Source organism: Streptomyces sp. NPDC051740, assembly GCF_044453165.1.
Taxonomy (GTDB): Bacteria; Actinomycetota; Actinomycetes; order Streptomycetales; family Streptomycetaceae; genus Streptomyces; species Streptomyces atrovirens.
Window position 1 is genome coordinate 110,906 of the sequence record NZ_JBITCL010000013.1, and the last position, 57,671, is coordinate 168,576.

General features: G+C 72.5%; 49 protein-coding genes and 1 riboswitch (1 of these 50 cut by a window edge). Of the genes, 39 read left to right on the forward strand and 10 right to left on the reverse strand.

All coding sequences use genetic code 11. From position 1 onward, the window contains the following. Positions 1 to 147: 147 nt before the first annotated feature. On the reverse strand, positions 148 to 651 hold the full coding sequence (gene bldD, locus ACIA6T_RS22390; RefSeq protein ID WP_018570201.1) for a transcriptional regulator BldD: 504 nt from the start codon (positions 649 to 651) through the stop codon (positions 148 to 150). Between the two features lie 264 nt (positions 652 to 915). Between bldD and pyrR the strand changes: the two genes are divergently transcribed. The 14 genes from pyrR to ACIA6T_RS22460 all read left to right on the forward strand — a co-directional run bounded on the left by pyrR (position 916) and on the right by ACIA6T_RS22460 (position 17,640). Further along, positions 916 to 1,491: a bifunctional pyr operon transcriptional regulator/uracil phosphoribosyltransferase PyrR gene (gene pyrR / locus ACIA6T_RS22395; protein ID WP_399448217.1), complete on the forward strand. Its 576-nt coding sequence runs from the start codon at positions 916 to 918 to the stop codon at positions 1,489 to 1,491. Between the two features lie 103 nt (positions 1,492 to 1,594). Beyond that, complete coding sequence (locus ACIA6T_RS22400; protein ID WP_399448218.1) at positions 1,595 to 2,575, forward strand: aspartate carbamoyltransferase catalytic subunit; 981 nt, start codon at positions 1,595 to 1,597, stop codon at positions 2,573 to 2,575. 5 nt (positions 2,576 to 2,580) lie between these two features. Then, positions 2,581 to 3,867, forward strand: coding sequence for a dihydroorotase (locus tag ACIA6T_RS22405; RefSeq protein WP_399448219.1), 1,287 nt, complete (start codon positions 2,581 to 2,583; stop codon positions 3,865 to 3,867). Beyond that, on the forward strand, positions 3,864 to 4,424 hold the full coding sequence (locus tag ACIA6T_RS22410; protein ID WP_399448220.1) for a hypothetical protein: 561 nt from the start codon (positions 3,864 to 3,866) through the stop codon (positions 4,422 to 4,424). Before ACIA6T_RS22405 ends, ACIA6T_RS22410 begins: the two co-directional genes overlap by 4 nt. Further along, positions 4,421 to 5,563: a glutamine-hydrolyzing carbamoyl-phosphate synthase small subunit gene (carA, locus tag ACIA6T_RS22415; RefSeq protein WP_399448221.1), complete on the forward strand. Its 1,143-nt coding sequence runs from the start codon at positions 4,421 to 4,423 to the stop codon at positions 5,561 to 5,563. The genes ACIA6T_RS22410 and carA overlap by 4 nt, the downstream gene beginning before the upstream one ends. Beyond that, positions 5,556 to 8,864 carry a carbamoyl-phosphate synthase large subunit gene (gene carB, locus ACIA6T_RS22420; RefSeq protein WP_399448222.1) on the forward strand — a complete coding sequence of 1,103 codons (3,309 nt, stop codon included), beginning with the start codon at positions 5,556 to 5,558 and terminating at the stop codon, positions 8,862 to 8,864. The genes carA and carB overlap by 8 nt, the downstream gene beginning before the upstream one ends. Positions 8,865 to 8,915: 51 nt before the next feature. Next, positions 8,916 to 10,022, forward strand: a complete 1,107-nt coding sequence (locus ACIA6T_RS22425) for a quinone-dependent dihydroorotate dehydrogenase (RefSeq protein WP_399448223.1) — start codon at positions 8,916 to 8,918, stop codon at positions 10,020 to 10,022. Further along, positions 10,019 to 10,864, forward strand: a complete 846-nt coding sequence (pyrF, locus tag ACIA6T_RS22430) for an orotidine-5'-phosphate decarboxylase (RefSeq protein WP_399448225.1) — start codon at positions 10,019 to 10,021, stop codon at positions 10,862 to 10,864. The genes ACIA6T_RS22425 and pyrF overlap by 4 nt, the downstream gene beginning before the upstream one ends. Before the next feature lie 256 nt (positions 10,865 to 11,120). Beyond that, positions 11,121 to 11,444 carry an integration host factor gene (locus ACIA6T_RS22435; RefSeq protein ID WP_003977346.1) on the forward strand — a complete coding sequence of 108 codons (324 nt, stop codon included), beginning with the start codon at positions 11,121 to 11,123 and terminating at the stop codon, positions 11,442 to 11,444. Between the two features lie 60 nt (positions 11,445 to 11,504). Then, entirely contained in the window at positions 11,505 to 12,062 is a 558-nt protein-coding gene (gene gmk / locus ACIA6T_RS22440; protein ID WP_399448226.1) for a guanylate kinase, read from the forward strand. Between the two features lie 62 nt (positions 12,063 to 12,124). Next, positions 12,125 to 12,397, forward strand: a complete 273-nt coding sequence (gene rpoZ / locus ACIA6T_RS22445; protein WP_004933985.1) for a DNA-directed RNA polymerase subunit omega — start codon at positions 12,125 to 12,127, stop codon at positions 12,395 to 12,397. Positions 12,398 to 12,517: 120 nt separating this feature from the next. After that, positions 12,518 to 13,720, forward strand: a complete 1,203-nt coding sequence (coaBC, locus tag ACIA6T_RS22450) for a bifunctional phosphopantothenoylcysteine decarboxylase/phosphopantothenate--cysteine ligase CoaBC (protein WP_399448227.1) — start codon at positions 12,518 to 12,520, stop codon at positions 13,718 to 13,720. Between the two features lie 238 nt (positions 13,721 to 13,958). Further along, positions 13,959 to 15,167, forward strand: coding sequence for a methionine adenosyltransferase (metK, locus tag ACIA6T_RS22455; RefSeq protein ID WP_385051708.1), 1,209 nt, complete (start codon positions 13,959 to 13,961; stop codon positions 15,165 to 15,167). Positions 15,168 to 15,492: 325 nt separating this feature from the next. Then, on the forward strand, positions 15,493 to 17,640 hold the full coding sequence (locus ACIA6T_RS22460; RefSeq protein WP_399448228.1) for a primosomal protein N': 2,148 nt from the start codon (positions 15,493 to 15,495) through the stop codon (positions 17,638 to 17,640). A gap of 87 nt (positions 17,641 to 17,727) precedes the next feature. On the opposite strand, the gene ACIA6T_RS22465 is transcribed toward ACIA6T_RS22460, so the two are convergent. After that, positions 17,728 to 18,270, reverse strand: coding sequence for a hypothetical protein (locus ACIA6T_RS22465; RefSeq protein ID WP_399448229.1), 543 nt, complete (start codon positions 18,268 to 18,270; stop codon positions 17,728 to 17,730). A gap of 331 nt (positions 18,271 to 18,601) precedes the next feature. Here ACIA6T_RS22465 and fmt point away from each other — a divergent pair, with 331 nt between their 5' ends. Both fmt and ACIA6T_RS22475 read left to right on the forward strand, forming a co-directional pair. Beyond that, complete coding sequence (fmt, locus tag ACIA6T_RS22470) at positions 18,602 to 19,534, forward strand: methionyl-tRNA formyltransferase (RefSeq protein ID WP_399448230.1); 933 nt, start codon at positions 18,602 to 18,604, stop codon at positions 19,532 to 19,534. Positions 19,535 to 19,601: 67 nt separating this feature from the next. Continuing rightward, positions 19,602 to 21,020: an RsmB/NOP family class I SAM-dependent RNA methyltransferase gene (locus ACIA6T_RS22475; protein ID WP_399448231.1), complete on the forward strand. Its 1,419-nt coding sequence runs from the start codon at positions 19,602 to 19,604 to the stop codon at positions 21,018 to 21,020. Here the strand turns inward: ACIA6T_RS22475 and ACIA6T_RS22480 are convergent. Continuing rightward, positions 21,001 to 23,142 carry an MMPL family transporter gene (locus ACIA6T_RS22480; protein ID WP_399448232.1) on the reverse strand — a complete coding sequence of 714 codons (2,142 nt, stop codon included), beginning with the start codon at positions 23,140 to 23,142 and terminating at the stop codon, positions 21,001 to 21,003. The genes ACIA6T_RS22475 and ACIA6T_RS22480 overlap by 20 nt on opposite strands. A gap of 158 nt (positions 23,143 to 23,300) precedes the next feature. On the opposite strand from ACIA6T_RS22480, the gene rpe reads away from it, so the two are divergent. The 11 genes from rpe to ACIA6T_RS22535 all read left to right on the forward strand — a co-directional run bounded on the left by rpe (position 23,301) and on the right by ACIA6T_RS22535 (position 36,711). Beyond that, the gene (gene rpe, locus ACIA6T_RS22485) at positions 23,301 to 23,987 is read left to right on the forward strand and encodes a ribulose-phosphate 3-epimerase (RefSeq protein WP_399448233.1); all 687 of its coding nucleotides are present in this window, start codon (positions 23,301 to 23,303) and stop codon (positions 23,985 to 23,987) included. A 78-nt stretch (positions 23,988 to 24,065) separates the two neighbouring features. Then, positions 24,066 to 25,109, forward strand: coding sequence for a sugar-binding transcriptional regulator (locus tag ACIA6T_RS22490; RefSeq protein WP_399448234.1), 1,044 nt, complete (start codon positions 24,066 to 24,068; stop codon positions 25,107 to 25,109). A 92-nt stretch (positions 25,110 to 25,201) separates the two neighbouring features. Further along, positions 25,202 to 25,450: a hypothetical protein gene (locus ACIA6T_RS22495; RefSeq protein ID WP_399448235.1), complete on the forward strand. Its 249-nt coding sequence runs from the start codon at positions 25,202 to 25,204 to the stop codon at positions 25,448 to 25,450. 157 nt (positions 25,451 to 25,607) lie between these two features. Then, the gene (locus ACIA6T_RS22500; RefSeq protein WP_399448296.1) at positions 25,608 to 27,050 is read left to right on the forward strand and encodes a GuaB1 family IMP dehydrogenase-related protein; all 1,443 of its coding nucleotides are present in this window, start codon (positions 25,608 to 25,610) and stop codon (positions 27,048 to 27,050) included. Between the two features lie 285 nt (positions 27,051 to 27,335). Then, entirely contained in the window at positions 27,336 to 28,814 is a 1,479-nt protein-coding gene (locus tag ACIA6T_RS22505; RefSeq protein ID WP_399448236.1) for an amino acid permease, read from the forward strand. Positions 28,815 to 28,824: 10 nt separating this feature from the next. Then, positions 28,825 to 29,277: an Lrp/AsnC family transcriptional regulator gene (locus ACIA6T_RS22510; protein WP_103545112.1), complete on the forward strand. Its 453-nt coding sequence runs from the start codon at positions 28,825 to 28,827 to the stop codon at positions 29,275 to 29,277. Between the two features lie 29 nt (positions 29,278 to 29,306). Continuing rightward, entirely contained in the window at positions 29,307 to 30,023 is a 717-nt protein-coding gene (locus ACIA6T_RS22515) for a hypothetical protein (protein ID WP_399448237.1), read from the forward strand. Continuing rightward, positions 30,023 to 32,194 carry a bifunctional polysaccharide deacetylase/glycosyltransferase family 2 protein gene (locus tag ACIA6T_RS22520; protein ID WP_399448238.1) on the forward strand — a complete coding sequence of 724 codons (2,172 nt, stop codon included), beginning with the start codon at positions 30,023 to 30,025 and terminating at the stop codon, positions 32,192 to 32,194. The genes ACIA6T_RS22515 and ACIA6T_RS22520 overlap by 1 nt, the downstream gene beginning before the upstream one ends. 161 nt (positions 32,195 to 32,355) lie before the next feature. Further along, positions 32,356 to 33,549, forward strand: a complete 1,194-nt coding sequence (locus ACIA6T_RS22525; RefSeq protein WP_399448239.1) for an MFS transporter — start codon at positions 32,356 to 32,358, stop codon at positions 33,547 to 33,549. A gap of 626 nt (positions 33,550 to 34,175) precedes the next feature. Continuing rightward, entirely contained in the window at positions 34,176 to 34,964 is a 789-nt protein-coding gene (locus ACIA6T_RS22530; RefSeq protein WP_399448240.1) for a carbon-nitrogen hydrolase family protein, read from the forward strand. Positions 34,965 to 35,013: 49 nt separating this feature from the next. Continuing rightward, positions 35,014 to 36,711: a flavin monoamine oxidase family protein gene (locus ACIA6T_RS22535; RefSeq protein ID WP_399448241.1), complete on the forward strand. Its 1,698-nt coding sequence runs from the start codon at positions 35,014 to 35,016 to the stop codon at positions 36,709 to 36,711. On the opposite strand, the gene ACIA6T_RS22540 is transcribed toward ACIA6T_RS22535, so the two are convergent. Next, positions 36,672 to 37,418, reverse strand: a complete 747-nt coding sequence (locus ACIA6T_RS22540) for a DUF5995 family protein (RefSeq protein ID WP_399448242.1) — start codon at positions 37,416 to 37,418, stop codon at positions 36,672 to 36,674. The genes ACIA6T_RS22535 and ACIA6T_RS22540 overlap by 40 nt on opposite strands. Positions 37,419 to 37,591: 173 nt before the next feature. Here ACIA6T_RS22540 and ACIA6T_RS22545 point away from each other — a divergent pair, with 173 nt between their 5' ends. Then, complete coding sequence (locus tag ACIA6T_RS22545; RefSeq protein WP_399448297.1) at positions 37,592 to 38,734, forward strand: glycoside hydrolase family 6 protein; 1,143 nt, start codon at positions 37,592 to 37,594, stop codon at positions 38,732 to 38,734. Here the strand turns inward: ACIA6T_RS22545 and ACIA6T_RS22550 are convergent. After that, on the reverse strand, positions 38,716 to 40,119 hold the full coding sequence (locus ACIA6T_RS22550) for a uracil-xanthine permease family protein (protein WP_399448243.1): 1,404 nt from the start codon (positions 40,117 to 40,119) through the stop codon (positions 38,716 to 38,718). The two genes, ACIA6T_RS22545 and ACIA6T_RS22550, sit on opposite strands and share 19 nt — an antisense overlap. Positions 40,120 to 40,294: 175 nt before the next feature. Between ACIA6T_RS22550 and ACIA6T_RS22555 the strand changes: the two genes are divergently transcribed. Further along, complete coding sequence (locus ACIA6T_RS22555) at positions 40,295 to 40,753, forward strand: acyl-CoA thioesterase (RefSeq protein ID WP_399448244.1); 459 nt, start codon at positions 40,295 to 40,297, stop codon at positions 40,751 to 40,753. Here the strand turns inward: ACIA6T_RS22555 and ACIA6T_RS22560 are convergent. Next, positions 40,713 to 41,918: an MFS transporter gene (locus ACIA6T_RS22560; RefSeq protein WP_399448245.1), complete on the reverse strand. Its 1,206-nt coding sequence runs from the start codon at positions 41,916 to 41,918 to the stop codon at positions 40,713 to 40,715. The genes ACIA6T_RS22555 and ACIA6T_RS22560 overlap by 41 nt on opposite strands. Before the next feature lie 132 nt (positions 41,919 to 42,050). On the opposite strand from ACIA6T_RS22560, the gene ACIA6T_RS22565 reads away from it, so the two are divergent. After that, a complete protein-coding gene (locus ACIA6T_RS22565; protein WP_399448246.1) occupies positions 42,051 to 43,241 on the forward strand; it encodes an ROK family transcriptional regulator in 1,191 nt (396 codons plus the stop codon). 384 nt (positions 43,242 to 43,625) lie between these two features. Here ACIA6T_RS22565 and ACIA6T_RS22570 read toward each other — a convergent pair whose 3' ends face one another. Together ACIA6T_RS22570 and ACIA6T_RS22575 are read right to left on the reverse strand one after the other, a co-directional pair. Further along, a complete protein-coding gene (locus ACIA6T_RS22570; protein ID WP_399448247.1) occupies positions 43,626 to 44,384 on the reverse strand; it encodes an SDR family oxidoreductase in 759 nt (252 codons plus the stop codon). Positions 44,385 to 44,598: 214 nt separating this feature from the next. Continuing rightward, entirely contained in the window at positions 44,599 to 46,920 is a 2,322-nt protein-coding gene (locus ACIA6T_RS22575) for a chitinase C-terminal domain-containing protein (protein WP_399448248.1), read from the reverse strand. A 223-nt stretch (positions 46,921 to 47,143) separates the two neighbouring features. Next, positions 47,144 to 47,274, forward strand: a riboswitch (FMN riboswitch). A gap of 145 nt (positions 47,275 to 47,419) precedes the next feature. Between ACIA6T_RS22575 and ACIA6T_RS22580 the strand changes: the two genes are divergently transcribed. From ACIA6T_RS22580 to ACIA6T_RS22620, 9 genes are all read left to right on the forward strand, one after another. Next, complete coding sequence (locus ACIA6T_RS22580) at positions 47,420 to 48,034, forward strand: riboflavin synthase (protein WP_399448249.1); 615 nt, start codon at positions 47,420 to 47,422, stop codon at positions 48,032 to 48,034. Beyond that, a complete protein-coding gene (locus ACIA6T_RS22585) occupies positions 48,031 to 48,672 on the forward strand; it encodes a nicotinamide riboside transporter PnuC (protein ID WP_399448250.1) in 642 nt (213 codons plus the stop codon). Before ACIA6T_RS22580 ends, ACIA6T_RS22585 begins: the two co-directional genes overlap by 4 nt. Next, positions 48,669 to 49,958, forward strand: coding sequence for a bifunctional 3,4-dihydroxy-2-butanone-4-phosphate synthase/GTP cyclohydrolase II (locus ACIA6T_RS22590; protein WP_399448251.1), 1,290 nt, complete (start codon positions 48,669 to 48,671; stop codon positions 49,956 to 49,958). Before ACIA6T_RS22585 ends, ACIA6T_RS22590 begins: the two co-directional genes overlap by 4 nt. 21 nt (positions 49,959 to 49,979) lie before the next feature. After that, positions 49,980 to 50,465 carry a 6,7-dimethyl-8-ribityllumazine synthase gene (gene ribH / locus ACIA6T_RS22595; protein ID WP_385051661.1) on the forward strand — a complete coding sequence of 162 codons (486 nt, stop codon included), beginning with the start codon at positions 49,980 to 49,982 and terminating at the stop codon, positions 50,463 to 50,465. Positions 50,466 to 50,499: 34 nt separating this feature from the next. Beyond that, on the forward strand, positions 50,500 to 50,772 hold the full coding sequence (locus ACIA6T_RS22600; protein WP_029383007.1) for a phosphoribosyl-ATP diphosphatase: 273 nt from the start codon (positions 50,500 to 50,502) through the stop codon (positions 50,770 to 50,772). A gap of 47 nt (positions 50,773 to 50,819) precedes the next feature. Continuing rightward, on the forward strand, positions 50,820 to 51,704 hold the full coding sequence (gene hisG, locus ACIA6T_RS22605; protein ID WP_399448252.1) for an ATP phosphoribosyltransferase: 885 nt from the start codon (positions 50,820 to 50,822) through the stop codon (positions 51,702 to 51,704). Positions 51,705 to 51,723: 19 nt separating this feature from the next. Then, entirely contained in the window at positions 51,724 to 52,194 is a 471-nt protein-coding gene (locus ACIA6T_RS22610) for a PH domain-containing protein (protein ID WP_399448253.1), read from the forward strand. Positions 52,195 to 52,475: 281 nt separating this feature from the next. After that, a complete protein-coding gene (locus ACIA6T_RS22615) occupies positions 52,476 to 53,807 on the forward strand; it encodes a hemolysin family protein (protein ID WP_399448254.1) in 1,332 nt (443 codons plus the stop codon). Then, positions 53,804 to 54,880: a hemolysin family protein gene (locus ACIA6T_RS22620; RefSeq protein ID WP_399448255.1), complete on the forward strand. Its 1,077-nt coding sequence runs from the start codon at positions 53,804 to 53,806 to the stop codon at positions 54,878 to 54,880. The genes ACIA6T_RS22615 and ACIA6T_RS22620 overlap by 4 nt, the downstream gene beginning before the upstream one ends. Positions 54,881 to 55,090: 210 nt before the next feature. Here the strand turns inward: ACIA6T_RS22620 and ACIA6T_RS22625 are convergent, their stop codons facing one another. Beyond that, positions 55,091 to 56,953, reverse strand: coding sequence for an AAA family ATPase (locus ACIA6T_RS22625; RefSeq protein WP_399448256.1), 1,863 nt, complete (start codon positions 56,951 to 56,953; stop codon positions 55,091 to 55,093). 429 nt (positions 56,954 to 57,382) lie between these two features. Further along, positions 57,383 to 57,671 carry the end of a hypothetical protein gene (locus ACIA6T_RS22630; protein WP_399448298.1) on the reverse strand. It continues 332 nt past the right edge of the window, so only the last 289 of its 621 coding nucleotides appear in the window; its start codon lies beyond the right edge, outside the window; the stop codon is at positions 57,383 to 57,385.

Genomic DNA, 57,671 nt, shown 5'->3' on the forward strand with positions numbered 1-57,671 from the left:
GGGGCCCCCCCTAACAACCCCCCCCCCCCCCCCCCCCCCCCCCCCCCCCCCCCCCCACCCCCCCCCCCCCCCCCCGCCGGGGGGCGCCCCCCCCCCCCCCCCCCCCCCCCCCCCCCGGCGGCACGTTTCTGCGTCCCCGCGGAGCGGTTACGCCTCCTCGTGGGAGGCCACCGCGCGGCGCGCGTCCGCGTCCAGGACGCCCCAGCTGATCAGCTGCTCGGTGAGGACCGAGGGCGACTGGTCGTAGATGACGGCGAGGGTGCGCAGGTCGTCCTGGCGGATCGAGAGCACCTTGCCGTTGTAGTCACCGCGCTGCGACTGGATCGTCGCCGCGTAGCGCTGCAGCGGGCCCGCCTTCTCGGCCGGCACCGTGGCCAGCCGCTCCAGGTCCAGGACCAGCTTCGGCGGCGGCTCGGCGGCGCCGCCCGGGGTCGTACCCGGCAGCAGCTCCTGCACCGGGACGCCGTAGAAGTCCGCCAGCTCCGCGAGGCGCTGCACGGTCACGGCGCGGTCGCCGCGCTCGTACGAACCGACCACGACCGCCTTCCAGCGGCCCTGGGACTTCTCCTCGACACCGTGGAGGGATAGGCCCTGCTGGGTGCGGATCGCCCGGAGCTTGGCCCCGAGCTGTTTGGCGTATTCGCTGGACATATAGCTCCCCGGCACTGTGTCGACGCGACTCTGGCTGGTTTCCATGCCGCGCGGCTGGTAACTCACTGTGAGGTTACGCAGCGTTACTCTCGTGCGTCAAGCCGAATGGTCCACACCGACTCTTCCGTGGTAGCGAAGATCGGCTACGCCATTGGAGTGATCGGGGGTGTCGCTCCGCGCGGATCCCGACCTGATAACCTGAGCGACGCAATCCGACGTCCTTTAAGGTCCGTCCCGTGAGGCGGAGAAGGAGGTCCGTTTCACATGGACAAGCAGAACACGCAGGACACCCGGTCCGATGCGCGGCCCGTTCTCGAAGGCCCCGACATCGCGCGGGTACTGACCCGCATCGCCCACGAGATCGTCGAACGCGCCAAGGGCGCCGACGACGTGGTGCTCCTCGGCATCCCGACCAGAGGCGTCTTCCTCGCCCAGCGGCTCGCCGCCAAGCTCGAGCAGATCACCGAGCGCAAGGTCCCGGTCGGCTCGCTGGACATCACCATGTACCGCGACGACCTGCGCATGCACCCGCCGCGTGCGCTGGCCCGCACCGAGATCCCCGGTGACGGCATCGACGGCCGGCTGGTCGTCCTCGTCGACGACGTGCTCTTCTCCGGCCGCACCATCCGCGCCGCCCTCGACGCGCTGAACGACATCGGGCGCCCCCGCGCGGTACAGCTCGCCGTCCTCGTCGACCGCGGCCACCGCGAACTGCCCATCCGCGCCGACTACGTCGGCAAGAACCTCCCCACGTCGCTGCGGGAGACGGTCAAGGTCCTGCTCGCCGAGGAGGACGGTCGCGACACCGTGCTGCTCGGCGCCAAGCAGACCGCCCAGTAGCACCGCGGAGCGCACGCCGACCGCGTGCGCCGGTCCGGCACGCCCACGCGCGTACCCGTCTGCCCGATTTCGCCTCATTGAACTGCCTTACGGAGCCTGACAGATGCAGCGTCATCTCATCTCGGCCGCCGACCTCACCCGCGACGACGCCGTCCTGATCCTCGACACCGCCGAGGAGATGGCCCGGGTCGCCGACCGGCCGATCAAGAAACTCCCGACCCTGCGCGGCCGGACCGTGGTCAACCTCTTCTTCGAGGACTCCACGCGCACCCGCATCTCCTTCGAGGCCGCGGAGAAGCGCCTGTCCGCGGACGTCATCAACTTCACCGCCAAGGGCTCCAGCGTCTCCAAGGGCGAGTCCCTGAAGGACACCGCCCAGACCCTGGAGGCCATGGGCGTCGACGCGGTCGTCATCCGGCACAGCGCCTCGGGCGCCCCGTACCGCCTGGCCACCTCCGGCTGGATCGACGCGGTCGTGGTCAACGCCGGGGACGGCACCCACCAGCACCCCACCCAGGCGCTGCTGGATGCCTTCACCATGCGCCGCCGCCTGGTCGGCCGCGACGCCGGCCTCGGCAAGGATCTGAACGGACGCCGGATCACGCTCGTCGGCGACATCCTGCACAGCAGGGTCGCCCGCTCCAACGTCGACCTGCTGCACACCCTCGGCGCCGAGGTCACCCTCGTCGCCCCGCCCACCCTCCTGCCGGTCGGTGCCGAGACCTGGCCCTGCGAGATCTCCTACGACCTCGACTCCGCGCTCCCCAAGTCCGACGCGGTGATGCTCCTGCGCGTGCAGCGCGAGCGGATGAACGCCGCGTTCTTCCCGACCGAGCGCGAGTACTCCCGCCGCTACGGCCTCGACGGCGACCGCATGGCGCGGATGCCCGAGCACGCCATCGTGATGCACCCCGGCCCGATGGTCCGCGGCATGGAGATCACCGCCGACGTCGCCGACTCCGACCGCTGCACCGTGATCGAACAGGTCACCAACGGCGTCTCCATCCGGATGGCCGTCCTGTACCTGCTGCTGGGCGGCAACGAACCCGCCCTCACCCACGCCCGTACCACCGAGGAGAAGTGAGAACCATGAGCAAGACCCTGATCCGTGGTGCGAAGGTGCTCGGCGGCGAGCAGCAGGACGTCCTGATCGACGGCGAAACGATCACTCAGGTCGGCACCGGCCTGCCCGCCGAGGGCGCCGAGGTCGTCGAGGCCACCGGCAAGATCCTCCTGCCCGGCCTGGTCGACCTGCACACCCACCTCCGCGAGCCCGGCCGCGAGGACTCCGAGACCGTCCTGACCGGCACCCGCGCGGCGGCGAGCGGTGGCTACACCAGCGTCTTCGCCATGGCCAACACCTTCCCGGTCGCCGACACCGCCGGCGTCGTCGAGCAGGTCTGGCGGCTCGGCCAGGAGTCCGGCTACTGCGACGTGCAGCCCGTCGGCGCCGTCACCGTCGGCCTGGAGGGGCAGAAGCTCGCCGAGCTGGGCGCCATGCACGAGTCCGCGGCCGGCGTCACCGTCTTCTCCGACGACGGCAAGTGCGTCCACGACGCCGTGATCATGCGCCGCGCCCTGGAGTACGTGAAGGCCTTCGGCGGCGTCGTCGCCCAGCACGCGCAGGAGCCCCGCCTCACCGAGGGCGCCGAGATGAACGAGGGCGTCGTCTCCGCCGAACTCGGCCTCGGGGGCTGGCCGGCCGTCGCCGAGGAGTCGATCATCGCGCGGGACGTGCTGCTCGCCGAGCACGTCGGCTCCCGCGTCCACATCTGCCACCTGTCGACCGCCGGATCCGTCGAGATCGTCCGCTGGGCCAAGTCCCGCGGCATCCGCGTCACCGCGGAGGTCACCCCGCACCACCTCCTCCTCACCGACGAGCTGGTCCGGTCGTACAACCCGGTCTACAAGGTGAACCCGCCGCTGCGCACCGAGCGCGACGTCATGGCCCTGCGCGAGGCGCTCGCCGACGGCACGATCGACATCGTCGCCACCGACCACGCCCCGCACCCGCACGAGGACAAGGACTGCGAGTGGGCCGCCGCCGCCATGGGCATGGTCGGCCTGGAGACCGCGTTGTCAGTGGTGCAGGAGACCATGGTCGACACGGGTCTGCTGGACTGGGCCGGCGTCGCCGACCGCATGTCCTTCACGCCCGCGCGCATCGGACAGGCCGAGGGCCACGGTCGTCCCGTCTCGGCAGGTGAGCCCGCCAACCTCACCCTCGTCGACTCGGCATACCGTGGCCCTGTGGACCCCGCGGGCTTCGCCTCGCGCAGCCGCAACACCCCGTACGAGGGCCGCGAGCTGCCGGGCCGTGTCACGCACACCTGGCTCCGGGGCAAGGCCACGCTCGTCGACGGGAAGCTCACGTGACACCTGTACTCCTGCTGGCCGCCGAGAAGGAATCGGCGGAAGTGACCGACTGGGCCGCCCGGATCGGCTGGGTCGTCGGACTCGCCCTCTTCGTGGCGCTCGTCTACTGGCTGATGCGCGAGGGCTGGAAGTGGCGGGGCACGCTCCAGGGCGACCTGCCCGAGCTGCCCACCGTGCCGGACGACCCCGGTCCGGCGAGACTGACGATGAGCGGCCGCTACCACGGCTCCACCACCGCCGGTCAGTGGCTCGACCGCATCGTGGCGCACGGCCTGGGCACCCGCAGCCGGGCCGAGCTCACGCTGACGGACGCCGGACTGGACGTCGTACGCCCCGGGGCGAACGACTTCTTCGTCCCGGCGGACGCGCTGCGCGGGGCCCGGCTCGACAAGGGCATCGCCGGCAAGGTCCTCACCGAGGGCGGCCTGCTGGTCGTCACCTGGGCGCACGGCGAGCGGCAGATCGACTCCGGTTTCCGCTCCGACCACGCGGCCGAGCACAACGAATGGGCCGAGGCCCTGAACCAGATGATCAACAAGACGGAAGGCGCACGATGACAACCTCCACCAGGGGAACCACCAAGGTTCCCGCCGTACTCCTCCTGGAGGACGGCCGGATCTTCCGCGGCCGTGCCTACGGGGCGGTGGGGGAGACCTTCGGCGAAGCGGTGTTCTCCACCGGCATGACCGGCTACCAGGAGACCCTCACCGACCCGTCGTACCACCGCCAGGTCGTGGTGATGACCGCCCCGCACGTCGGCAACACCGGTGTCAACGACGAGGACGCCGAGTCGAAGCGGATCTGGGTCTCCGGCTACGTCGTACGCGACCCCGCGCGCACGCCCTCCAACTGGCGCTCCCGGCGCTCGCTGGACGAGGAGCTCGCCGCGCAGGGCGTCGTCGGCATCAGCGGCATCGACACCCGCGCGCTCACCCGGCACCTGCGCGAGCGCGGCGCCATGCGCGTCGGCATCTTCAGCGGTGACGCCGTGCGCGACGACGCGGCGCTGCTGGCCCGCGTCCAGGAGGCGCCCCAGATGAAGGGCGCCGACCTGTCCGCCGAGGTCGCCACCACCGAGCCGTACGTCGTCCCCGCGATCGGCGACAAGAAGTTCACGGTCGCCGCCGTCGACCTCGGCATCAAGGGCATGACCCCGCAGCGCATGGCCGAGCGCGGCATCGAGGTGCACGTCCTGCCGGCCACCGCGACCGTGGACGACGTCTACGCGGTGAACCCGGACGGCGTGTTCTTCTCCAACGGCCCCGGCGACCCCGCCACCGCCGACCATCCCGTCTCCGTGATGCGGGGCGTCCTGGAGCGCGGCACCCCGCTCTTCGGCATCTGCTTCGGCAACCAGATCCTGGGCCGCGCGCTCGGCTTCGGCACCTTCAAGCTGAAGTACGGCCACCGCGGCATCAACCAGCCGGTGCAGGACCGTACGACCGGCAAGGTCGAGGTCACCGCGCACAACCACGGCTTCGCCGTCGACGCCCCGCTGGACAAGGTCTCCGAGACCCCGTTCGGCCGCGCCGAGGTGTCCCACGTCTGCCTGAACGACAACGTGGTGGAGGGCCTCCAGCTGCTCGACCGCCCGGCCTTCAGCGTCCAGTACCACCCCGAAGCGGCAGCGGGCCCGCACGACGCCGCCTACCTGTTCGACCGCTTCGTTTCCCTGATGGAGGGCCAGCGTGCCTAAGCGCACCGATATCCAGTCCGTCCTGGTCATCGGCTCCGGCCCGATCGTCATCGGCCAGGCCGCCGAGTTCGACTACTCCGGCACCCAGGCGTGCCGCGTCCTCAAGGCCGAGGGCCTGCGGGTCGTCCTCGTCAACTCCAACCCGGCGACGATCATGACCGACCCGGAGATCGCCGACGCCACCTACGTCGAGCCGATCACCCCCGAGTTCGTCGAGAAGATCATCGCCAAGGAGCAGCCCGACGCGCTGCTGCCCACCCTGGGCGGCCAGACGGCCCTCAACACCGCCATCTCGCTGCACGACAACGGCGTCCTGGAGAAGTACGGCGTCGAGCTGATCGGCGCCAATGTCGAGGCCATCAACAAGGGCGAGGACCGCGACCTGTTCAAGGAGGTCGTCGAGGAGGTCCGCAAGAAGATCGGGCACGGCGAGTCCGCCCGCTCGGTCATCTGCCACTCCATGGACGACGTCCTCGCCGGGGTCGACACGCTCGGCGGCTACCCCGTCGTCGTCCGCCCCTCCTTCACCATGGGCGGCGCCGGCTCCGGCTTCGCCCACGACGAGGAGGAGCTGCGCCGCATCGCCGGCCAGGGCCTCACCCTCTCGCCGACCACCGAGGTGCTCCTGGAGGAGTCCATCCTCGGCTGGAAGGAGTACGAGCTGGAGCTGATGCGCGACAAGAACGACAACGTCGTGGTCGTCTGCTCCATCGAGAACTTCGACCCCATGGGCGTGCACACCGGCGACTCGATCACCGTCGCGCCCGCGATGACGCTGACCGACCGCGAGTACCAGGTGCTGCGCGACGTCGGCATCGCGATCATCCGCGAGGTCGGCGTCGACACCGGCGGCTGCAACATCCAGTTCGCGGTCGACCCCGAGGACGGCCGGGTCATCGTCATCGAGATGAACCCGCGCGTGTCGCGTTCGTCCGCGCTGGCCTCCAAGGCGACCGGTTTCCCGATCGCCAAGATCGCCGCCAAGCTCGCCGTCGGCTACACCCTCGACGAGATCCCGAACGACATCACCCAGGAGACCCCGGCCTCCTTCGAGCCCACGCTCGACTACGTGGTCGTGAAGGCCCCCCGGTTCGCCTTCGAGAAGTTCCCGAGCGCCGACTCCACCCTCACCACCACCATGAAGTCGGTCGGCGAGGCCATGGCCATCGGCCGCAACTTCACCGAGGCCTTCCAGAAGGCGCTGCGCTCGCTGGAGAAGAAGGGCAGCCAGTTCACCTTCGTCGGCGAGCCCGGTGACAAGGCCGAGCTGCTGCGCGAGGCGGTCCGCCCGACCGACGGCCGGATCAACGCCGTCATGCAGGCCGTCCGCGCGGGCGCCACGCCCGAGGAGGTCTTCGAGTACACGAAGATCGACCCCTGGTTCGTCGACCAGCTCTTCCTCATCAAGGAGATCGCCGACGAGCTGGCCGCCGCCCCCGAGCTGACGAGTGGGCTGCTCGCGGAGGCCAAGCGGCACGGCTTCTCCGACCAGCAGATCGCCGAGATCCGGGGCCTGCGCGAGGACGTCGTCCGCGAGGTGCGGCACGCGCTCGGCGTCCGCCCGGTCTACAAGACGGTCGACACCTGCGCCGCCGAGTTCGCCGCGAAGACGCCGTACTTCTACTCCTCCTACGACGAGGAGACCGAGGTCGCGCCCCGCGAGAAGCCCGCGGTGATCATCCTGGGCTCCGGCCCGAACCGCATCGGCCAGGGCATCGAGTTCGACTACTCCTGCGTCCACGCCTCCTTCGCGCTGGGCGACGCCGGGTACGAGACCGTGATGGTCAACTGCAACCCGGAGACCGTCTCCACCGACTACGACACCTCCGACCGGCTCTACTTCGAGCCGCTCACCCTGGAGGACGTCCTGGAGATCGTCCACGCCGAGCAGCAGGCCGGACCGGTCGCGGGCGTGATCGTCCAGCTCGGCGGTCAGACCCCGCTCGGCCTGTCGCAGGCGTTGAAGGACAACGGCGTGCCGATCGTCGGCACCTCCCCGGAGGCCATCCACGCCGCCGAGGACCGCGGCGCCTTCGGCCGGGTCCTCAAGGAGGCCGGACTGCCGGCCCCCAAGCACGGCACCGCCACCACCTTCGCCGAGGCCAAGGCCATCGCCGACGAGATCGGCTACCCGGTCCTCGTCCGCCCGTCCTACGTGCTCGGCGGACGCGGCATGGAGATCGTCTACGACGAGACCCGCCTGGAGTCCTACATCGCCGAGTCGACCGAGATCAGCCCCTCCCGGCCGGTGCTCGTCGACCGCTTCCTCGACGACGCCATAGAGATCGACGTGGACGCCCTGTACGACGGCGAGGAGCTCTACCTCGGCGGCGTCATGGAGCACATCGAGGAGGCCGGCATCCACTCCGGCGACTCGGCGTGCGCCCTGCCCCCGATCACGCTCGGCGGCTTCGACATCAAGCGGCTGCGGGCCTCCACGGAGGCCATCGCGCGAGGCGTCGGCGTACGCGGTCTGATCAACATCCAGTTCGCGCTGGCCGGGGACATCCTGTACGTCCTGGAGGCCAACCCGCGCGCGTCGCGCACCGTCCCCTTCACCTCGAAGGCGACCGCGGTGCCGCTGGCGAAGGCCGCCGCGCGGATCTCACTGGGCGCGACCGTCGCCGAGCTGCGCGCCGAGGGCCTGCTCCCGGCGAACGGCGACGGCGGCGAACTGCCGCTGGACGCGCCGATCTCCGTCAAGGAGGCCGTGATGCCGTGGTCCCGCTTCCGGGACATCCACGGCCGCGGCGTCGACACCGTGCTCGGCCCGGAGATGCGCTCCACCGGCGAGGTCATGGGCATCGACTCCGTCTTCGGCACGGCGTACGCCAAGTCGCAGGCGGGCGCGTACGGCCCGCTGCCGACCAAGGGACGCGCGTTCATCTCGGTCGCCAACCGCGACAAGCGCTCGATGATCTTCCCGGCCCGCGAGCTGGTCGCCCACGGCTTCGAGCTGATGGCCACCTCCGGCACCGCCGAGGTCCTCAGGCGCAACGGCATCAACGCCACGGTCGTGCGCAAGCAGTCCGAGGGCACCGGCCCGAACGGCGAGAAGACCATCGTCCAGCTCATCCACGACGGCGAGGTCGACCTCATCGTCAACACCCCGTACGGCACCGGCGGTCGCCTCGACGGCTACGACATCCGTACGGCGGCGGTGGCCCGGTCCGTGCCGTGCCTGACGACGGTCCAGGCGCTCGCCGCCGCCGTCCAGGGCATCGACGCGCTCAACCGCGGCGACGTGGGCGTCCGCTCACTGCAGGAACACGCGGAACATCTGACCGCGGCCCGCGACTAGCAGCCCCCAGGGGGACACCGGAAACGGTGTCCCCCTCTTCATGAGGACACCATGTACAAGATTCTCTTCGCTCTGCTCTTCCAGCGGATGGACCCGGAGCAGGCCCACCACCTGGCCTTCCGCTGGATCCGTCTCGTCGCGCGCGTCCCCGGCCTGCGCACCTTCGTCGCCGCCGTGCTCGCCCCCCGCCACAAGGAGCTGCGCACCGAGGCCCTCGGGCTGCGCCTGCACAGCCCCTTCGGTCTCGCCGCCGGCTTCGACAAGAACGCCGTCGGGATCGACGGCATGGCGATGCTCGGCTTCGACCACGTCGAGATCGGCACGGTGACCGGGGAGCCGCAGCCCGGCAACCCCAGGAAGCGGCTGTTCCGCCTGGTCGCCGACCGGGCCCTGATCAACCGCATGGGCTTCAACAACGAGGGCTCGCTCGCCGTCGCCGCGCGCCTGGCCTCCCGTACGCCCGTCTTCAGGACGGTCGTCGGCGTCAACATCGGCAAGACCAAGGTCGTACCGGAGGACGAGGCCGTCGCCGACTACGTGAAGTCCGCCGAGCGGCTCGCGCCGTACGCCGACTACCTGGTCGTCAACGTCTCCTCCCCGAACACGCCCGGACTGCGCGACCTGCAGGCCGTGGACCACCTGCGTCCGCTGCTCGCCGCCGTCCGCGAGGCCGCCGACCGCACGGTGCCCGCCCGCCGGGTGCCGCTGCTGGTGAAGATCGCCCCCGACCTCGCCGACGAGGACGTCGACGCGGTCGCCGACCTCGCCGTGGAACTCGGCCTGGACGGCATCATCGCCACCAACACCACCATCGTCCGCGAGGGCCTCGGCCTGACGTCCTCGCCCGCCCTCGTCCAGGAGACCGGCGGCCTCTCCGGCGCCCCCCTCAAGGCACGCTCCCTGGAGGTGCTGCGCCGCCTCTACGCGCGCGTGGGCGACCGGATCACCCTGGTCGGCGTCGGCGGCATCGAGAACGCCGAGGACGCCTGGCAGCGCATCCTGGCCGGTGCCACGCTGGTCCAGGGGTACAGCGCGTTCATCTACGAGGGCCCCTTCTGGGGCCGCGCCATGCACAAGGGGCTCGCCGCGCGGCTGCGCACCAGCCCGTACGCCACGCTCGCCGACGCGGTGGGCGCCGACGTGAGGACGACGGTATGACCGGCCCGGAACCCTTCGGCGCGCGGCTGCGCCGCGCGATGGACGAGCGCGGCCCGCTGTGCGTGGGCATCGACCCGCACGCCTCCCTGCTCGCCGAGTGGGGTCTGAACGACGATGTGACGGGCCTGGAGCGGTTCAGCCGCACGGTGGTCGAGGCGGTCGCCGACCGCGTCGCCGTGCTCAAGCCGCAGAGCGCCTTCTTCGAGCGCTTCGGCTCGCGCGGTGTCGCCGTCCTGGAGCGGACGGTGCGGGAGGCGCGGGCGGCCGGCGCGCTGGTCGTCATGGACGCCAAGCGCGGCGACATCGGCTCCACCATGGCCGCCTACGCCGAGTCCTTCCTGCACAAGGACGCGCCCCTGTTCTCCGACGCGCTCACGGTCTCGCCGTACCTCGGCTACGGCTCACTGAGCCCGGCCGTCGCGCTGGCCCGGGAGACCGGCACCGGGCTGTTCGTGCTGGCGCTGACGTCCAACCCGGAGGGCGGCGAGGTCCAGCACGCGGTCCGTGCCGACGGGCGCACCGTCGGGGCGACCGTGCTCGGGCACCTGGCCGTCGAGAACGCCGGCGAGGAGCCGCTCGGGTCCTTCGGCGCGGTGGTCGGCGCGACGCTCGGCGACCTCTCCGCGTACGACCTGGACATGGGCGGGCCGATCCTCGCGCCCGGTATCGGCGCGCAGGGGGCCACGGCGGCCGATCTCCCGGCGGTCTTCGGCGGCGCGGTGCGCAACGTGGTGCCGAACGTCAGCCGGGGAGTGTTGCGCCACGGTCCCGACGCGGTCGCTCTGCGTGACGCCGCGGAGCGGTTCGCGGAGGAGATCAGGGCCGCCGTGACGCCGGTCTGAACCGGCCGACGAGGGAATCCGTGGTCGTCGGACTCTGGATACATCCTCAAATCCAGGGGATTATGTCTTAAATGTCCGGCCTGACGGAGGCTGACCAGGACTTTTCCGCAGTTCTCGCTGACTCCGGCGGAGTTGGCCGCTAGTCTCCGACGGAGAGTGAACGGGCGACGGTGTCGCTCGTGACTCCTCAGGTGTGGGGCGACTAGGTTCCTCACCGGTCCGTATCCGACAGTTCGACATCCGAGGTGACGTAGGCGTGGCTCTTCCGCCCCTTACCCCTGAACAGCGCGCAGCCGCGCTCGAAAAGGCCGCCGCGGCTCGCCGGGAGCGGGCCGAGGTCAAGAATCGACTCAAGCACTCCGGCGCCTCCCTTCACGAGGTCATCAAGCAGGGCCAGGAGAACGACGTCATCGGCAAGATGAAGGTCTCCGCCCTGCTGGAGTCCCTGCCGGGCGTGGGCAAGGTCCGCGCCAAGCAGATCATGGAGCGACTGGGCATCTCCGAGAGCCGCCGCGTGCGTGGTCTCGGGTCCAACCAGATCGCCTCCCTGGAGCGCGAGTTCGGCAGCACCGGTTCCTGAGCGCGGGGCGGTCCGGGACCGACGTCCCGGGCATCCCGTGATTGCTGGAATAATCGCTGCATGACTGAACGTCCGCGGCTGACCGTGCTCTCCGGCCCCTCCGGGGTCGGCAAGAGCACGGTCGTCGCCCATATGCGCAAGGAACACCCCGAGGTCTGGCTCTCGGTGTCGGCGACGACCCGCAAGCCGCGCCCCGGGGAGCAGCACGGGGTCCACTACTTCTTCGTCACCGACGAGGAGATGGACAAGCTGATCGCCAACGGCGAGCTGCTGGAGTGGGCCGAGTTCGCCGGCAACCGCTACGGCACCCCCCGCGCGGCGGTGCTGGAGCACCTGGAGGCAGGTGTGCCCGTGCTGCTGGAGATCGACCTCCAGGGCGCGCGGCAGGTCCGCGAGTCCATGGCCGAGGCCCAGTCGGTGTTCCTGGCTCCTCCCTCCTGGGAGGAGCTCGTGCGCAGGCTCACGGGCCGGGGCACCGAGTCGCCCGAGGTCATCGAGCGCCGGCTGGAGGCCGCGAAGACCGAACTGGCCGCCGAGCCGGAGTTCGACACCACCCTGGTCAACACCTCCGTCGAGGACGTGGCCCGCGAGCTGCTAGCCTTGATGAACGTCGTGTGATCGTGAGCAATCGTTCACCGGTCGCGCCGACTGAATCTTTCCCATCCATCGGAAGGTAGAGCGTGTCCTCTTCCATCTCCGCGCCCGAGGGCATCATCAACCCGCCGATCGACGAGCTCCTCGAGGCCACGGACTCGAAGTACAGCCTCGTGATCTACGCGGCCAAGCGGGCCCGCCAGATCAACGCGTACTACTCGCAGCTCGGCGAGGGCCTGCTCGAGTACGTCGGTCCCCTTGTCGACACCCACGTCCACGAGAAGCCGCTCTCGATCGCCCTGCGCGAGATCAACGCGGGACTGCTGACCTCCGAGGCCGTCGAAGGCCCCGGTCAGTAATCGATCGGTAAGTCGTATCAGCTGATTGCAGCTGACTTTTCCACAGGCCCGGCAGCACGTTGCCGGGCCTGTGGTGTCTCATGGGGGTGATCGCACATTTCCGAGGTCCGGGGAGAGACGGTGGACAAGCCGAAGGTCGTTCTGGGGGTCAGCGGCGGCATCGCCGCGTACAAGGCCTGTGAGCTGCTCAGGCGGCTGACGGAGTCGGGACACGACGTCCGGGTCGTCCCCACCGCCTCCGCACTGCACTTCGTCGGCGCCGCCACATGGTCCGCGCTCTCCGGCAACCCGGTCTCCACCGAGGTCTGGGACGACGTCCACGAGGTGCCCCACGTCCGCATCGGGCAGCACGCCGACCTGGTGGTCGTCGCCCCCGCCACCGCGGACACGCTGGCCAGGGCGGCCCACGGCCTGGCCGACGACCTCCTCACCAACACCCTGCTCACCGCCCGCTGCCCGGTGGTCTTCGCCCCCGCCATGCACACCGAGATGTGGGAGCACCCGGCCACCCAGGAGAACGTGGCCACGCTGCGCCGCCGCGGCGCCGTCGTCGTGGAACCGGCCGTCGGCCGTCTCACCGGCGCCGACACCGGCAAGGGCCGGCTGCCCGACCCGGGCGAGATCTTCGAGGTCTGCCGCCGGGTGCTGGCCCGCGGCGTCACCGAGCCCGACCTCAAGGGCCGGCACGTCGTCGTCAGCGCCGGAGGCACCCGCGAGCCCCTCGACCCCGTCCGCTTCCTCGGCAACCGTTCCTCCGGCAAGCAGGGCTACGCCCTCGCCCGCACCGCCGCCGCCCGCGGTGCCCGCGTCACACTGATCGCGGCCAACACCGCCCTGCCCGACCCGGCGGGCGTGGACCTCGTCCGGGTCGGGACCGCCGTGGAGCTGCGCGAGGCCGTCCTCGGCGCCGCCGCCGACGCGGACGCCGTGGTCATGGCCGCGGCCGTCGCCGACTTCCGGCCGGCCGCCTACGCCACCGGCAAGATCAAGAAGAAGGACGACCGGGAGCCCGAGCCCATCACCCTGGTACGGAATCCGGACATCCTCGCCGAGCTCTCCGGCGACCGGGTGCGCGCCGGGCAGGTGATCGTCGGCTTCGCCGCCGAGACCGACGACGTGCTCGCCAACGGCCGCGCCAAGCTGAAGCGCAAGGGCTGCGATCTGCTGGTGGTGAACGAGGTGGGGGAGCGCAAGACCTTCGGCTCCGAGGAGAACGAGGCCGTGGTGCTGGGCACCGACGGCAGCGAGACCCCCGTCGCGCACGGCCCGAAGGAAGCCCTGGCCGAAACCGTGTGGGACCTGGTGGCCGAACGCCTCGGATGAGTGATTCATTTCGTCGTCCGGTTCCCGAAACCTCGTCCTTCGGGGCGTGGCGCCTCTGGCCAACCTCGCTCGGCATGGGCAGAATGCCCGTGCCGCAGGTCACAGCGCTCTCGCGAGACGAGACGGGGGGACCCGTGGCGAAGCGCGACCGATAAACTGTTCCACGGACGGCGTACGGGTGCAGCCCCCGCCGTCCGCCAATGATCAGCCAGCAGCCGCTGCAACCCCAGGGAGCGTTGTGTCCCGTCGTCTGTTCACCTCGGAGTCCGTGACCGAGGGTCACCCCGACAAGATCGCTGACCAGATCAGCGACACCATTCTCGACGCGCTCCTCCGCGAGGACCCGACCTCCCGGGTCGCCGTCGAGACCCTGATCACCACCGGCCTGGTGCACGTGGCCGGCGAGGTCACCACCAAGACGTACGCGGACATCGCGACGCTGGTGCGCAACAAGATCCTGGAGATCGGCTACGACTCCTCGAAGAAGGGCTTCGACGGCGCCTCCTGCGGCGTCTCGGTGTCCATCGGCGCACAGTCCCCGGACATCGCGCAGGGCGTCGACGCCGCCTACGAGGCCCGCGTCGAGGGTGACGAGGACGAGCTGGACCGGCAGGGCGCCGGCGACCAGGGCCTGATGTTCGGCTACGCGACGGACGAGACGCCGACGCTGATGCCGCTGCCGGTCTTCCTCGCGCACCGCCTGTCCAAGCGCCTCTCCGACGTGCGCAAGAACGGGACCATCCCCTACCTGCGCCCGGACGGCAAGACCCAGGTCACCATCGAGTACGACGGCGACAAGGCGGTCCGTCTGGACACCGTGGTCGTCTCCTCGCAGCACGCCTCCGACATCGACCTGGAGTCGCTGCTCGCCCCCGACATCCGCGAGTTCGTCGTGGAGCCGGAGCTGAAGGCGCTCCTGGACGAGGGCATCAAGCTCGACACCGAGAAGTACCGGCTGCTGGTGAACCCGACCGGCCGCTTCGAGATCGGCGGCCCGATGGGCGACGCCGGCCTCACCGGCCGCAAGATCATCATCGACACCTACGGCGGCATGGCCCGCCACGGCGGCGGCGCCTTCTCCGGCAAGGACCCCTCCAAGGTGGACCGCTCGGCCGCGTACGCGATGCGCTGGGTCGCCAAGAACGTGGTGGCGGCCGGCCTGGCCGCCCGCTGCGAGGTCCAGGTGGCGTACGCCATCGGCAAGGCGGAGCCGGTCGGCCTGTTCGTCGAGACCTTCGGCACCGCCACGATCGACACCGAGAAGATCGAGAAGGCCATCGACGAGGTCTTCGACCTCCGCCCGGCCGCGATCATCCGCGACCTCGACCTGCTGCGCCCGATCTACGCCCAGACCGCCGCCTACGGCCACTTCGGCCGTGAGCTGCCCGACTTCACCTGGGAGCGCACCGACCGCGTGGACGCCCTGCGCAAGGCGGCGGGGCTGTAGACCCGGCCACCCCGCGTCCGACCGAGGCCCGGCGCCCCTTTCGAGGGGCGGCCGGGCCTCGGCGCGTACGGAGCCGCTCCGCCGTGCATGCCCGCGCACGCCGCGGGAGCGGGCCCTGCGCTGTGAGCGCGGCGACGTCACGGCCCGGTGCGAAGGGCACGGATACTTCCGGGCGACGGCCCTCGCAGGTTCGAATCATGCCGCCGGTCCCGGACCGGTAGGTCCGGGCGGACCGGGGCAGAAGCGCCCTCGGGCGTGCGTGATCCGTACCCGCCTCGGCCTCGGGCCGGCGTCGCTGTCAGTGGCGTTTGGTAAGAATGCAGGCGTGAGCAGCGAGAACGGACAGCCGGACGGCGGCGCGGAGGGCGCGCCGCCCGAGCAGCTCGCGCTCATCCGGGAGAGCGTGCGCAAGGCCAGGACGCCCCGGGCCAAACCGCGCACCTGGCGCGGCGCCGCGCTCGCCGGGGAACTGCCGGTCGCCCGGGTCCTCGTCGACAAGGGTGTGCTCCACCTCGACCGCTACTTCGACTACGCCGTGCCCGCGGAGCTGGACGCCGACGCGCAGCCGGGGGTGCGGGTGCGGGTGCGGTTCGGGGCCGGACGGCACCGGGTGCGGGAGGGGCGGCGCGAGGGCGGCGGACTGATCGACGGGTTCCTCGTCGAGCGGCTCGCCGAGTCCGACTACTCGGGGCCCCTGGCGGCGCTGGCGCAGGTCGTCTCGCCCGAACCGGTGCTGGACGAGGAGTTGCTGGGCCTCGCCCGCGCGGTCGCCGACCGGTACGCGGGCAGCCTCGCCGACGTCCTCCAGCTCGCCGTGCCGCCGCGCAACGCCCGCGCCGAGCAGCGGCCCTCGCCCGACCCGCTGCCGCCGCCCCCGGCGCCCGTACCCGGCCCCTGGGAGCGGTACGAACAGGGGCCCGCCTTCCTGGAGGCACTGGCCTCGGGAGGCGCCCCACGGGCCGTGTGGAACGCGCTGCCGGGGCCGCGGTGGAGCGAGGAGCTGGCCAGGGCCGTCGCCGCCGCCCTGGCCTCCGGCCGCGGCGCTCTGGTCGTCCTGCCGGACGGAAGGGCCGTGGCCCGCGCCGACGCGGCGCTCACCGAACTGCTGGGGGAGGGACGGCACGCGGTCCTCACCGCCGACGCCGGGCCGGAGAAGCGGTACGCGCGGTGGCTCGCCGTACGGCGGGGCTCCGTACGGGCCGTCATCGGGACGCGGGCGGCGATGTTCGCGCCGGTACGGGACCTCGGACTGGTCGCCGTCTGGGACGACGGCGACGACAGCCACAGCGAACCGCACGCCCCGCAGCCGCATGCCCGTGAGGTGCTGCTGCTGCGGGCGGCGCAGGACAGGTGCGGCTTCCTGCTGGGCAGCCGGCACTGCACCGTGGAGGCCGCCCAGCTGGTGGAGACCGGCTGGGCCCGGCCGCTGGTCGCCGGGAGGGAGCGGGTGCGGGCCACCGCGCCGCTGGTACGGACCGTGGGGGACGGGGACCTCGCGCGTGACGAGGCCGCCCGCGCGGCGCGGCTGCCGAGCCTCGCCTGGCAGGCCGCCAGGGAGGGGCTGCGGCACGGGCCGGTGCTCGTGCAGGTGCCCCGCCGTGGATATGTGCCGCGGATGGCGTGCGCCGGCTGCCGGGCACCCGCGCGGTGCCGGCACTGCTCCGGGCCGCTGCAGGCACAGGGGGCCGACGATCTGCGGTGCGAGTGGTGCGGGCGCGAGGAGAGCGGCTGGCACTGCCCCGAGTGCGGCGGGTTCCGGCTGCGGGCCCAGGTGGTCGGGGCCCGGCGGACCGCCGAGGAGCTGGGCCGCGCCTTCCCCGCGGTCCCGGTGCGCACCTCCGGGCGCGAGCACGTGCTGGACACGGTGCCGGGGACACCCGCGCTGGTGGTGAGCACCCCCGGTGCGGAGCCGGTGGCCGAGGGCGGATACGCGGCGGCGCTGCTGCTGGACGGCTGGGCCATGCTGGGCCGGCCCGATCTGCGGGCCGGGGAGGACGCGTTGCGCCGCTGGATCGGCGCGGCGGCGCTGGTCCGGCCGCAGTCCGAGGGCGGCACGGTGGTCGTGGTCGCCGAGCCGACCCTGCGGCCCGTGCAGGCGCTGGTCCGGTGGGACCCGGTCGGGCACGCGGTACGGGAACTGGCCGAGCGGGGCGAACTGGGATTCCCGCCGGTGTCGCGGATGGCCGCGGTGTCGGGGCCCGGCGAGGCGGTGGCCGAGTTCCTCCACGCGGTGGAGCTGCCCGCGCGGGCGGAGATCCTGGGTCCGGTGCCCCTGCCGGTCACCCCGGCGGGCCGCCCACGCCGGCCGGGCGCACCGCCCCCCGGCGAACACTGGGACCGGGCACTGGTCCGGGTGCCTCCCGGCAACGGCGCCGCGCTGACCGCCGCGCTGAAGTCGGCCCAGGCGACCCGCATGGCCCGCGGCGGGAGCACCCCCGTATGGGTCCGCGTCGATCCCCCGGACATCGGCTGAGGGCACCGGCCGAACCCGCCGGGACGTGCCGCGCCCTCCCGGGGCGGTGCGTCCGGGAGGGCGGGGTGCGGTGCGGCGAGCGGGGGCTCAGCCGTTGCGGGGGGAGGGTAAGGCCGTCGGGCGCGGGTCGTCGCGGAAGGACGGACTGCCGGCCGTGGGCTGGGTCGGCATGGAGTGGGCCGCGGGGGCGGGGACCGTCGGCACCGTGGTGACGCCGGCGACCGCGTTCACCGTGCGCGTGCCCGGCGCCTCCGCGGCGGCCTCGCCGGACGCCTGGGCGGCGGCACGGCGGGCGCCGTAGCGGCGGTGGACCGCCTGCTTGGTGACCCCGAGCGCCGAGCCCACGGCGTCCCACGAGAAGCCCAGGGAACGGTCGAAGTCCACGGCCGCCGTGACCAGGGTCTCGACACTGTCCCGCAGCTCCTGGGCGAGACGGACCGTGGGGGCGGGGGCGCGTCCGTAGACGACGAAGCCCGTGGAGGGCCCGGAGCGGCGCGGGCGGTAGACGTTGCCCAGCTGGGCGGTGAGCGTGCGCAACGCGTCCACCTGCCGGCGGACCCGCTCGATGTCCCGCACCAGCAAGTGCAGGCTGGCCCGAGCCTGGGCGTCGTGGGTTGCGTGGTCGGCCATGAACAAGCCTCTCGAACCGGCGTGAAAGGAATCGAGCCCGTGTCGGGGCCCGTGGTCAACTCTTCGCTGACCAACGCGGGAGCGCTCCGCGGGTCACGGGGTGGGGGCGTGGCGGCATATGCGTACGCCCCCGCGCGGGGTGCGCCCCGGTCTTCGGCCGGGCGGATTCCTCCCGCCCGCGCACCACCCGTTTCCGGCCGGGCGGGAGGTGGACGTCCGCCGTGGGGGTTCGCCGCCGTCGGCGGCTCGCCCCACACAGGTGCTTTCGACGCCGCCCCATAGACTGGTGCGCCGCCGTGTCCGTTCCCGCCCGAGAGGCCCCAAGCACCCCATGAAGCTCGTCTTCGCCGGTACCCCCGAGGTCGCCGTTCCCGCACTGGACGCTCTTCTCGCCTCCGGGCGGCACGAGGTGGCCGCCGTCGTCACGCGGCCCGACGCGCCCGCCGGGCGGGGGCGCAGGCTCGTCGCCTCCCCCGTCGCCGAGCGGGCGGAGGAGGCCGGGATCGAGGTGCTGAAGCCGGTGAAGCCCCGGGACCCCGAGTTCCTGGAGCGGCTCGAGGAGATCGCGCCGGACTGCTGCCCCGTCGTCGCCTACGGCGCTCTCCTGCCCAGGGCCGCCCTCGACATCCCCGCCCGGGGCTGGGTCAACCTGCACTTCTCGCTGCTGCCCGCCTGGCGCGGCGCCGCACCCGTGCAGCACGCCATCATGGCCGGCGACGAGATCACCGGCGCCGCCACCTTCCTCATCGAGGAGGGCCTCGACTCCGGGCCCGTCTACGGCACCGTCACCGAGGAGATCCGCCCCACCGACACCAGCGGCGACCTGCTCACCCGGCTCGCCTTCGCCGGCGCCGGGCTGCTCGCCGCCACCATGGACGGCATCGAGGACGGCAACCTGAAGGCCGTACCGCAGCCCGCCGACGGCGTCAGCCTCGCCCCCAAGGTCACCGTCGAGGACGCCCACGTCGACTGGAACACCCCGGCGCTGCGCGTCGACCGCGTGGTGCGCGGCTGCACCCCCGCCCCCGGCGCCTGGACCACCTTCCGGGGCGAGCGGCTGAAGATCGTCCAGGCCGCCCCCGTACCGGCGCTGACCGACCTCGCGCCCGGGCAGCTGTCCGCCGGCAAGAACAACGTGCACGTGGGCACCGGTTCGTACGCCGTGGAGCTGCTGTGGGTGCAGCCCCAGGGCAAGAAGCCGATGCGGGCGGCGGACTGGGCGCGCGGGGTGCGGATCGCCGCCGGGGAGACCGTCGGCGCCTGACGCCGCCCGTGCCTCCACGACGTAGGCTGGACCGCGCACCCCACCCCACATCCGGAGCACCTTTTTCGTGAGCGACCAGCCCCGTCGGCCCCGCAGGCCCGCCAAGCCCTACCGCCGGCCCAAGAAGGACCCCGTCCGCATCCTCGCCTTCGAGGCCCTGCGGGCCGTCGACGAGCGGGACGCGTACGCCAACCTCGTCCTGCCCCCGCTGCTGCGCAAGGCGCGCGAGAACGGCGACTTCGACGCGCGCGACGCGGCGCTGGCCACCGAGCTGGTGTACGGCACACTGCGCCGCCAGGGGACGTACGACGCGGTCGTCGCCGCCTGTGTCGACCGGCCGCTGCGCGAGGTGGACCCGCCGGTGCTGGACGTGCTGAACCTCGGCGCGCACCAGCTGCTGGGCACGCGCATCCCGACGCACGCCGCGGTGTCCGCCACGGTCGAACTGGCCCGGGTGGTGCTCGGCGACGGCCGCGCCAAGTTCGTCAACGCCGTGCTGCGCAAGATCGCGCAGGACGACCTCGACGGCTGGCTGGAGCGGGTCGCACCGCCCTACGACGAGGACCCCGAGGACCACCTCGCCGTCGTGCACTCGCACCCCCGCTGGGTCGTCTCCGCGCTGTGGGACTCCCTCGGCGGCGGCCGGGCCGGCGTGGAGGAGCTGCTGCGGGCCGACAACGAGCGGCCCGAGGTGACCCTGGTCGCCCGTCCCGGACGGGCGACCACCACCGAACTGCTCGACGAGGAGGCCGCCGTCGCCGGCCGCTGGTCGCCGTACGCGGTGCGGCTCACCGAGGGCGGGGAGCCGGGCGCCATCACGGCGGTCGCCGAGGGCCGGGCCGGCGTGCAGGACGAGGGCAGCCAGCTCGTCGCGCTCGCGCTCGCCGGCGCGCCCGTCGAGGGCCCCGACCGGATGTGGCTGGACGGGTGCGCCGGACCGGGCGGGAAGGCCGCGCTGCTCGGCGCGCTCGCCGCCGAGCGGGGCGCCGTGCTGCTGGCCTCCGAGAAGCAGCCGCACCGGGCCGGCCTGGTGGCGAAGGCGCTCGCCGGGAACCCGGGGCCGTACCAGGTCGTCGCCGCCGACGGGACGCGCCCGCCGTGGCGGCCCGGCAGCTTCGACCGGGTGCTGGTCGACGTGCCGTGCACCGGCCTCGGCGCCCTGCGCCGCCGTCCCGAGGCGCGCTGGCGGCGACGCCCGGAGGACCTGGACGGCTTCGCCCCCCTCCAGCGCGGGCTGCTGCGCACCGCCCTGGAGTCCGTACGGGTCGGCGGTGTCGTCGGCTACGCCACCTGCTCCCCGCACCTGGCGGAGACCCGGGCCGTGGTCGGTGACCTCCTCAAGCAGTTCCCGGACACCGAACTGATCGACGCCCGGCCGCTGCTGCCCGGCGTACCGGATCTGGGCGACGGCCCCGACGTGCAGCTGTGGCCGCACCTGCACGGCACCGACGCGATGTACCTGGCCCTCATCCGCCGGACCGGCTGACGCTCTCCCCGGGCTCCCTGACCTCGCCGCCGTCCCCGCGGGCCAGCCGGTGCGGCCACCAGACCTTGGCGCCGATGTCCAGGAAGAGGGACGTCACCAGCACCGACCGGACCACGAACGTGTCCAGCAGGATGCCCAGGGCCACCGCGAAGCCGATCTCGGCGAAGGCGACGCTGGGCAGCGTGCCCAGGGCGGCGAAGGTTCCGGCCAGCACCAGGCCGGCCGAGGTGATGACCGCGCCGGTGGTGGCGAGGCCGGTGACGACGCCGGGCCGGGTGCCCCGGCGGACCGCCTCCTCGCGGATCCGTGTGGTGAGGAAGATGTTGTAGTCGATGCCCAGGGCCACCAGGAAGACGAAGACGAACAGCGGGAAGTCGGTGGTCTCGCCCGCGTAGTCGAAGAGGTGCCGGAAGGCGAGCGCGCTGAGGCCGAGCGCCGCCGCGAAGGACAGGATCACCGTCGCGATCAGCAGCAGCGGCGCGACCAGAGCCCGTAGCAGGGCGCACAGGATCAGCGTCACGACCAGCAGCACCAGCGGGATGATCAGCAGGTTGTCGTGTCTGGTCGCCCGGTCCATGTCGAGCAGGGCCGCGGACCCGCCGCCGACCATGGCGTCGGCGTCCGGCACCGCGTGCACGGCGTCGCGCACCCGCTCCACGGTCTGCTTCGCGGCCTCGCTGTCCGCCGGGTCGGTGAGGGTCGCCTCGAACAGGACCCGGCCGTCGGCCTCCGGCGCGGATCCCGGGGGCAGACGCAGTGAGGCGGGGACGACGCCCTCGGTCCCGGCGACCGTGCGGCCCACCTCCTCGGCCCGCGCGCGGTCGCTGACGACGACGAGCGGATCGCCGCTGCCCGCCGGGAAGTAGCGCGCGGACAGCTCCTGGCCGACGATCGAGTCCGGCTTGTCGGTGAAGGCCTCCGCGTTGCTGATGCCTTCGGCGCGCATCTGCGCCAGCCCCAGGGAGCAGATCGCCAGCACCGCGGCGGTGACGCCCCAGACCATCCGCGGCGCGCGGGCGATCCGCCGCCCCGTGCGCGCCCAGACGCCGTGCTCGGTGGGGTCGGGCGCGCCGAAGCGCGGGATCACCGGCCAGAAGATCCACCGGCCGAAGACCACCAGCAGGGCCGGGAACAGCGTCAGCATGGCCAGCAGAGCGACCGCGACGCCGATCGCCGCCACCGGGCCGAGGCCGCTGGTGGAGTTCATCTCGGCGGCCAGCAGCACCAGCATGCTCAGGACGACCGTCGCACCGGAGGCGACCACGGCCGGGCCCGCGCGGTGCAGCGCCAGCGCCATCGCCTCGTGCCGGTCCTCGTGCCGGCGCAGCTCCTCCCGGTAGCGGGCGACCAGCAGCAGGGCGTAGTCCGTGCCCGCGCCGAAGACCAGCACGGTCAGGATGCCCGCGCTCTGGCCGTTGACGGTCAGGCCGCCGTACTCGGCCAGGAAGTAGATCAGCGCCTGGGCGGTGAACAGGGCCGCGATCACGCTGAGCACCGGCACCAGGATCAGGGTCGGGCTGCGGTAGGTGATGAGCAGCATCACGACGACCACGCCCATGGCGGCGAACAGCAGCGTGGAGTCGATGCCCTCGAACACCTCGGCGAAGTCCGCGGAGGTGCCGCCCGGGCCCGTGATGTGCACGGACAGTCCGCCGCCGCCCGTGCCGACCTCGTCCCGGATGTCGCCGACCGCCGGTGAGATGCGCTCCCAGCCCTTCTCGTCCATCGTGACCGGGACGAACACCTGGGCCGCCCGCGGATCGGGTTCGCGGTCGAACACCGGACCCTGGGTCTCCGCGCCCCGGATGCCGTGGTCGTCCAGTTGCCTCAGCCGCCGGACGTCCTCGGCGATCTGCGCCCGGTCCCCGGCGGTCAGGCCGCCGTCGCGGGCGTAGATCACGACCGCCGGGATCTGTTCGGGCCGGAAGTCCCTGGAGATCTCCAGGACCCGGGTCGACTCGGCGGAGCCCGGAAGCCAGGACGCGGCGTCATTGTCCTGGGCGCCGGTGAGCTTCTGCGCGAACGGCGCCATCAGGAAGAGGACCACCAGCCACAGCGCCAGGACCAGCCACTTGGACCGCCGTCCGCACACCAGCCGCGCCACACCTCGGCCGGCCGTCATGGCCGCCTCCGCGGCAACACCGGCCGGCGGCGCGGGGCGGCGGCGCGCGGCTCCCCCGGATGGCCGCGGAGGGCCGCGGCCGGCCCGCGGCCCACGTACCACCGGCCGCGCGCGGGACCCGTGCACGCACCCCCCGGAGGGCATGGCAGTCTTGGTGCATGGCCCCGCAGATCGCCCCCAGTATCCTGTCCGCCGACTTCGCCCGCCTCGCGGACGAGGCGAAAGCGGTGGAAGGAGCCGACTGGCTCCACGTCGACGTCATGGACAACCATTTCGTCCCGAACCTCACACTCGGTGTGCCGGTCGTGGAGTCGCTCGCCCGTGCGACGGACACTCCGCTGGACTGCCATCTGATGATCGAGGCCCCCGATCGGTGGGCGCCCCAGTACGTGGAGGCGGGGGCCGGTTCGGTCACCTTCCACGTCGAGGCGGCCACCGCGCCCGTGCGGCTCGCCCGGGAGATCCGCGCCAAGGGCGCCCGCGCCTCCATGGCACTGAGGCCGGCGACCCCCATCGAGCCGTACGAAGACCTGCTCCCCGAACTCGACATGCTGCTGATCATGACGGTCGAGCCGGGTTTCGGGGGCCAGGCCTTTCTCGACATCATGCTTCCGAAGATTCGCCGCACCCGCGAGTTGATCAGCAAGCACGGTCTGGAGCTCTGGCTCCAGGTCGACGGCGGGGTCTCGGCGTCCACCATCGAACGGTGCGCCGACGCCGGCGCCGATGTCTTCGTCGCCGGTTCCGCCGTGTACGGGGCGGCGGACCCGGCCGAGGCGGTACGTGCACTGCGCAACCGGGCGGAGGCCGCGACGGCCAAGGCGTCGTGGGCATGCGACCACTGAGCGTCAGAAACATGAACGGCGCCCGGGAGGGCTGATCGACCGCGCCGGATCTGCAAGGATGAACGGCGAATCCAGAGTGTGAACAGCAGTGAGGAGATCGCCGTGTCGGGTATGTCGGCGGGCCGGTCAGCCATGCGGATGGGACCCGCTGAGCTGGTGCAGGCGGCGGCCATGGCCCGCCGCTTCTACCTCGAGGGCAAATCCAAGATCCAGATCGCCGAGGAGTTCGGCGTCAGCCGCTTCAAGGTGGCCCGGGTCCTGGAGACCGCCCTCGAACGGGATCTCGTACGGATCGAGATCCGCGTGCCGGCCGAGCTGGACGCCGAGCGCTCCGACGCGCTCCGCGCCCGGTACGGCCTGAGGCACGCCGTCGTGGTCGAGTCCCCGGCCGAGGCCGAGGAGACACCCGACCCCGAGAACCTGGGAGAGGTGGCCGCCGACCTGCTCGGCGAGCTGGTCAACGAAGGGGATGTGCTGGGTCTGGCCTGGGGCCGGTCCACCATCCACATGGCGGCGGCCCTGGACCGGCTGCCGCCCTGTACGGTCGTGCAGCTCACGGGCGTGTACGACGCCGGGACCGCCGAGCGCGGCTCGGTGGAGGCCGTGCGGCGCGCCGCGCAGGTGTCGGGCGGCGACGCCCACCCCATCTACGCGCCGATGCTGCTGCCGGACGAGGCCACCGCTCAGGCGCTGCGCCACCAGACCGGGATCGCGCGGGCCTTCGAGTACTTCGACAAGGTCACCGTCGCCTGCGTCTCCATCGGTTCCTGGGAGCCGGGCATCTCCACGGTGCACGACATGCTCAGCGACGAGGAGCGGGCGCACTACGCCTCCCTCGGGGTCGCCGCGGAGATGTCCGCGCACCTCTTCGACGCGGAGGGGCGCCGGGTCGGCCGGGACCTGGGGGAGCGGTGCATCACGGTCAAGACCGACCAGCTGCGCCGGGTGCCCGAGGTCGTCGCGATCGCGGGCGGACAGCGCAAGGGGCCCGCGATCGACGCCGTACTGCGCTCCGGTCTCGTCACCAGCCTGGTGACGGACACGTCGGCCGCGGACTACCTGATGACGGCGGGGACCACCCCGCGGTCCGCCCTCAACCGCGCGGACCCGGACGGCCCCTGACGGCGGGTGAGGCGGGGGCGAGTCCGGCAGTACCGGCCGCATGGTGCCGCGACAGGCCCCGCTCCTCCGCCTCCCGGCCACCGCCTACTGAGGTGACGTACGGCCTGACCGGCCGGCTCGTGGTCGCGCCGGCCCTCGACGGGGTCACCGGCGAGGCGGGCCTGATGGGCCGCCGCGCCCGGGCCCCGGACCCGTCCGACCGGTTCGGCCGCGACGGGGACGCCTCGCCGGCTCCCTCCCCGGCCACACCGTCCGGCCCGAGGACGCCGTGGAGCGCGGGCTGCCGGTCGTCGTACGCGGCGGCGCCGGGCCACCGCCCGGGGCGCCGTCGCCCACCGTGACCCCGCCCCTTGGAGGATTCTCCGAGCAGGGCTCTGACCAGCCTGGATGATCCGCCCGGAGCGGGCGTTCCGGTCGTCATGGGACAATGAAGTACGTGCTCTTCCCCCTGGCTGACCTGTCCGGGGGCCACCTCTGATCGACTGGGATGTGCAGCACGTGCGTTTCCTCAACGACATCCAGCCCGCGTACGACCTGACGTACGACGACGTCTTCATGGTGCCCAGCCGCTCCGCGGTCGGCTCGCGGCAGGGCGTGGACCTCAGCTCGCCGGACGGCACCGGCACCACCATCCCGCTGGTCGTCGCGAACATGACCGCCATCGCCGGCCGCCGCATGGCCGAGACGGTGGCCCGGCGCGGGGGACTCGTCGTCATCCCGCAGGACATCCCGATCGAGGTCGTCACCGAGGTCGTCTCCTGGGTCAAGGGCCGCCACCACGTCCTGGACACCCCGATCGTGCTGGCCCCGCACCAGACCGTCGCCGACGCGCTCTCCCTGCTGCCCAAGCGCGCGCACAACGCGGGCGTCGTCGTCGACGACGGGCACCGGCCGGTCGGCGTGGTCACCGACACCGACCTGTCCGGTGTGGACCGCTTCACCCAGCTCGAAGAGGTCATGTCCAAGGACCTGATCCTCATCGACGCGGACACGGACCCGCGCGAGGCCTTCCACACCCTCGACGCCGCCAACCGCCGCTACGCGCCCGCCGTGGACCGGGACGGCCGTCTGGCGGGCATCCTGACCCGCAAGGGCGCCCTGCGCGCCACCCTGTACACCCCGGCCACCGACGCGCGGGGCAGGCTCCGCATAGCCGCCGCCGTCGGCATCAACGGCGACGTGGCCGGCAAGGCCCGGCAGCTGCTGGACGCCGGCGTCGACGCGCTCGTCATCGACACCGCGCACGGGCACCAGGAGTCGATGATCGGCGCCCTGAAGCTGGTCCGCGACCTCGACCCGCGGGTGCCGGTCGTCGCCGGCAACGTCGTCGCCGCCGCGGGCGTCCGCGACCTGATCGAGGCCGGCGCCGACATCGTCAAGGTCGGTGTGGGCCCCGGCGCCATGTGCACCACCCGCATGATGACCGGCGTCGGCCGGCCGCAGTTCTCCGCCGTCCTGGAGTGCGCCGCCGAGGCGAGGAAGTACGGCAAGCACGTGTGGGCCGACGGCGGTGTCCGCCACCCGCGCGACGTGGCGATGGCGCTCGCCGCCGGCGCGTCCAACGTGATGATCGGCTCCTGGTTCGCCGGGACCTACGAGTCCCCGGGCGACCTCCAGCACGACGCGAACGGCCGCCCCTACAAGGAGTCCTTCGGCATGGCCTCCGCGCGTGCCGTGCGCAACCGCACCTCCGAGGAGTCGGCGTACGACCGCGCCCGCAAGGCGCTGTTCGAGGAGGGCATCTCCACCTCCCGCATGTTCCTCGACCCCACCCGGCCCGGGGTCGAGGACCTGATCGACTCGATCATCGCGGGCGTCCGCTCCTCCTGCACCTACGCCGGGGCCGGATCGCTCGAGGAGTTCGCCGAGAAGGCCGTCGTCGGCGTCCAGAGCGCCGCCGGCTACGCCGAGGGCAAGCCGCTGCACGCCAGCTGGAGCTGACGGCCCCTCACCCCCGCCCGGCCCCCGTCGACCCCGCCCCGGGATCGACGGGGGCCGGCGCGCAACGGTCGAAAGCCCCCGCGCAACGAACACCCGCGTCCCCGCCGGTAACGCAATGATCTTGCGGCGGTGCGCAAGGTTGCTGCATTTCAGGAGCAACGAAGAACCTCGTAGGGTTACGCGCTGTACGTGTGTGGCGGGGACCCCGCTCGACGGGTCCCGGCTGTCGTGGGACGCCGTCGGTCCCCTGCCGCGGAAGACCGGCAGCGACGAAGGAGTCAGCGCGTGCTCGACCAAGGCGCACCCCCGCACAACGGCCGCCCCGCAGCCCCGCCGTCCCCGGGCCTCGGTGCGCGCCTGATGCGCCGCAAGCCCGTGGAACGCCTGGTCGCTGAGGGTGGCCAGGGTGAGGGCGGCTCCCTGCGGCGGTCCCTCGGACTGTGGCAGCTGACCATGATCAGCATCGGCGCCACCCTCGGCACCGGCATCTTCGTCGTCCTCGGCGAGGCCGTTCCCAAGGCCGGCCCGGCCGTCACGCTGTCCTTCGTCATAGCCGGTCTGACGGCCCTCTTCTCCGCCCTCTCCTACGCCGAACTGGCGGGCGCCATCCCGGTCTCCGGCTCCTCCTACTCGTATGCGTACGCAACGATGGGCGAGCTGATCGCCTGGGTCTGCGGCTGGTGCCTGATGCTGGAGTACGGCGTCTCGGTCGCCGCCGTCGCCGTCGGCTGGGGCGAGTACCTCAACGAGCTCCTCGACGGCACCATCGGCGTCACCATCCCGGCCGCGCTCTCCGCCCCGCCCGGCGACGGCGGCGTCTTCAACCTGCCCGCGCTGATCGTCGTCCTGCTCGCCATGGCGTTCCTGATGGGCGGCGCCCGCGAGTCCGCCCGCGCCAACACGGTCATGGTCGTCGTGAAGATCGGCGCGCTGGTGCTGTTCTGCGCCATCGGCGTCCAGGGCTTCCGCTCCGGCAACTACGAGAACTTCATGCCGCTCGGCATGGCCGGCGTCAGCGCCGCCGGGGCGACGCTCTTCTTCTCGTACATCGGCTTCGACGCCGCCTCCACCGCCGGTGAGGAGGCGAAGAACGCCCAGCGCGACCTGCCCCGCGCGATCCTGCTGTCGCTCGCCATCATCACCGCGCTGTACGTCCTGGTCGCCGCCGTCGCCGTGGGCGCCAAGCCCTGGCGGCAGTTCACCGACTCCGAGGCCACGCTCGCCCAGATCATGCGCGAGGTCACCGGCCAGGGCTTCTGGGGCACCCTGCTGGCGTTCTGCGCCGTCATCGCCATCGCCAGCGTCGTCCTGACCGTGCTCTACGGCCAGACCCGCATCCTGTTCGCCATGGCCCGGGACGGACTGGTGCCCAAGGCGTTCGGCAAGGTCAGCCCGAAGACCGGCACGCCCCGCACCAACACCCTGATCGTCTCCCTCTTCTGCGGCGTACTGGCCGCCGCCATCCCGCTCGGCCAGCTCGCCGACGCCACCAGCATCGGCACCCTGTTCGCCTTCGCGCTGGTCAACGTCGCCGTCGTGGTGCTCCGCCGGACCCGCCCCGACATGCCCCGCACCTTCCGGGTGCCGCTGTCGCCGGTGCTGCCCGCCGTCGGCTTCGCGTTCTGCCTGTGGATGATGGGCAGCCTGTCCGCCGTCACCTGGGTGGTCTTCGGTGTCTGGATGGCCGCCGGGCTCGTGTTCTACTTCCTGTACGGCCACCGCCGCTCCCGGCTCGCCGCCCCCGCCACACCAGAAGCGAAGTGAACCACCCGCAGTGCTGAACGATCTCGACGAACGCATCGTGCACGCCCTCGCCGAGGACGCCCGCCGCTCCTACGCGGACATCGGCCAGCTCGTCGGCCTGTCCGCGCCCGCCGTGAAACGGCGCGTGGACCGGCTGCGCGCCACCGGGGCCATCACCGGATTCACCGTACGGGTGGACCCGGCCGCCCTCGGCTGGGAGACGGAGGGGTTCGTCGAGATCTACTGCCGCGGCAACACCTCCCCGGAGACCATCCAGCGGGGCCTGGAGCGCTACCAGGAGGTCGTGGCCGCCTCCACCGTCACCGGTGACGCGGACGCGGTCGCCCAGGTCTTCGCCTCCGACATGCGCCACTTCGAGCGGGTCCTGGAACGCATCGCGGGCGAGCCGTTCGTCGAGCGGACGAAGTCCGTGCTGGTGCTGTCCCCGCTGCTGCGCCGGTTCTCGTCGGGATCGCCCGCGTAGGGAGGCCCGTTCCGGCGTACGCTGGCTCCATGCGGAGTCAGGATGATTCCGGACATGTGCGGACCGTCTCACCGGCTGAGACGTGCTTCCCCGTGTTCGTCGACTCCACCGGCAGGCGCGCGCGGGTGCTCCGGCGCACGGGATACGGCGTTGCCGGACTGGCGGCCGCGTACCTGATGGTGCTGGTACTGAGCCTCATGGGGGCGACCCCGTTCGCACCGGGTGCCCTGCTGCCGCCCCTGCCCGGAGAGGCCACGGCCCCGTCGGTGCCGGACCGGGAAGGGGGCCCGGACGACGGATCCCGACCGCCCATCGGTGTGCTGGACCCGGGGCGGAGCGACTTCGGCGACGCCGGCACGGCGGTGGGACCGGGCTCCCCGCTGGTTCCCCTGCTCACGCCGCCCGGCGGTCCGCTCCTCACCCCCGCGGCCCCGCTCGTCCCCGGTGGGCCGGTGCTCCCGGTCCCGGCCGAACCCGAACCCCCCGCGACCGGCGTTCCGTCGGCACCGCAGGAGCCCGACGCCCCCGCCCCCGACGACCCGTCCGCACCCGGTCCCGGCACCGGAAGCGAACCCGCCCCCGAGCCGCCCCCGGACGATCCGCCCGCGGGGACGGACGAGCCGCCTGCCCCGGAGCCCCCGCCGGACACGCCCCGGCCCACCCCGCCCCCCGGTCCGTCCGAGCCGCCGCCGCAGGCGCCGTCCGACGCCCCGGGCGGTGACGCGCCCGTGGCCGGGACCCCCTGATGCGCCGCCGGCCGGTCCGTCCCCCACCGGCGACACCCGGGCCGCGACGGATCCGAGCGCCCCTGCCGCCCCGGCACCGCTTCCGCGTCGTCGTCCCACTCGTCCTGCTGGCCTTCGTCGTCTCGGTGCTCCTGGTCGAGGGGTACACGACCCGGGGCTTCTCCGGAGACCAGGAGGGACGCGCCGGGAAACCGGCCACCGGCGCCCCCCGGGAGGTCACCGGCGGCGGCCCGGTCGTCGACACCACCCATGACCACCCGCGCACCTACCGGGCACCGGCCAAAACGGTGGTCCTGACCTTCGACGACGGTCCGGACCCCGTCTGGACACCCCGGATCCGGGCCGTCCTCGACCGCCACGGCACGCCCGGCACCTTCTTCGTCACCGGCCAGCAGGCCGTGCGCCACCCCGCGATCCTGCGTGACCTGATCCGCTCCGGTCACGAGATCGGAGTGCACACCTTCTCCCACCGGGACCTGGCCACACTGTCCGCGAGCGAGACCGACCGCGAGCTGGCGCTGACCCAGCTCGCCCTCGCCGGAGCCGGGGGCGTCAACAGCTCGCTCCTGCGGATGCCCTACTCCTCGACCACCACCGCCCTGGACGGACCGGCCTGGTCCGTCGCCCGGCACCTGGGCGAGAAGGGCTACGTGCTGGCGTTCGTCGACCAGGACACCAGGGACTGGCAGCGACCGGGCGCGCGGGCGATCGCCGACGCGGCCACACCGGACGTGCCGGGCCGGGGAACGGTCGTCCTCCTGCACGACTCGGGCGGGGACCGGTCGCAGACCGTCCGGGCGCTGGACATCCTGATCCCCCGGCTCCAGGCCCAGGGTTACCGCTTCACCACGATCGCCGACCTCGTCGGCACCGACGGTCTCACCAGCCCCGTCGACACGGGAACCCTGTGGAAGGGCCGGGCGTTCGTGGCCGCCGTGACCGTGTCGGGCGCGGTGGTGTCGGTCGTGGGTGTGCTGCTGCTGGTCGTCGGGGCGCTCGTCCTCGCGCGGTGCGCGCTGATGCTGGTCCTCGCCCACCACCACGTCCACCGGCGTCCGCCCCCCGGCGCCGGCCGGCCCGTCACCCGGCCCGTCAGCGTCGTCGTCCCCGCGTACAACGAGAGACCGTGCATCGCCAAGACGCTCCGCTCGCTCGTCGTGAGCGATCACCCCGTGGAGGTCATCGTCGTGGACGACGGTTCCGACGACGGCACCGCCGACGTCGCCGAGTCGCTCGGCCTCCCGGATACCACGGTGCTCCGCCGGCCGAACGGCGGCAAGGCGTCGGCCCTCGACGCCGGCGTCCGGCGGGCCTCCCACGACCTCGTCGTCATGCTCGACGCCGACACGGTCTTCGCCCCCTCGACCGTCCACCGCCTCGTCCAGCCGTTCGCCGACCCGGCCGTCGGCGCCACCGCCGGCAACGCCAAGGTGGGCAACCGCCGGGGCCTGCTGGGTCGTTGGCAGCACATCGAGTACGTGATGGGCTTCAACCTGGACCGCCGCATGTACGACCTGCTGCGCTGCATGCCGACCGTCCCCGGTGCCGTCGGGGCCTTCCGCGTCACGGCCCTGCGGGACGCCGGGATGATGAGCGGCGACACCCTCGCCGAGGACACCGACATCACCATGGCCCTGCACCGGGCCGGGTGGGAGATCCGCTACACCGAGGACGCGCTCGCCTGGACCGAGGCGCCGGCCACACTGCGGCAACTGTGGCGCCAGCGCTACCGCTGGAGCTACGGCACCATGCAGGCCACGTGGAAGCACCGGCACGCGCTGGTCGAGCGCGGCCACGCGGGCCACTTCGGCCGCCTCGGGCTGCCCCTGCTGGCCGTCTTCCAGATCCTCACCCCGCTCCTCGCCCCGCTGATCGACCTGCTGACCGTCTACGGCCTGGTCTTCGGGGACCCGCTCCTCACGATGCTGGCGTGGACCGGCGTGCTGGCCGTGCAGACCGTCTGCGCGGCCTACGCCTTCCGCCTCGACGGTGAGAGCCTCCGGCCGCTGTGGACGCTCCCGCTGCAGCAGATCGTCTACCGCCAGCTCATGTACCTGGTGCTCGTCCAGGCCTGCCTCACCGCGGTCAACGGGTACCGGCTGCCCTGGCAACGCCTCAAGCGCAGCGGCGACGTCGTGCTGCCGCCCCGGTTCCCCGCCCGGGAGCGGTGAGCGCCGGCCGGGGAAACACCGGGCGGAACCCCTCACGACCGGTCTAGCATGAGGGTCATGACCTGGCGACATTGATCCACCAGCCGCGCCTCCCGAGGGCCGCCCCGGCCGCCGTACGTCCTCGACGTCCGGTGTCCGAACCGCCCTTACGGGAAGGCCTCATGACTCTCACGCCCACGCGTGCCTCCGACGTCCGCGTGCGACGGCTGACGACCACGCTGTACGGCTATTCGTTCCTCGAAGACTTCATCCTGCTCTACCCGGTGTACGCGCTGCTGTTCAGCGACACCGGCCTGTCCGTCGGGCAGATCTCCTCCCTGTTCGCCCTCTGGTCGGTGACCGGTGTGCTGCTGGAGGTCCCCTCCGGGATCTGGGCCGACGCCGTCTCGCGCCGGCTGCTGCTGTGGCTCGGCCCGCTGCTCACCGCCGCCGGCTTCGCCCTGTGGGTGCTCGTCCCGTCGTACGGCGCCTTCGCCGTCGGCTTCGTGCTGTGGGGCGCCGGCGGGGCGCTGGGCTCCGGTGCGCTGGAGGCGCTGGTCTACGACGAGCTGGAACGGCTCGACGCGGCCGGCCGCTACGCCCGGGTCATGGGCCGGGCCCGCGCGGCCGGACTGGTCGCGGTGATGGCGGCGATGGGACTCGCCGGCCCCGTGCTCACCCGGGGCGGCCACACCGCCGTCGGGGCCGCCAGCGTGCTGGTGTGTCTGCTGACGGCGGCCACGGCACTCCGGTTCCCCGAGCACCGCTCGCCGAAGACCGGGCACGAGAGCCGGACGGCGACCCTGCGCGCCGGGCTCGCCGAGGCCCGCTCCGACCGGTCGGTACGCGGGGCGCTGCTGCTCGTCCCGGCCGTGAGCGCGGTGTGGGGTGCCCTCGACGAGTACACGCCGCTGCTGGTGCGGGGGACCGGTGTCGCGGACGGGACGGTTCCCCACCTGCTCCTGCTGATCTGGGCCGGCGCCACCGCCGGGAGCCTGCTGGCCGGTGAGGGCGAGCGGCTCGGCACGGCCGGGCTCGCCGCGGTGCTCGCCGGTGCGGGCCTCGCCCTGGCCGTCGGTGCGGCGGCCGGCACACCGGCGGGACTGCTCCTCGTCGCCCTCGCCTTCGGTGGCTTCCAGGCGGCGACCGTGCTGGCCGACGCCCGTCTCCAGCGACGCATCGAGGACACCGGCCGGGCCACCCTCACCTCGGTCGCGGGCCTGGGCACGGAACTGACGACGATCGCGGTCTACGGCGGCTACGCCCTGATCGCCTCGGGCGGCGCCCACAGCACCGCCTTCGCGGTGTTCGCGGTGCCGTACCTGGCGACGGCGGCGGCCCTGCTGCTCGCCGTCGCCGCCAGGGCACGGGCGTGAGGCTTGCCGCAGTGCCCACGGCCGGTGGGCGGGTCGGGGCCGCGCCGGGGGTGTCCGTCCTCGGACCGGCGCGGATCACGTCTCTCGGAGGGGCGCGGGGCGCTGACGCGCCGGCCACCGCGAGCGGCCACCCCCGCCCCGCCGTACGCGACTGCCTCCCGCCGCTCCCGCCGTCTTCCACGGACAGCCGCGCCACCGCCCCCACCATCCGCGGGCAGCCGCGCCACCGCCCCCGCGATCCGCGGGCAGCCGCGCCACCGCCCCCGCGATCCGCGGGCAGCCGCGCCGCATGCCTCGCGATCCGCGGGCAGTCGTGCCGCTGGGGCGGCACGGGTGGGCGCGACGGCACCCCGCAAACGCCGGGCCGCGCAACCCCGCCCCGGTCCACACCAACGCCGGGCACCTCGTACGGCGCCGGGCCGCGCGAACGTCCCCGCTGATCACACCGCACCCCGCACCGCACACCGCGCGGCGGCGAGGCCGGTGCAACGAATCGCCGCGACCCCCGCCCCGCACGCAACAAACCCCTCACCGACGCGCAACGGCTCCACCTTGTCCCCCCGAGCCGCCCGCCCGTACCGTCTATCCGACCCCCGAAACCCCCCGCGTCCCGGTGAGGAACACGCATGCGCACCGCCCTGCTCCAGAGCTCCGGCCGCCCCGGATCCGTCGTCGGGAACCTCAAGGTCCTCGACGAGGCGTCCGCCCGCGCCGCCGCCGCGGGCGCCGGGCTGCTCGTCACCTCGGAGCTGTTCCTGACCGGGTACGCGATCGGCGACGACCTCGCCCGGCTCGCCGAGCCCGCCGACGGCGACGCGGCCGACGCGATCGCGGAGACCGCGGCCCGGCACGGCCTCGCGATCGCCTACGGCTACCCCGAGCGGGACGGCGAGCGCGTCTTCAACTCCGTGCAGCTGATCTCCGCCGCCGGCACCCGCCTCGCGAACTACCGCAAGACCCACCTCTACGGCTGCTTCGAGCGGGACCACTTCACCCCGGGAGAGCGAACCGTCGTGCAGGCCGAGCTCGACGGCCTCACCATCGGCCTGATGATCTGCTACGACGTCGAGTTCCCGGAGAACGTGCGCGCCCACGCCCTGGCCGGCACCGACCTCCTCCTGGTGCCCACGGCCCAGCTGCACCCGTTCCAGTTCGTCGCCGAGTCCGTCGTACCGGTGCGGGCGTTCGAGAACCAGATGTACATCGCGTACGTCAACCGGGTCGGCCAGGAGGGCGAGTTCGAGTTCGTGGGCCTGTCCACGCTCGCCGCCCCCGACGGAGTCGCCCGCACCCGGGCCGGCCGCACCGAGGAGCTCGTCGTCGCCGACGCCGACCCCGTCCTCCTGGCCGCGTCCCGTGAGAACAACCCGTATCTGCAGGACCGTCGCCCCGGCCTCTACGGGTCCCTCGTCTGAGCCTCGTCCCCCCAACCCCCGCTTCACCTGTGCAAGGAGTCCGTACCCCATGACGTCCACCGTGCCCAACGCGATCGAGCACGCCGACGAGCAGCAGCCGCCGATCACCATGTTCGGCCCGGACTTCCCGTACGCGTACGACGACTTCCTCGCCCACCCGGCGGGCCTCGGACAGATACCGGCGACCGAGCACGGCACCGAGGTCGCCGTGATCGGCGGCGGCCTGTCCGGCATCGTCGCCGCGTACGAGCTGATGAAGATGGGCCTCAAGCCGGTCGTGTACGAGGCCGACCGGATCGGCGGGCGGCTGCGCACCGTCGGCTTCGACGGGTGCGACGACTCCCTGACCGCCGAGATGGGCGCGATGCGCTTCCCGCCGTCCTCCACGGCGCTCCAGCACTACATCGACCTGGTCGGACTGCGCACCCGTCCCTTCCCCAATCCCCTCGCCGAGGCGACGCCGTCCACCGTCGTCGACCTCAAGGGCGAGTCGCACTACGCCGAGACCCTCGACGACCTGCCCCAGGTCTACCGGGACGTCGCCGACGCCTGGGCCAAGTGCCTCGAAGAGGGCGCCGACTTCTCCGACATGAACCGCGCCCTGCGCGAGCGCGACGTCCCGCGCGTCCGGGAGACCTGGGCGAAGCTGGTCGAGAAGCTCGACAACCAGACCTTCTACGGCTTCCTCTGCGACTCCGAGGCCTTCAAGTCCTTCCGCCACCGCGAGATCTTCGGCCAGGTCGGCTTCGGCACCGGCGGCTGGGACACCGACTTCCCCAACTCGATCCTGGAGATCCTCCGCGTCGTCTACACCGAGGCCGACGACCACCACCGCGGTATCGTCGGCGGCTCCCAGCAGCTGCCCCTGCGCCTGTGGGAGCGCGAGCCGGAGAAGATCGTCCACTGGCCGTACGGCACCTCGCTGAAGTCCCTGCACCCGGACGGCGAGCCCCGCCCGGCGGTCACCCGGCTCAACCGCACCGCCGGCAACCGGATCACGGTGACGGACGCCTACGGCGACATCCGTACGTACCAGGCGGCGATCTTCACCGCCCAGTCCTGGATGCTGCTGTCCAAGATCGCCTGTGACGACTCGCTCTTCCCGATCGACCACTGGACCGCCATCGAGCGCACCCACTACATGGAGAGCTCCAAGCTCTTCGTGCCGGTCGACCGGCCGTTCTGGCTGGACAAGGACGAGGAGACCGGCCGGGACGTCATGTCGATGACGCTCACCGACCGCATGACGCGCGGCACGTACCTCCTCGACGACGGCCCCGACAAGCCGGCCGTCATCTGCCTCTCCTACACCTGGTGCGACGACAGCCTGAAGTGGCTGCCGCTGTCCGCGAACGAGCGGATGGAGGTCATGCTGAAGTCGCTCGGCGAGATCTACCCCAAGGTCGACATCCGGAAGCACATCATCGGCAACCCGGTGACCGTCTCCTGGGAGAACGAGCCCTACTTCATGGGCGCGTTCAAGGCCAACCTGCCCGGCCACTACCGCTACCAGCGCCGCCTGTTCACCCACTTCATGCAGGAGGCGCTGCCGGAGGACAAGCGGGGCATCTTCCTCGCCGGCGACGACATCTCCTGGACGGCCGGCTGGGCGGAGGGTGCCGTCCAGACCGCGCTGAACGCGGTCTGGGGCGTCATGCACCACTTCGGCGGCGAGACCGACCCGACCAACCCGGGTCCCGGCGACCTCTACGACGAGATCGCCCCGGTGGAACTCCCCGAGGACTGAGCCCGCCCCCCGCTGCCGGGTCGGTCCGGCAGCGGGGTGAGCAGCATGCGGCCGGCGAAGCCCACCGCCGTGTCCAGGCGTTCGGTGAACTCCCCGGCGACGTCCGGCAGTCCGCGCAGCGCCCACAGGGCGCGGGCCGCCGTCCAGGCCGCGTCCCGGGCACGTTCCAGGCTCCACGCGCCCAGCAGATGGGTCAGCGGATCGGCGATCCGCAGCAGTTCGGGGCCCGGTGTCAGCTCTTCGCGGATCCGGTCCTCCAGCGAGAGGAGGAGTTCGCCCACCTGGTCGAACTCGTCTTCCAGATCGATGGGTTCGCAGCCGAGCGTACGGCAGGTGTCCACGACGGCGAGCGCGAGATCGTGGCCGATGTGCGCGTTGATGCCCGCGAGCGCGAACTGCAGCGGACGTACGCCGGGGTGCCGGCGGAACTGGAACAGCGGACGCCAGCAGGCCGGTGGCCGCCGCTCCCGCGACACCGCGTCCACCGCCGCCAGATAGCGCTCCGCGAACCGTACGTCCAGCGCGATCGCCGCCCGCGCGTCCGGGAACCGGCCCGCGTCGATCCGCCGGTCCACGGCCTCCGTGACGGCGAGGTAGACACGGTTGAACACAGCGACCCCGTCCCGCGCGGGCAGGGCCGCGTCGAGGGCGCGCATACGGGAGACGACCCCGTCCACGGCGGTGAGGACTTGTTCGCATCGCACCATGAGCGCAGAGTCGCACCTTTAGGGTGGCGTCAGTGGCGGCGGGCCCGACGCTTCCCCGGAACGGGGGAACGCACCCGTCGTGGGGGAGGGGGAGCAGTACTGTGTCAGGCTCGCGTGCCCAGCGCCTGTCCGCGCGGAGGGCCGAGCGTCGGCGTGCCGTCCGGCGCGGCACGATGGTCGCGGCGGCCTCCGTGGTGGTCGCGGTCGGTACCGTCACGGGGATGATGTCGACGGTCGGCGACGGACGTGGCGCGGACGAGGCACGCCCCGGGGTGACCTCCTCGCCGCGCCTGGCACCGCCGCCCGTCGTGCCGTCACTCTCGCCCTCGCCCTCGCCCTCGCCGTCGGCGTCGGCGTCGGCGACGAAGTCCCCTTCTCCCACGGCCGGTCCGACGAAGAAGGCGAGCCCGAAGGCGTCCGCGTCCGGGAAGAAGCGGCGGACCGCCCCCGTGTCCACCCGCCTCTACCGCCACCCCGACTCCCAGGTCCTGGACTGGGTGCGGACCAACCCCGACGACCCGCGCCGCGCGGTCATCGAGTCCCGGATAGCCGACCAGCCGGCGGCCGTGTGGTTCGCGGACCACTCCCCGGAGACGGTCACCTCCCGGGTGCGTGCCGTGGCGTCGCGCGGCGCGGCACGGGGCCGCACGCCGGTCCTCGTGCCGTACGCGATCCCCGACCGCGACTGCGGCGGGCACTCCGAGGGCGGGGCGCCCGATCTGGCGGCCTACGACGCCTGGATCGACCGGTTCGCCGCCGGACTGGGCGGCAGCGAGGTCATCGTGATCCTGGAGCCCGACGCGATCGCCCAGTCCGAGTGCCTCTCCGCCGGGCAGCGCGCCGACCGCTTCGCCTCGCTGGCCCGCGCCGGCCGGGTACTGAAGGACGCCAACCCCCGGGCGCGGGTCTACTTCGACGCCGGGCACTCCGGCTGGCACGGCGCGGCCGAGCAGGCCGCCCTGCTGCGGCAGGCCGGGGCCGCCTCGGCGGCCTCCTCCGACGGTGTCTTCAGCAACGTCTCCAACTTCCACGCCACCGCCGACGAGGTCGCCTACGACCGTGCCGTGCTCGACGCCCTCGGCGGCCCGCCGGGCCTCGGCGCGGTGATCGACACCAGCCGCAACGGCAACGGCGCCCCGGCGGACGGCGCATGGTGCGACCCCGCGGGCCGCAAGCTCGGCCGGACCCCGACGCTGAGCACCGGGGAGACCGGCATCGACGCCTACCTGTGGGTGAAGCTGCCGGGGGAGTCCGACGGCTGCAAGGGGGCGCCGGGCACCTTCACCCCGTCGTACGCCTACGACTTGGCGCGCTGATCGCCCTCGGTGCCCTCGGTGTCGTAGGAGGACGTGCCCTCGTCGAGCAGCGGCTCCTGCGTCTTGAGGTGGGCGGGCGCGAAGGCGCGCAGCGCGTGGTAGCCGGTGATGACGACCAGCGTGCCGAGCGCGATGCCGCTCAGCGAGAAGGTGTCGGTGAACTCCATCGAGACGTTGCCGACGCCGATGATGATGCCCGCCGCGGCCGGCACCAGGTTCAGCGGGTTGCGCAGGTCCACCTTGGCGTTGATCCAGATCTGCGCGCCGAGCAGGCCGATCATGCCGTACAGGATGACGGTGATCCCGCCGAGGACCCCGCCCGGGATGGCCGCCACGACCGCGCCGAACTTCGGGCAGATACCGAACAGCAGGGCGAAGCCGGCGGCGGCCCAGTACGCGGCCGTGGAGTAGACGCGGGTCGCGGCCATCACGCCGATGTTCTCGGAGTAGGTGGTGTTGGGCGGGCCGCCGACCGCGGTGGACAGCATGGAGCCGACACCGTCGGCGGAGATGGCCGTGCCGAGCTTGTCGTCGAGGTTGTCGCCGGTCATCTCGCCGACCGCCTTGACGTGCCCGGCGTTCTCGGCGATCAGCGCGATGACCACCGGCAGGGCGACCAGGATCGCCGACCACTCGAAGGACGGGCCGTGCAGGGCCGGCAGTCCGATCCAGTCGGCCTGGCCCACTCCGGACAGGTCCAGGCGCCAGTGGTCGGTGACCTTGCCGCTCGCGTCCGCCGAGTGGATCCGCCCGAAGATCCGGTCGAGCGCCCAGGACAGGACGTATCCGAAGACCAGCCCGAGGAAGATCGCGATGCGGGACCAGAAGCCGCGCAGGCAGACCACGGCGAGACCGGTGAACAGCATCACGAACAGGGCGGTCCACTGGTCCTGCGGCCAGTAGGTGGAGGCGGTCACCGGTGCCAGGTTGAAGCCGATCAGCATCACCACCGCGCCGGTGACGATCGGCGGCATCGCGGCGTGGATGATCCGCGCCCCGAACCGCCGCACCGCGAGACCCACCAGGAACAGCGCGGCCCCCACCACGAACACCGCGCCGGTGACGGTGGCGCTGGAGCCGCCCTGGGCCCGGATGACCGCGGCGACACCGACGAAGGAGAGCGAGCAGCCGAGGTAGCTCGGCACCCGGCCACGCGTGGCCAGCAGGAAGACGACGGTCGCGACACCCGACATCATGATCGCCAGGTTGGGGTCCAGACCCATGAGCACCGGGGCGACGAAGGACGCCCCGAACATCGCCACGACGTGCTGGGCACCCAGACCCGCCGTACGGGGCCAGGAGAGCCGTTCGTCGGGGCGGACCACCGCGCCGGGGGCCGGGGTGCGTCCGTCGCCGTGCAGTTTCCACCGGACGCCGAGATTCATGGGCTGTCGCTTTCGTCGTACGTGCAGCGTGTCCGGACCATTGTGCGGGCTGGGCAGCGGTGCTTCGTACAGGCGGACGGGCGTGGCCGACCCGGCTGAGCGTCTGCTTAGGATGAGGGCGCGCCGCTGTTCGATGTAAGCGGCACTCATCCCGTACGTCCCAGGAGTCCCACCCGTGACCGCCGAAGCCCCGCTCGCCCCCGCCCTGCTCCACGGCCGGCTGATCCCCGTGACCGTCCACTTCGACGACCTCGACGCGCTGGGGCTGCTACACAACGCCCGCTATCCGCTGCTCGTCGAGCGGGCGTGGACCGAGCTGTGGCAGGAGAAGGGCGTCCGCTTCGACGGCGACTGGGTGGCGGCCGGCGACGCCTGCAACGCGGTCCGGGAACTGCGGATCGGCTACGAGGCCCCGGTGACCCGCGCGGGTACGTACGCGGTCCACCTGTGGCTGGAGCGGCTCGGCAGGACCGGACTGACGTACGGCTTCCGCTTCTGCTCGCAGGACGGGGAAGCGACCTACGCGCGGGGCAGCCGGGTGCTGGTGCGGCTGGACGCCACGACCCTGCGCCCGGCGCCCTGGAGCGAGGCGTTCAGGGACGGGGCTCGGGAACTGCTGCCTCCGGACGCGTGACCTTCGTACGGTCCCCCGCGCGCAGCACGCCCGCGAAGCCCGCGATGCCGCACGACAACACCGTCACCAGGACGAACGACACCATCAGACTGGTCGCCTGGGCCAGCAGGCCGATCGCGCTCGGGGCGATCAGGCCCGAGGTGTAGGTGATGGTCGCGACGCCCGCGATGGCCAGGCTCGGGTTGGAGCCGCTGCGGCCGGCGGCGGCGAAGCACAACGGCACGACCACCGCGATGCCGAGCCCCATCAGCGCGAACCCGCCCATCGCCACCGCGGGGTGCTCGGCGAACACGATCAGCAGTCCGCCCAGCAGGGCGACGACACCGCTCGCGCGGACCGTGCGCACGGCGCCGTAGCGGTCCACCACGTGGTCCCCGGCGATCCGGGCGACCGCCATGGTGAGCGTGAAACCGGTGGTGCAGGCCGCCGCGAGACCGGCCGAGGTCTCCAGCTGGTCGCGCAGGTAGACCGCCGACCAGTCCAGGCTCGCGCCCTCCGCGAACACCGCGCAGAAGCCGATCGCGCCGATGAGCAGCGCGGAGCGGGGCGGCAGCGCGAACCGCGGCGGCGGCTCCTCGTCCTCGGCGGGCTGCAGGTCGAGCACCCAGGTGCAGGCGGTCACACCCACCACCGTCAGGACGGCGGCCGCGAGCGCGTGGTGCAGCCGGGCGTCCGCGCCGAGGTGGGCGGCGAGCGTGCCGGCCGCCGAGCCGATCAGGGCGCCGGCGCTCCACATGCCGTGCAGCCCCGACATGATCGACTTGTCGAGCCGGTTCTCCACCTCCACGCCCAGCGCGTTCATCGCCACGTCGGACATGCCGGCCGTGGCGCCGTAGACGAACAGGGCCAGGCAGAGGGTGAGCAGGTTCGGGGCGATCGACGGCAGGGTCAGCGCGAGCGTCCACAGCGCGATCAGGCCGCGCAGCGCCGTGCGGGCGCCGAAGCGGTGGCTGACGCTTCCCGCGAGCGGCATCGCGAGGGACGCCCCGAGCGCGGGGAAGGCGAGCGCGAGGCCCAACTGCCCGGCGCTCACGCCGGCGTGGTCCTGGATCCAGGGGACGCGGGTGGCGAACGATCCGGTGACGGCGCCGTGTACGGCGAACACGGCGGCCACGGCGTACCGCGCCCGTCTCACATCACGCTGCTGATGGACCACTGCGCTCATCGTCCCGCCCCTCCCGGCCGTCGGTTTCCGCACGCGCCGCCGTAAACTATCAGGAACCCTGCCTGAAAGATATGGGGTATCCGGAGGCGGAGCATGCGCCGACCGGCCCCGCCGATCTGGAAGGATCCCGGCATGGCCGCATCCCCGAGCACCGCCAGAGCCATCAACGACCGGCTCGCCCTGCGCCTGCTCCAGCAGGAAGGCCCGCTGACCGCCGGGCAGTTGAAACAGCTGACCGGGCTGTCCCGGCCGACCGTCGCCGACCTCGTCGAGCGGCTCACCGCCGCCGGGCTCATCGCGGTGGCCGGCGAGGCGGGGGAGCAGCGGCGCGGCCCCAACGCCAAGCTGTACGGCATCGTCGGGGACCGGGCGCACCTGGCCGCGCTGGACGTCCGCACCGAGGGCGTCACCGTGGTCGTGTCGGACCTCGTCGGCGAGGTCCTGGCCGAGGCCGCCCTGCCCATCACCGGGGACGCGGGCACCGGACCGGCGGTCGAACAGGCGGTCGCGCTGGTCGAGCGGACGGCGAAGGAGGCGGGCGCCGACCGGCTGCACACCGTCGGGATCGGGGCCCCCGGACTGATCGACCCCGCGAGCGGCGAACTGCGCGACTCCACGGGCCTGCCCGAGTGGCACCGGCGCCTGGTCGCCGCGCTCCAGGAACGGCTCCCCGAGGCCCGGGTCAGCGTGGAGAACGAGACCAACCTCGCCGCGCTGGCCGAGCAGCGCGACGGCGCGGCCCGCGACCGGGACACCTTCGTCCTGCTGTGGCTGGGCCACGGCACCGGCGCCGCAGTGATCCTCGACGGCACCCTGCGCAGGGGCGCCTCCGGCGGCACGGGCGAGATCGGCTTCCTCCCGGTCCCGGGCACGAGCGGCCCGCCGTCGGCCACCGACTGCGCGGGCGGCTTCCACTCCCTGGTGGGGGCGGCGGCGGTCGCCCGGCTGGCGGAGGAGTGCGGCGTCGTGGCGGAGCCGGGCGTCGAGCCGCCGGCGGCGGGCGCGGTACGGACGGCCGTCGCGTCGGCCGCCCCCGCCTCCCCGGAGGCACGCTTCCTCGACACCCTGGCCGACCGGATCACGGTGGGCGTCGCCTCGGTGGTCGCGCTGCTCGACCCCGGCCACGTGGTCCTGGGCGGCGAGGTCGGCCAGGCCGGCGGCGAGACACTCGCCGCGCGGGTACGGGACCGCCTGGCCGCCATGTCCCCCCTGCCCGCCGACGTACGGCCCAGCACCCTGGGCGGCGGCGCGGTACTCCGCGGAGCCCTCCTGACGGCCCGCGACCGGGCCCAGGAAGAACTGTTCGGTGTGCCCGGGCACTGAGAGGCCCGGCGCGAGACCCACTACGTCCGACAGCGCTCCGAAGGGGCGCGGGACCATACCGACGTGCGGCTACCGCCGCGTGGGCGCGGCCGGTCACGGCAGCGCGCCGAGGGGGCGTGGGACCGTACGGACGTGCGGCTACCGCCGCGTGGGCGCGGCCGGTCACGGCAGCGCCCCGAAGGGGCGCGGGGAACTGCGCGACCAGCCACGACGGCGCCGCGGACGACCGATGGCACCGCACGTCCGGCGGAGCGCCCGTCCCCTGCTCCCGGCCCGGCCATCGGCCGTTGAACGTCGTCGGCCGGGCCGGGACTCACCCTGTCCGGTTGCGGACGGCCCGCCCGCGTGCCCGCCACAGGGGCGGGCGGGAGACGGACGTCCCGCTCACCGGCGGTCGGCGCGCGCTCCGCACCGCTTCGCCAGGTACTCGTCGAACGTGCCCTTGCCGGTCGCTCGCTCCGGGGCGAGGTGGCCGCCCGCGCGGAAGGCGTCGTAGGACGCGCCGCGCAGCGGGACCTTCACCACCGCGCGGCGGCGGCCCGTGGCCTTCAGATACGCGCGGGCCAGGGAGTCGAACGTCCGGACCTCCGGACCGCCCATGTCGTCGACGCGGCCCGCCGGCGCGCCCCGGGCCAGCTCGGCCAGGCGGTCCGCGACCTCCGTGACATCGACCGGCTGGTCCTTCACCCGGGCCGGCAGCAGCAGGACCGGCAGCCTGGCCATGCCCTGGAGGACCGTGAACACCAGGTCGTGGAACTGGGTGGCGCGCAGCACCGTCCAGCCCAGCCCCGACTCCTCGACCAGCCGCTCCACGGCCAGCTTGGACCGGTAGTAACCGAACGGCACCCGGTCGACACCGACGATCGAGATGTACACGAGGTGTCCGACCCCCGCCCGCCGGGCCGCCGCGATCAGGTTCCGCGCGGCCTTCTCGTCGCCACCGCGCGGTGACGACGCGCAGTGCACGATCGTGTCCACGCCCGTGACGGCCTCCTCCAGCACCGCCCCGCCTTCGCGCAGATCGACGGCGTACGGCTGAGCGTGCCGGCTGAGCCCCCGCACCTCGTGTCCGCCCGCCCGCAGCCGCGCGACGATGTGCCGGCCGAGCGTTCCGGTACCGCCGGTCACCAGGATCGTGCTCATGCTGTCCCGTCCCTTCGGACACCCGGCGCTCCCCGACGGAGCGCCCCACGTCTGCTGGGACGGATCGACCACCGCCGGATGTGACATCGGTCCGGGAACCCGCCCCCGTACGGAGTCCAGCTTCTCCGGGTCCGGCACCGGGCGCATCCGCGCGTGGTGAGGCCCGGCGGCGGGCAAGGGCCGTCGTCACCGCCGCCGGGCCGGTCCGCGAGGGTCAGCAGGCTCCCTGGTCCCGCCACACTCCCCATTCGCCGGTGGTGCCGGGCTCCTCGCCCTTCGTCCACCACTGCGCCTTCCAGACGTGGCCCCCGTGGGACACCACGCTGCCCCCGCCGTACGAGGCCGAGGCGCCCCAGGCCGGGTCCGCGCAGTCGCCGGGCGGCGTCGTGGGCGGGTCGGTCGGCGTCGTGCCGCCGCCCGGCTCGACGACGGTCGTCCCGCGCGCCAGGTCCCCGGCGAGGGCGTACGCCCTGCCGCCGATCGTCACCGTCCAGTTCGACGGGGTCGACACCGGCAGGTAGTAGTTGAACGACAGGTCGACGGTCGCGCCCGGCGCCAGCGACTGCCACGCCGGCAGCTTCAGCGACACCCGGTGGAAGTCACCCTTCAGGCCGCCCGCGTTGCCGCCTGTGTGGTCGCTGCTGATGACCTTGGTGCCGAAACCGGACTGGTCGGAGGCGTTCCCCGGGGCCGAGGTCGCGTAGTCGAACCGGAACTCCGTACCGCCCGGCAGCGCGGTCCTCGTGTTGTTCGTGATCCGCAGCCTGGGCGTGATCGGGTAGTTGGAGTCGCCCAGCTTGAAGTCCGTGAACTCCACGTCCACGTTCACGGCCTCCGACGGCAGGTCCGCGTTCGACTTCTTCGCGCCGTACGGCGTGGCCGCCCTGAACCTGTCGTACATCAGCGAGGTGAGCGTGTCGCCCGTCTCGTACTGGCCCTCGGCGGCGTTCCAGTCGTAGTCGCCGGCCAGCTCCCAGACCATGGTGCCGCCGATGCCGCGGTCCACCACGTAGTCGGCCTTGGCCTCGACCGACTGCTCGTCCTCGGTGGAGAGGAAGACCTTCTTCTCGGCGTTCCACAGCCAGGGGGCGACCAGCGTGGAGTCGTACTTGCGGGCGTACGTCCCGGTCAGTTTCGTGTCCGCCGGGAAGCCGTAGTCGGTGACGTAGTCGCCGACGATCCCCTTCTCGAGGTTCTTGGCGTGCCACATCGGGTTGGAGCCCGCCGGGGACTCCTTGCCGTCGGTGTCGAGGTCGTGCCAGAGGTTGTCGATGCCGACGGCGCCGTCACCGCACTTGGCCAGGCCGGAGCCGGCCGGACAGGAGGAGGCGGACGCCTTGCCCCACAGGCCGTCGGTCCCGCCCTGGACGTTCTTGTGGCCGCGGGTGTAGTACGGCAGGCCGATGTTGATGCGGCCGGCCGGCATGGAGCCCCGGAAGTAGTGGTAGGCCCAGTCGGTGTTGAGGTAGCCGACGCCGCCGTACTGGGCGCTGCCGTAGACGTTCGCGGCGGCCAGCTCGGCGTCCTTGCCGTCGTCGAACAGGGAGGCGTTCGGGCCGGCGTACTCGTTCCAGGCGCCGTGCAGGTCGTACGACATGATGTTGACGTAGTCCAGGTACTTCTGGACCTGGAAGGTCTCCATGCCGCGCAGCAGATAGCCGGACGAGGGGGCGGCCACGGTGAGCATGTAGTGCCTGCCGTCCGCCGCGCCCGCGCGGTCCAGCTTCTCGCGCAGCGTCTTCATCAGCGCCGCGTAGCCCTTGACCAGCCCGGCCCGGCGGGCGTTGGCGAAGGACCAGTCGAGCGGGTTGCCCGCGTCCTTCATCGTCGTCGGGTACTCGTAGTCGATGTCGACGCCGTTGAAGCCGTACGTCCGGATGAAGTCGACGGCCGAGTCGGCGAAGGTGTCGATGCCGGCCTGGTTGACCGAGCCGTCGGCGTTGGTGGCCATCGAGTAGAAGCCGCCGGAGTCCACGCGGTTCCCGCCGTCGTCGATGTAGCCGCCGGTCTCGGCCCAACCGCCCACCGAGATCAGCGTCTTGACGTCCGGGTGCTGCTTCTTGAACTTGTTGAGCAGGTTGAAGTGGCCCTTGTAGGGCAGTTGCGGGTCCGTCTCCGCGCCGGCCACGCCGGGCCACGTCATGCCCGTCGCCGGGTTGGCGGCGGTGTCCGGGCCGACCGAGATCTTGTTGCCCTTGTCGATGTGCGCGAACGCGTAGTTGATGTGGGTGATCTTGTCCCACGGGATGTCGGACGCGAGGTAGGCGGGCTTCCCGTCCTTGCCGGTGCGCCAGCCGGTGAAGTAGCCGATCACCCGGCGCTGGTGGTCGGCGCCCATCTTCTCCCGGCCGGCCGGGTCGTACACCGAGCAGTACGGGACGTCGACGCCCGGTGTCGAGTACAGCCCGTCGGGACGACAGGACTCCTGGCCGGCGGCGTGCGAGACGGTGGCCGGGAGGGCGGCGAGCAGCAGGCCGGCGACGGCGGCGGAGGCGAGCGGCGCGGGTCTCGCTCCGGGGCGTGAGGGGGACGGCACAGTGGGTTCCTCTCCGGGGAAGTTGGCTCGGACCCTAAGAGGACTAGACCAAAGCGTCAATAGGTATGGACCAATTGGGCGGACCGTCAAGGGAGCGCCGCGGCGGGGGAGTTGCCCCTCGCGCGACCCTCGGCGGTCTCCGCGTCACTTCCTGTGAGCCACTCCACACTCCTCTCCCGCATGGAGTGCGGCCGTCCGTGGCACACTGGCCCTGTACCAGTAGCAGCGCACTCCGGGGTCGGTGAAAGTCCGAACCGGCGGTTACAGTCCGCGACCCGGTCGCCTCCAGCGACCGGTTGACCAGGTGAAATTCCTGGACCGACGGTTAAAGTCCGGATGGGAGGCAGTGCGCGGCGGGCGGGCATCCATGCGCGCCGCCGTACCGGTTCGCCCTCTGGGCGAGCCCTGTCCGGCGTCGTACCTGGTGTCCTCGTCCGCGGTTTCTGTCGTCATCGACAGCCCCGGAGTCCGTGCCCGAAGAGGCAGGAGGACCCGGGAAGTGTTCACCGGAATCGTCGAAGAGCTGGGCGAGATCACCGCCGTCGAGACCCTCGACGACGCCTGTCGCTTCCGGCTGCGCGGCCCCGTCGTCACCGAAGGCGCGCAGCACGGCGACTCCATCGCCGTCAACGGCGTCTGCCTCACGGTCGTCGAACACGAGGGCGACGAGTTCACCGCCGACGTCATGGCGGAGACCCTGAAGCGTTCCAGCCTCGGCGTCCTCGCCGTCGGCTCCCGCGTCAACCTCGAACGCCCCACGGCAGTCGGCTCCCGCCTCGGCGGCCACATCGTCCAGGGGCACGTCGACGGCACCGGCGAGATCCTCGGGCGCGAGCCGTCGGAGAACTGGGAGATCGTGAGGATCTCCCTCCCCGCCGGCCTCTCCCGCTACGTCGTGGAGAAGGGCTCCATCACCGTCGACGGCATCAGCCTCACCGTCGTCGACGCCGGGCCCGACTTCTTCACCGTCAGCCTGATCCCCACCACGCTCGCCCTGACCACGCTCGGCATCAAGCAGCCCGGCGACCCGGTCAACCTCGAGGTGGACGTCATCGCCAAGTACGTCGAGCGGATGCTCGGCGACCGCGCCGCCGGTGAGGGGGCGTCCCGGTGAACTGGCTCAACTCCGAGGCCTTCACCCTCTTCGACCAGCACATCAAGTGGTCGGACATGATCGGCAACGTGGTCGGTCTGATCGCCCTCGCCCTCGGCTGGCGCCGCTCCATCTGGACCTGGCCCGCCCAGTTCGTCTCCGGTCTGATCCTCTTCACGGCCTTCGCCACCGCCCACCTCTCGGGCAGCGCCGGCAAGCAGGTCGTCGTCATGCTGGTCGCCGCCTGGGGCTTTTGGCAGTGGAACCGCGGCCGGCGACAGGCGCAGGACGGCTCCGTCGCCGTACGGTTCGCGACGTGGCGCGAGCGCGCCGCACTGCTGACCGGGGCCGCCCTCGGCACCCTCGCCGTCGGCGGACTGTTCACCCTCCACCCGTCCCTGTCCTGGGACCCCTGGCCGGACGCCTACATCTTCGTCGGCACGATCGTCGCCATGTACGCGCAGGCCCGCGGCATGGTCGAGTTCTGGTTCGCCTGGCTGCTCGTCGACCTCGTCGGCGTCCCCCTGAACTTCGCCAACGGCTTCGCCTTCTCCGGCTTCGTCTACGTCATCTACGGCGCGCTCGTCCTGTGGGGACTGCGCGACTGGTGGCTGCGCTCCCGCGACGCGCGGCCCACCCTGGAAGGAGCGCCCGCATGAGCACGGCACCGATCCTGTACAGCACCGACGGCATCGAGGACCTCATGCTCGACCCCGTCGAGCAGGCCCTCGCCGACATCGCGGCCGGCCGCCCGGTCGTGGTCGTCGACGACGAGGACCGCGAGAACGAGGGCGACCTCGTCGTCGCCGCCGAGAAGGTCACCCCCGAGATCGTCGCCTTCATGATGAGCGAGTGCCGCGGCATGATCTGCGCCCCCATGGAGGGCGAGGAGCTGGACAGGCTCGGCATCCCGCTGATGGTGGAGAACAACACCGAGTCCATGCGGACCGCGTTCACCGTCACCGTGGACGGCTCGGGCGCCCACGGCGTGACCACCGGCATCTCCGCCGCCGACCGCGCGACCACGCTCCGGCTGCTGGCGAGCGGCACCGCGCAGGCCGACGACTTCGTCCGCCCCGGCCACATCTTCCCGCTGCGCGCCCGCCCCGGCGGCGTACTGGTGCGCAACGGCCACACCGAGGCCGCCGTCGACCTCGCCCGCCTCGCCGGCCTGCGCCCGGCCGGAGCCATCGTCGAGATCGCCGGTGAGGACGGCACCATGCTCCGGCTGCCCGAGCTGATCCCGTTCGCCCGCAAGCACGGCCTGACGATCATCTCCATCGAGGACCTGATCGCCTACCGCCGCTCCGCCGAACCCACCGTCCGCCGCGAGGCCGAGGTCCATCTGCCCACCTCCCACGGCACCTTCACCGCGTACGGCTACCGCTCCACCGTCGACGGCGTCGAACACGTCGCCCTCGTCCACGGCGACATCGGCGACGGCGAGGACGTCCTCGTCCGCCTCCACTCCGAATGCCTCACCGGCGACATCTTCGGCTCCCGGCGCTGCGACTGCGGCCCCCAGCTCGACGCCTCCCTGGACCGCATCCAGGCCGAGGGCCGCGGAGTCGTGGTCTACCTGCGCGGACACGAGGGACGCGGCATCGGCCTGATGTCCAAGCTGCGCGCCTACGAACTCCAGGAACGCGGCCGGGACACCCTCGACGCCAACCTCGAACTCGGCCTGCCCGCCGACGCCCGCGACTACGGCGCCGGCGCGCAGATCCTCGCCGACCTCGGCGTCCGCGGCGTCCGCCTGATGACCAACAACCCCGACAAGTCCGACGCGCTCGCCCGCCACGGCATCGAGGTCACCGGACGCGAGCCGATGCCCGTCACCGCGAGCGAGCACAACCTCCGCTACCTGCGCACCAAGCGGGACCGGATGGGCCACGACCTGCCCTGGCTGGACACGCCGACCGTGCCCGCCTGCGGCAACCAGTAACGAGAGACACCGAGGAGAGACGTGAGCGGCAAGGGTGCACCGGAACTGTCCGTACGCGACGTGGGGGACCTGCGGGTCGCCGTCGTCGCCGCGCAGTGGCACGAGAAGGTGATGGACGGACTGGTGGACGGCGCCCTGCGCGCCCTGCACGACCTCGGCATCGACGAGCCGACCCTGCTCCGGGTCCCCGGCAGCTGGGAACTCCCCGTCGTCGCCAAGGTCCTGGCCGGCCGGGGCTACGACGCGGTCGTCGCCCTCGGCGTCGTCATCCGGGGCGGCACGCCCCACTTCGACTACGTGTGCCAGGGCGTCACCCAGGGCCTCACCCAGGTCTCGGTCGACACCGGTGTCCCCGTCGGCTTCGGCCTGCTCACCTGTGACGACGAGGAGCAGGCCCTGGACCGCGCCGGACTGCCCGGCTCCAGCGAGGACAAGGGGCACGAGGCGGTCACCGCGGCCGTGGCGACCGCGGCCTGCTTGCGTTCGGTATCCGAACCCTGGCGGTGAGCAGTCCCCGTCACCGCGTAGGGTAAGGACCACCATGTCCAAGAAGACGTTCGAGGAGCTGTTCACCGAGCTCCAGCAGAAGGCCGCCCACGGCGACCCCGCCACCTCCCGCACCGCCGAGCTGGTCGACAAGGGCGTCCATGCCATCGGCAAGAAGGTCGTCGAGGAAGCCGCCGAAGTCTGGATGGCCGCCGAATACGAGGGCAAGGAGGCGGCCGCCGAGGAGATCTCGCAGCTGCTCTACCACGTCCAGGTGATGATGGTCGCCCGCGGCATCTCCCTCGACGACGTCTACGCCCACCTGTGAACCCTCACGCCCACGACACACCCCCTCACACGAAGGAAGCCGACCTCATGCTGCGCATCGCCGTCCCCAACAAGGGTTCCCTGTCAGGCCCCGCGGGGGAGATGCTGCATGAGGCCGGCTACCGGCAGCGCCGCGAGTCCAAGGAACTGCGGATCGTCGACCCGGCGAACGAGGTCGAGTTCTTCTACCTCCGCCCGCGCGACATCGCCATCTACGTCGCCTCCGGACAGCTCGACATCGGCATCACCGGCCGCGACCTGCTGATCGACTCCGGCGCCGCCGCCGAGGAGATCCTCCCCCTCGGCTTCGCCCGCTCCACCTTCCACTACGCCACCAAGCCGGGCACCATCGGCGGCCTGGCGGACCTGAAGGGCAAGACGATCGCCACCTCCTACGAGGGCATCGTCGCGGGACACCTCGCCGACAACGGCATCGACGCCTCCGTCGTCCACCTCGACGGCGCCGTCGAGACCGCCATCCAGCTCGGTGTCGCCCAGGTCATCGCGGACGTCGTCGAGACGGGCACCTCGCTGCGCAACGCCGGCCTGGAGGTCGTCGGCGAACCGATCATGAAGTCCGAGGCCGTCGTCATCCTCCCCCGGGCTCGAACACACTCGCCCGGGGGGACCCCCACCACCGGCGCGGACGGCGAGGAGCCCAAGGTGCGCCAGTTCCTGCGCCGCCTCCAGGGCGTCCTGGTCGCCCGGACGTACGTGATGATGGACTACGACTGCCGCGTCGAACAGCTCGAGAAGGCCGTCGCCCTCACCCCGGGCCTGGAGTCCCCCACCGTCTCCCCGCTGCACAACGAGGGCTGGGTCGCCGTCCGCGCGATGGTCCCCTCCAAGGAGGCCCAGCGGATCATGGACGACCTGTACGACATCGGCGCCCGCGCCATCCTCACCACGGCCATCCACGCCTGCCGCCTCTGACCGGGTCCGGAGCACCACCATGTCCGACACGACCGCGGGCCGGCTGCCCGGCCTGCCCGTCACCTTCCGCCCGGGCCGTACCCGCGCGGTGCTGCTCACGGCCGGCGTCGCGCTCTTCGTGGTCATCACCCTGATCGCGCTGCTGCTGGAGCAGCTCGGCCCGGGGGAGCGGATCAGCTTCGTGTTCACCGCCGCGCTGCTGGCCGGCGTGCTGTTCCTGCTGGCCCGGCCGAAGGTCGTCGCCGACGAGACGGGCGTCACCGTCGTCAACATCGTGAGCCGGCGCCGCCTGGAGTGGGCGGAGATCCTTCAGGTGAACCTCCGTCCCGGTGATCCCTGGGTCTTCCTCGACCTCAGCGACGGCACCAGCCTGCCCGCGCTCGGCATCCAGCCGGGCATCGCCAGACAGCGGGCCGTCGCCGACGCGCGGGCCCTGCGGGCGCTCACCGAGGCCCGCTCCACGGCCGGGCCCGAGGCACCCCGGAGCTGACCCGGGGCCGCCCCTCGGGGACGGCTCGGGGCCCGGCTCCGGGAAGCGTCGGGGACGTCCACCTGCCGCAGTCGCCCATGTCTTGATTAATCTGGTGGGCACAGGCGCGACGACCGCGCCTGTGCCCCTGCCGCCCCGCCCGGTGCACAGGGGCTCCAGCTATCCGAGGAGTGACCCTCTCCGGCGATGGACGGATCGTCCTGTAGTACCTGCGCCGCCCCCTGCCGACATAGCGCGGACCCGCATCCCGAGGTCCGCGCGCATGCGGAGGCGGCGGCATCATGACCACCCCCTTGCTGCTTCTCGCAGCCGCTTTCCTGCTGATCCTGGCCAACGGATTCTTCGTGGCCGCCGAGTTCGGCCTGGTCACCGTCGAGCGACCGGAAGCCGAGGAGGCCGCCGCGGGCGGCGACCGGCGTGCCCGCCGGGTCGTCGAGTCGCTCAGGGAACTCTCCTTCCAGCTCTCCGGCACCCAGCTCGGCATCACCATCACCTCCCTCGTTGTCGGCATGCTGGCCGAACCGGCACTCGCCGGACTGCTGCACGGCCCCTTCACCGGCGTCGGCGTCCCCGAGGGCGCGGTCTCCGGTGTCTCCGTCGTCGTCGGCATGCTGCTGGCCTCCGCGGTGCAGATGGTGATCGGCGAACTCGTGCCGAAGAACTGGGCCGTGTCCCGGCCCCTGCAGGTCGCCCGCTTCGTGGCCGGCCCGCAGCACGCGTTCGCCCGGCTCTTCCGCCCGGTCATCGCCGGGCTGAACGCCGTGGCCAACCGCCTGGTGCGGGCCCTGGGCATCGAGCCCACCGAGGAACTGGCCTCCGCCCGCACCCCCGGCGAGCTCGTCTCCCTGGCCCGGCACTCCGCCCGGGCCGGCGCCCTGGAACAGGACACGGCGGACCTCTTCGTCCGCACCCTGTCCCTCGGCGAACTGACCGCACAGCACGTCATGACACCGCGCGTGAAGGTCAGCGCCCTGCAGTCCTCGGCGACCGCCGAGGACGTGGTCAACCTGACCCGGGCCACCGGCCTGTCCCGCTTCCCCGTCTACCGGGAGCGCATCGACGAGATCGTCGGCATGGTGCACCTCAAGGACGCCCTCGCGGTGTCCGTGCACGACCGGCTGCGCACCCCCGTGGGCCGCATCGCCCGCCCGGCGCTGCTCGTCCCCGAGACCCTGCCCGTACGACCGCTGCTCAAGCGGCTGCGCAGCGAGCAGCCCATCGCGGTCGTCGTCGACGAGTACGGCGGCACGGCCGGCGTCGTCACCCTGGAGGACATCGTCGAGGAGATCGTCGGCGAGGTGCGCGACGAGCACGACGGACAGGACGTCCCCGAACTCGCCCCCGCCCCGCCCGAGGACGGCAACCCCGCCTGGGACGTCGACGGCGGCGTCCGGGTCGACATCCTGCGGCGCATAGGCCTGGAGGCGCCCGAGGGGCCGTACGAGACGGTGGCCGGCCTGGTCGCCGATCTGCTCGGCCGGATCCCGGCCGTCGGCGACCGCGCGGAACTGCCGGGCTGGCGGCTGTCGGTGCGCCGGGTCGGCCACTACCGCGCCGAACGCGTCCGCCTGGTCAGAACGGCCCCGCTGCCACTGGTGGAGGTGGCCGGATGAGCGTGCTGCAACTCCTCTTCGCCGCGCTGCTCGTGCTCGCCAACGGATTCTTCGTCGGCGCCGAGTTCGCGCTGGTCTCGGTCCGCCGCAGCCAGATCGAACCGCTCGGCACGGCCCGCGCCCGCCAGGTGCTGTACGGCCTGGAGCACCTGCCGCAGATGATGGCGGCGGCCCAGTTCGGCATCACCGTCTGCTCGCTGACCCTGGGCGCGGTCGCCGAACCGACGGTCGCCCATCTGCTGGAGCCGGTCTTCGAGTGGATGCACCTGCCGCACGGCATGATCCACCCGCTCGGCTATGTCATCGCGCTCGCCGCGGTGGTCTTCTTCCACCTCGTCATCGGCGAGATGGTCCCGAAGAACCTGGCGATGGCGGCCCCCGGGAAGGCCGCGCTGTGGCTGAGCCCCGGCCTGGTCTGGTTCGCCCGCCTGTGCAGGCCGGTCACGATCGCGCTCGGCGCCTGCGCCCAGGCCGTCCTGCGGCTCTTCCGCGTCGAACCGAAGGACGAGGTCGAGGCCGTCTTCACCAGCGAACAGCTCAACCGGCTGGTGGAGGACTCCGGCCAGGCGGGCCTCCTCGACCCCGAGGAGGCCGAGCGCCTGGAGGACGCGCTGGAGCTGGGCTCCCGCCCGGTGACGGACGTCCTGCTGGACCGCGAGTCACTGGTGACGGTCACGCCCGCGGTCACCCCGGGACAGATCGTGGAGCTCACCGCCCGCACCGGGTACTCCCGGTTCCCGGTGGCCGCGGACAGCGGTTCCTTCATGGGCTACCTGCACGTCAAGGACGTACTGGACCTGGAGGACTCCGACCGTGCCGTCCCGCAGCGCCTGTGGCGCCCGATGACGACCCTCCGCCCCGAACTCCCCCTGGACGACGCCCTCACGGTGATGCGCCGCGCCGCGACCCACCTGGCCCAGGTCTCCGACCCCTCCGGCAAGGTCCTGGGCCTGGTCGCCCTGGAAGACGTCCTGGAACTCCTGGTGGGCGAAGTACGCGACCCGGCCCACCGGGAGGTGACGGTCACCCTCCAGAGAGCAAGCGGAACCCCGGAGGAGGCCCTGACCCCCTAACCGCGGGCAGCCACGCCGCCCCGGCTGCGGGGCAGCCACGCCGCCCCGACTGTGGGGCAGCCATGCCGCCCGCAGCTGCGGGCAATCGTGCCTCCCCCAGTGCCTTAAGGGCCTGGGAGGTACCCCCAGGGCGGCACGGGTGGGCGCAGCGGCACCCCTCCAGCGGGGCGAGCGGACACCACCACCCGGCGCCACCCCACCCACCGGGGCTCACAACCCCGGTGGGTCCGCCGGCCCCCGCCCCGACAGAACCTCCCCGTACGCCTGCATGAGATCCGGCAACCGCAACGTAGCCAGATCATCCCGAGTCAACGCCCCCGGATACACCGACAACCGCAAATCCCGATAAGCGCAGCTCTTCTCGTACAGCGTCCGCAGGAACCGCCCGTTCCCCAGCTCGTCGATCCACCCCTGATCCACCACATGCCCGGCGATCGACCGCAGCTCGTCCAACGCCTCCTCGTCCCACACATCCCCGTTCTCCCCCGCCAGCACCTCCCCGATCGAGGTCAGCTCCAGCGGCCGGTACGAGGGAAAGTCCACCCGCGAGGTGAACCGGGACGACAGCCCGGGATTCGCGGCGAGCAGCCGGTCCATCCCCTCCGGATACCCGGCAAGGATCACCACCAGGTGATCCCGGTTGTCCTCCGCCCGCTTCAGCAGCACCTGCAGCGCCTCGTCCCCGTACGCGTCCCCCTTGCCGTACCCGGAGTTGGACAGCGAGTACGCCTCGTCCACGAACAGCACCCCGCCCAGCGCGGAGTCGATCAGCTCGTTGGCCTTCACCGCGGTCTGCCCCAGATACTCACCGACCAGGTCCGCCCGCTGGGCCTCCACCAGATGGTCACCACCGAGCAGCCCGAGGGCGTAGAACACGCGGCCGAGGATGCGGGCCACCGTGGTCTTCCCGGTTCCGGAGGGTCCGGAGAAGACGAAGTGGCGTTTCGGCGGCTGCACCGGCAGCCCCTGCCCGGCCCGCAGCCGCGCCATGTTCAGCTGCGCCGACAACGCCTTGACCTGCCGCTTCACCGGCTCCAGGCCCACCATGCGCTCCAGTTCGGCGAGCGCCTCCTCCAGTAACGCGGGGTCCGTGGGCCCGGTGGGCAGCGGTGCCGCCCCGGAGTACGCCCGCTCCCGCACGCCCGGAGCGGTGACCGGGGGCAGGGGACCCGGTACGGGCTCGGGCTCGGACAGCCGCAGATCACGCCCTTCGGTGCCGAACAGCGGATCGAGCATGTCGGGGCCGTCCATGACGTCCTGCCCGGCCCCGGTGAGCGTGATCGCGGCGAGATCGGCGGAGTCGTCGTACCCGTCGCCCTCGGCGATCGCGGCGAGCCGGGCGGAGGTGTCCATGAAGGCCGGATCGACCTTGTGCACGGCCCGGTACAGGGGGAGCGCGGCGGCGCTGCGGCCGGTCCCCTCGTGGGCGCGGGCCAGCCAGTAGCGCAGCTCCTTGCGCTGCGGCTGTTCGCTGCGGCACCGCATCAGCGCCGCCGACAGCAGCGGTTCGGCCTGCCCGTACATCTCCAGCCGCACCCGCGCCATGCCGCCGAACAGGCCGGCCTCGATGCCCAGCAGCGGGTCCTCGACGAGGGAGTCCGTGTGCCGGACCAGTTGCTCCCAGTCCTTGACCAGGTAGGCGCGGCAGGCGTGCAGGAAGCGGACCTGCGGATCGGTGTCCACCGGGGGCAGTCCGGCGAGCGCCCGGTCCAGCTCGGGGACGTGGCGCCCGTCCAGCCAGTGGGAGGCGTGCGCCAGCAGCAGATCGCGGGGGCTCTCCAGCACCGGCTGCACCCACCAGCCCAGCCAGTACCAGGAGTTGAGGGTGCGGCGGTGCCGGGTGCGCTGCTCGCCGAAGCGCTCCCGGTGCCGGAACATCCTGAGCAGCGCGGTCGTCGTGTCGACGCGCAGCGCGTGCAGCCCGAGCCAGCCGTCGGCCATCCCCGGGTCGATCCGCACCGCGGCCCGGAACTCCTCCTCCGCCTGCGGATAGGCGCCCATCGTGTAGGCGTCCACGCCCCGAAGCCAGGCGAGGTCGGCCGGGGTCTGCGGGCCCTGCGTGCCGAAGTCCATCACGTCCCCCACGAACCGTGCCCCCGTCGGTGTGCCGGCCGGCCCTCGTCCGTCGGCTCCCGTTGGTCGAACCGCTGCGCCGCGGACCGGAGTTGGAAGGTGCGCGAAGCAGCGTCCGTAGGTCGCACCGAGGGCATCGTACCTGCGGCGGCGGTACGTCCGTAGGGTGCCGTACCCGCCGAAGGCCGAGGTGGGAGGGGGAGCGCGGGCCACGTGCGGTGACCCAGGGTGATCGTCATATGCCACTGAGCGCCCGAAAAACACGAAAAGGGCAGAACGAAGCCCCCGATCACGGGGGAACAACCGGGGGCTTCGCGTCTGCCGGCGGCCCCGAAAGGCCGCACATTGAGAACGTAAGACCTGTACGCGCCCCCGGTCAAGCCGAGTTGGGGTACTCCGGCAACTTGTCCGGGACCGCTCTTCACGGGTTCACCACAACGCGGGTGGACCGTCACCGTGCGTGAGCGGAGGGGGTGATTCACCCGTCCCGTCGGGCCCGGGAAGCAGCTCGTATCCCTTCGGGCGCTGCCGCACCAGAAGCCCCGCGAAGGGGCGTGAGGGGTCGCCCGCGAAGTGCTCGCGTTCCGCGCGGACCCAGCCCTCCCAGAACTCCCGCTGCTCGGCTCCGTCGCGGGCCCGCCCCCGTGACCAGGACTCCTCCCGGGGGAGGTCCATCCACAGCAGCAGCGCGAGGTACGGGCGCAGGGCCCGGCGTCCG

Coding starts and splice junctions, on each gene's coding strand:
- gmk (WP_399448226.1), top strand. CDS start 11,505: ATGACTGAACGTCCGCGGCTGACCGTGCTCTCCGGCCCCTCCGGGGTC.
- ACIA6T_RS22570 (WP_399448247.1), bottom strand. CDS start 44,384: ATGAGCACGATCCTGGTGACCGGCGGTACCGGAACGCTCGGCCGGCAC.
- bldD (WP_018570201.1), bottom strand. CDS start 651: ATGTCCAGCGAATACGCCAAACAGCTCGGGGCCAAGCTCCGGGCGATC.
- ACIA6T_RS22535 (WP_399448241.1), top strand. CDS start 35,014: ATGACGTCCACCGTGCCCAACGCGATCGAGCACGCCGACGAGCAGCAG.
- pyrF (WP_399448225.1), top strand. CDS start 10,019: ATGACCGGCCCGGAACCCTTCGGCGCGCGGCTGCGCCGCGCGATGGAC.
- carA (WP_399448221.1), top strand. CDS start 4,421: ATGACAACCTCCACCAGGGGAACCACCAAGGTTCCCGCCGTACTCCTC.
- ACIA6T_RS22600 (WP_029383007.1), top strand. CDS start 50,500: ATGTCCAAGAAGACGTTCGAGGAGCTGTTCACCGAGCTCCAGCAGAAG.
- ACIA6T_RS22615 (WP_399448254.1), top strand. CDS start 52,476: ATGACCACCCCCTTGCTGCTTCTCGCAGCCGCTTTCCTGCTGATCCTG.
- fmt (WP_399448230.1), top strand. CDS start 18,602: ATGAAGCTCGTCTTCGCCGGTACCCCCGAGGTCGCCGTTCCCGCACTG.
- ACIA6T_RS22545 (WP_399448297.1), top strand. CDS start 37,592: ATGGTCGCGGCGGCCTCCGTGGTGGTCGCGGTCGGTACCGTCACGGGG.
- ACIA6T_RS22550 (WP_399448243.1), bottom strand. CDS start 40,119: ATGAATCTCGGCGTCCGGTGGAAACTGCACGGCGACGGACGCACCCCG.
- ACIA6T_RS22620 (WP_399448255.1), top strand. CDS start 53,804: ATGAGCGTGCTGCAACTCCTCTTCGCCGCGCTGCTCGTGCTCGCCAAC.
- rpe (WP_399448233.1), top strand. CDS start 23,301: ATGGCCCCGCAGATCGCCCCCAGTATCCTGTCCGCCGACTTCGCCCGC.
- ACIA6T_RS22525 (WP_399448239.1), top strand. CDS start 32,356: ATGACTCTCACGCCCACGCGTGCCTCCGACGTCCGCGTGCGACGGCTG.
- ACIA6T_RS22530 (WP_399448240.1), top strand. CDS start 34,176: ATGCGCACCGCCCTGCTCCAGAGCTCCGGCCGCCCCGGATCCGTCGTC.
- ACIA6T_RS22480 (WP_399448232.1), bottom strand. CDS start 23,142: ATGACGGCCGGCCGAGGTGTGGCGCGGCTGGTGTGCGGACGGCGGTCC.
- ACIA6T_RS22590 (WP_399448251.1), top strand. CDS start 48,669: ATGAGCACGGCACCGATCCTGTACAGCACCGACGGCATCGAGGACCTC.
- ACIA6T_RS22610 (WP_399448253.1), top strand. CDS start 51,724: ATGTCCGACACGACCGCGGGCCGGCTGCCCGGCCTGCCCGTCACCTTC.
- ACIA6T_RS22515 (WP_399448237.1), top strand. CDS start 29,307: ATGCGGAGTCAGGATGATTCCGGACATGTGCGGACCGTCTCACCGGCT.
- ACIA6T_RS22400 (WP_399448218.1), top strand. CDS start 1,595: ATGCAGCGTCATCTCATCTCGGCCGCCGACCTCACCCGCGACGACGCC.
- ACIA6T_RS22465 (WP_399448229.1), bottom strand. CDS start 18,270: ATGGCCGACCACGCAACCCACGACGCCCAGGCTCGGGCCAGCCTGCAC.
- hisG (WP_399448252.1), top strand. CDS start 50,820: ATGCTGCGCATCGCCGTCCCCAACAAGGGTTCCCTGTCAGGCCCCGCG.
- ACIA6T_RS22425 (WP_399448223.1), top strand. CDS start 8,916: ATGTACAAGATTCTCTTCGCTCTGCTCTTCCAGCGGATGGACCCGGAG.
- ACIA6T_RS22560 (WP_399448245.1), bottom strand. CDS start 41,918: ATGAGCGCAGTGGTCCATCAGCAGCGTGATGTGAGACGGGCGCGGTAC.
- ACIA6T_RS22520 (WP_399448238.1), top strand. CDS start 30,023: ATGCGCCGCCGGCCGGTCCGTCCCCCACCGGCGACACCCGGGCCGCGA.
- ACIA6T_RS22565 (WP_399448246.1), top strand. CDS start 42,051: ATGGCCGCATCCCCGAGCACCGCCAGAGCCATCAACGACCGGCTCGCC.
- pyrR (WP_399448217.1), top strand. CDS start 916: ATGGACAAGCAGAACACGCAGGACACCCGGTCCGATGCGCGGCCCGTT.
- ACIA6T_RS22540 (WP_399448242.1), bottom strand. CDS start 37,418: ATGGTGCGATGCGAACAAGTCCTCACCGCCGTGGACGGGGTCGTCTCC.
- ACIA6T_RS22405 (WP_399448219.1), top strand. CDS start 2,581: ATGAGCAAGACCCTGATCCGTGGTGCGAAGGTGCTCGGCGGCGAGCAG.
- ACIA6T_RS22625 (WP_399448256.1), bottom strand. CDS start 56,953: ATGGACTTCGGCACGCAGGGCCCGCAGACCCCGGCCGACCTCGCCTGG.